This is a genomic window from Lysobacter sp. TY2-98 (assembly GCF_003367355.1).
In the GTDB taxonomy this organism is placed as follows: Bacteria; Pseudomonadota; Gammaproteobacteria; order Xanthomonadales; family Xanthomonadaceae; genus Cognatilysobacter.
Map to the genome: position 1 here is coordinate 2,487,724 of NZ_CP031413.1, position 56,599 is coordinate 2,544,322.

Annotated in this window: 55 protein-coding genes (2 of these 55 running past the window's edge); 15 read left to right on the forward strand and 40 right to left on the reverse strand. The window is 67.2% G+C overall.

Annotated elements, in window-relative coordinates; genetic code table 11:
• Positions 1-676: the 3' portion of a tyrosine/phenylalanine carboxypeptidase domain-containing protein gene (locus DWG18_RS12140; protein WP_205289353.1), read on the forward strand. It extends 638 nt beyond the left edge of the window; 676 of the gene's 1,314 nt are visible here — the last part of the coding sequence; its start codon lies beyond the left edge, outside the window; the stop codon is at positions 674-676.
• Positions 677-785: 109 nt separating this feature from the next.
• Positions 786-1,712: a drug/metabolite exporter YedA gene (gene yedA, locus DWG18_RS12145; protein WP_115647431.1), complete on the forward strand. Its 927-nt coding sequence runs from the start codon at positions 786-788 to the stop codon at positions 1,710-1,712.
• A gap of 3 nt (positions 1,713-1,715) precedes the next feature.
• Here the strand turns inward: yedA and DWG18_RS12150 are convergent, their stop codons facing one another.
• From DWG18_RS12150 to DWG18_RS12170, 5 genes are all read right to left on the reverse strand, one after another.
• Complete coding sequence (locus DWG18_RS12150) at positions 1,716-3,029, reverse strand: ABC transporter permease (RefSeq protein WP_115647432.1); 1,314 nt, start codon at positions 3,027-3,029, stop codon at positions 1,716-1,718.
• Between the two features lie 13 nt (positions 3,030-3,042).
• Entirely contained in the window at positions 3,043-4,203 is a 1,161-nt protein-coding gene (locus DWG18_RS12155) for an ABC transporter permease (protein WP_115647433.1), read from the reverse strand.
• Positions 4,204-4,272: 69 nt separating this feature from the next.
• Positions 4,273-4,965, reverse strand: a complete 693-nt coding sequence (locus DWG18_RS12160; protein WP_115647434.1) for an ABC transporter ATP-binding protein — start codon at positions 4,963-4,965, stop codon at positions 4,273-4,275.
• Between the two features lie 32 nt (positions 4,966-4,997).
• Positions 4,998-5,552 (reverse strand): hypothetical protein, encoded by a 555-nt coding sequence (locus DWG18_RS12165; protein ID WP_115647435.1) that lies wholly within the window; start codon positions 5,550-5,552, stop codon positions 4,998-5,000.
• Between the two features lie 29 nt (positions 5,553-5,581).
• Positions 5,582-6,853: an efflux RND transporter periplasmic adaptor subunit gene (locus DWG18_RS12170; RefSeq protein WP_115647436.1), complete on the reverse strand. Its 1,272-nt coding sequence runs from the start codon at positions 6,851-6,853 to the stop codon at positions 5,582-5,584.
• 202 nt (positions 6,854-7,055) lie between these two features.
• Here DWG18_RS12170 and DWG18_RS12175 point away from each other — a divergent pair, with 202 nt between their 5' ends.
• The 4 genes from DWG18_RS12175 to DWG18_RS12190 are packed head-to-tail and all read left to right on the forward strand — an operon-like array spanning position 7,056 to position 10,566.
• Positions 7,056-7,958, forward strand: a complete 903-nt coding sequence (locus DWG18_RS12175; RefSeq protein ID WP_115647437.1) for an ABC transporter ATP-binding protein — start codon at positions 7,056-7,058, stop codon at positions 7,956-7,958.
• A complete protein-coding gene (locus DWG18_RS12180) occupies positions 7,955-8,719 on the forward strand; it encodes an ABC transporter permease (RefSeq protein WP_115647438.1) in 765 nt (254 codons plus the stop codon). Before DWG18_RS12175 ends, DWG18_RS12180 begins: the two co-directional genes overlap by 4 nt.
• A 43-nt stretch (positions 8,720-8,762) precedes the next feature.
• Entirely contained in the window at positions 8,763-9,917 is a 1,155-nt protein-coding gene (locus tag DWG18_RS12185; protein ID WP_162823833.1) for a sensor histidine kinase, read from the forward strand.
• A gap of 46 nt (positions 9,918-9,963) precedes the next feature.
• Entirely contained in the window at positions 9,964-10,566 is a 603-nt protein-coding gene (locus tag DWG18_RS12190) for a response regulator transcription factor (protein ID WP_115647440.1), read from the forward strand.
• Positions 10,567-10,569: 3 nt separating this feature from the next.
• Here DWG18_RS12190 and DWG18_RS12195 read toward each other — a convergent pair whose 3' ends face one another.
• The 21 genes from DWG18_RS12195 to DWG18_RS12300 form a co-directional block, all read right to left on the reverse strand.
• Positions 10,570-11,490, reverse strand: a complete 921-nt coding sequence (locus DWG18_RS12195; protein WP_115647441.1) for a hypothetical protein — start codon at positions 11,488-11,490, stop codon at positions 10,570-10,572.
• A gap of 91 nt (positions 11,491-11,581) precedes the next feature.
• Positions 11,582-12,961 (reverse strand): leucyl aminopeptidase family protein, encoded by a 1,380-nt coding sequence (locus tag DWG18_RS12200; protein ID WP_115647442.1) that lies wholly within the window; start codon positions 12,959-12,961, stop codon positions 11,582-11,584.
• Positions 12,958-13,674 (reverse strand): HAD family hydrolase, encoded by a 717-nt coding sequence (locus DWG18_RS12205; protein WP_115647443.1) that lies wholly within the window; start codon positions 13,672-13,674, stop codon positions 12,958-12,960. The genes DWG18_RS12200 and DWG18_RS12205 overlap by 4 nt, the downstream gene beginning before the upstream one ends.
• Before the next feature lie 35 nt (positions 13,675-13,709).
• A complete protein-coding gene (locus DWG18_RS12210) occupies positions 13,710-15,116 on the reverse strand; it encodes an ATP-binding protein (RefSeq protein WP_115647444.1) in 1,407 nt (468 codons plus the stop codon).
• Between the two features lie 187 nt (positions 15,117-15,303).
• Positions 15,304-15,987, reverse strand: coding sequence for a response regulator transcription factor (locus DWG18_RS12215; RefSeq protein ID WP_115647445.1), 684 nt, complete (start codon positions 15,985-15,987; stop codon positions 15,304-15,306).
• 126 nt (positions 15,988-16,113) lie between these two features.
• On the reverse strand, positions 16,114-16,293 hold the full coding sequence (locus DWG18_RS15675; RefSeq protein WP_343195086.1) for a hypothetical protein: 180 nt from the start codon (positions 16,291-16,293) through the stop codon (positions 16,114-16,116).
• Between the two features lie 261 nt (positions 16,294-16,554).
• Positions 16,555-17,478, reverse strand: coding sequence for an arginine deiminase-related protein (locus tag DWG18_RS12225; RefSeq protein WP_115648173.1), 924 nt, complete (start codon positions 17,476-17,478; stop codon positions 16,555-16,557).
• Positions 17,475-18,518 carry a tRNA dihydrouridine(20/20a) synthase DusA gene (gene dusA / locus DWG18_RS12230; RefSeq protein ID WP_255417303.1) on the reverse strand — a complete coding sequence of 348 codons (1,044 nt, stop codon included), beginning with the start codon at positions 18,516-18,518 and terminating at the stop codon, positions 17,475-17,477. Before dusA ends, DWG18_RS12225 begins: the two co-directional genes overlap by 4 nt.
• A 679-nt stretch (positions 18,519-19,197) precedes the next feature.
• Entirely contained in the window at positions 19,198-20,271 is a 1,074-nt protein-coding gene (locus DWG18_RS12240) for a type IV secretion system protein (protein WP_240318524.1), read from the reverse strand.
• Between the two features lie 64 nt (positions 20,272-20,335).
• Positions 20,336-21,136, reverse strand: coding sequence for a hypothetical protein (locus tag DWG18_RS12245; protein WP_115647450.1), 801 nt, complete (start codon positions 21,134-21,136; stop codon positions 20,336-20,338).
• 10 nt (positions 21,137-21,146) lie between these two features.
• A complete protein-coding gene (locus DWG18_RS12250; protein ID WP_115647451.1) occupies positions 21,147-23,627 on the reverse strand; it encodes a VirB4 family type IV secretion/conjugal transfer ATPase in 2,481 nt (826 codons plus the stop codon).
• A gap of 75 nt (positions 23,628-23,702) precedes the next feature.
• Positions 23,703-24,017: a VirB3 family type IV secretion system protein gene (locus DWG18_RS12255; protein ID WP_115647452.1), complete on the reverse strand. Its 315-nt coding sequence runs from the start codon at positions 24,015-24,017 to the stop codon at positions 23,703-23,705.
• Positions 24,018-24,035: 18 nt separating this feature from the next.
• Positions 24,036-24,359 carry a TrbC/VirB2 family protein gene (locus tag DWG18_RS12260; RefSeq protein ID WP_115647453.1) on the reverse strand — a complete coding sequence of 108 codons (324 nt, stop codon included), beginning with the start codon at positions 24,357-24,359 and terminating at the stop codon, positions 24,036-24,038.
• A gap of 44 nt (positions 24,360-24,403) precedes the next feature.
• On the reverse strand, positions 24,404-25,174 hold the full coding sequence (locus tag DWG18_RS12265) for a lytic transglycosylase domain-containing protein (protein WP_115647454.1): 771 nt from the start codon (positions 25,172-25,174) through the stop codon (positions 24,404-24,406).
• A 187-nt stretch (positions 25,175-25,361) separates the two neighbouring features.
• Positions 25,362-26,396 carry a P-type DNA transfer ATPase VirB11 gene (gene virB11 / locus DWG18_RS12270; RefSeq protein WP_115647455.1) on the reverse strand — a complete coding sequence of 345 codons (1,035 nt, stop codon included), beginning with the start codon at positions 26,394-26,396 and terminating at the stop codon, positions 25,362-25,364.
• A gap of 10 nt (positions 26,397-26,406) precedes the next feature.
• Positions 26,407-27,645, reverse strand: a complete 1,239-nt coding sequence (locus tag DWG18_RS12275; protein ID WP_115647456.1) for a TrbI/VirB10 family protein — start codon at positions 27,643-27,645, stop codon at positions 26,407-26,409.
• Complete coding sequence (locus tag DWG18_RS12280; protein ID WP_240318660.1) at positions 27,642-28,349, reverse strand: TrbG/VirB9 family P-type conjugative transfer protein; 708 nt, start codon at positions 28,347-28,349, stop codon at positions 27,642-27,644. Before DWG18_RS12280 ends, DWG18_RS12275 begins: the two co-directional genes overlap by 4 nt.
• 50 nt (positions 28,350-28,399) lie before the next feature.
• Positions 28,400-29,305, reverse strand: coding sequence for a type IV secretion system protein (locus tag DWG18_RS12285; protein WP_115647457.1), 906 nt, complete (start codon positions 29,303-29,305; stop codon positions 28,400-28,402).
• An 11-nt stretch (positions 29,306-29,316) separates the two neighbouring features.
• Entirely contained in the window at positions 29,317-29,766 is a 450-nt protein-coding gene (locus tag DWG18_RS12290; protein WP_115647458.1) for a hypothetical protein, read from the reverse strand.
• Between the two features lie 223 nt (positions 29,767-29,989).
• Positions 29,990-31,702, reverse strand: a complete 1,713-nt coding sequence (locus DWG18_RS12295) for a type IV secretory system conjugative DNA transfer family protein (protein WP_115647459.1) — start codon at positions 31,700-31,702, stop codon at positions 29,990-29,992.
• Complete coding sequence (locus DWG18_RS12300; RefSeq protein WP_115647460.1) at positions 31,699-31,914, reverse strand: hypothetical protein; 216 nt, start codon at positions 31,912-31,914, stop codon at positions 31,699-31,701. The genes DWG18_RS12295 and DWG18_RS12300 overlap by 4 nt, the downstream gene beginning before the upstream one ends.
• A 136-nt stretch (positions 31,915-32,050) precedes the next feature.
• On the opposite strand from DWG18_RS12300, the gene DWG18_RS12305 reads away from it, so the two are divergent.
• The 4 genes from DWG18_RS12305 to dnaG all read left to right on the forward strand — a co-directional run bounded on the left by DWG18_RS12305 (position 32,051) and on the right by dnaG (position 37,761).
• The gene (locus tag DWG18_RS12305; RefSeq protein ID WP_115647461.1) at positions 32,051-34,108 is read left to right on the forward strand and encodes an ATP-binding protein; all 2,058 of its coding nucleotides are present in this window, start codon (positions 32,051-32,053) and stop codon (positions 34,106-34,108) included.
• 43 nt (positions 34,109-34,151) lie between these two features.
• Positions 34,152-34,595, forward strand: coding sequence for a GatB/YqeY domain-containing protein (locus DWG18_RS12310; protein WP_115647462.1), 444 nt, complete (start codon positions 34,152-34,154; stop codon positions 34,593-34,595).
• A gap of 89 nt (positions 34,596-34,684) precedes the next feature.
• Complete coding sequence (locus tag DWG18_RS12315) at positions 34,685-35,710, forward strand: YihY/virulence factor BrkB family protein (RefSeq protein WP_115647463.1); 1,026 nt, start codon at positions 34,685-34,687, stop codon at positions 35,708-35,710.
• Positions 35,711-36,000: 290 nt separating this feature from the next.
• Positions 36,001-37,761, forward strand: coding sequence for a DNA primase (dnaG, locus tag DWG18_RS12320; RefSeq protein WP_115647464.1), 1,761 nt, complete (start codon positions 36,001-36,003; stop codon positions 37,759-37,761).
• Between the two features lie 7 nt (positions 37,762-37,768).
• Here the strand turns inward: dnaG and DWG18_RS12325 are convergent, their stop codons facing one another.
• The 7 genes from DWG18_RS12325 to DWG18_RS12355 all read right to left on the reverse strand — a co-directional run bounded on the left by DWG18_RS12325 (position 37,769) and on the right by DWG18_RS12355 (position 44,891).
• Complete coding sequence (locus DWG18_RS12325; protein WP_162823834.1) at positions 37,769-38,929, reverse strand: diguanylate cyclase; 1,161 nt, start codon at positions 38,927-38,929, stop codon at positions 37,769-37,771.
• A 35-nt stretch (positions 38,930-38,964) separates the two neighbouring features.
• On the reverse strand, positions 38,965-39,750 hold the full coding sequence (locus tag DWG18_RS12330; RefSeq protein WP_115648175.1) for a class III extradiol ring-cleavage dioxygenase: 786 nt from the start codon (positions 39,748-39,750) through the stop codon (positions 38,965-38,967).
• A 362-nt stretch (positions 39,751-40,112) separates the two neighbouring features.
• A complete protein-coding gene (locus DWG18_RS12335; RefSeq protein ID WP_115647466.1) occupies positions 40,113-41,384 on the reverse strand; it encodes an amidohydrolase family protein in 1,272 nt (423 codons plus the stop codon).
• A 94-nt stretch (positions 41,385-41,478) separates the two neighbouring features.
• Entirely contained in the window at positions 41,479-42,399 is a 921-nt protein-coding gene (locus DWG18_RS12340) for a heme o synthase (protein WP_115647467.1), read from the reverse strand.
• A gap of 28 nt (positions 42,400-42,427) precedes the next feature.
• Complete coding sequence (locus DWG18_RS12345; RefSeq protein ID WP_115647468.1) at positions 42,428-43,588, reverse strand: COX15/CtaA family protein; 1,161 nt, start codon at positions 43,586-43,588, stop codon at positions 42,428-42,430.
• Positions 43,589-43,593: 5 nt separating this feature from the next.
• On the reverse strand, positions 43,594-44,178 hold the full coding sequence (locus tag DWG18_RS12350; protein ID WP_115647469.1) for a hypothetical protein: 585 nt from the start codon (positions 44,176-44,178) through the stop codon (positions 43,594-43,596).
• Positions 44,175-44,891 (reverse strand): SURF1 family protein, encoded by a 717-nt coding sequence (locus DWG18_RS12355; RefSeq protein WP_115647470.1) that lies wholly within the window; start codon positions 44,889-44,891, stop codon positions 44,175-44,177. Before DWG18_RS12355 ends, DWG18_RS12350 begins: the two co-directional genes overlap by 4 nt.
• Before the next feature lie 69 nt (positions 44,892-44,960).
• On the opposite strand from DWG18_RS12355, the gene DWG18_RS12360 reads away from it, so the two are divergent.
• The gene (locus DWG18_RS12360; RefSeq protein ID WP_115647471.1) at positions 44,961-45,191 is read left to right on the forward strand and encodes a twin transmembrane helix small protein; all 231 of its coding nucleotides are present in this window, start codon (positions 44,961-44,963) and stop codon (positions 45,189-45,191) included.
• 69 nt (positions 45,192-45,260) lie between these two features.
• On the opposite strand, the gene DWG18_RS12365 is transcribed toward DWG18_RS12360, so the two are convergent.
• From DWG18_RS12365 to coxB, 5 genes are read right to left on the reverse strand one after another with little or no spacing between them, the layout of a single operon-like run.
• A complete protein-coding gene (locus DWG18_RS12365) occupies positions 45,261-46,139 on the reverse strand; it encodes a cytochrome c oxidase subunit 3 (RefSeq protein ID WP_115647472.1) in 879 nt (292 codons plus the stop codon).
• Between the two features lie 34 nt (positions 46,140-46,173).
• Positions 46,174-46,740 carry a cytochrome c oxidase assembly protein gene (locus DWG18_RS12370; protein ID WP_115647473.1) on the reverse strand — a complete coding sequence of 189 codons (567 nt, stop codon included), beginning with the start codon at positions 46,738-46,740 and terminating at the stop codon, positions 46,174-46,176.
• Positions 46,737-46,868, reverse strand: a complete 132-nt coding sequence (locus DWG18_RS15595) for a hypothetical protein (protein ID WP_255417304.1) — start codon at positions 46,866-46,868, stop codon at positions 46,737-46,739. The genes DWG18_RS12370 and DWG18_RS15595 overlap by 4 nt, the downstream gene beginning before the upstream one ends.
• 18 nt (positions 46,869-46,886) lie before the next feature.
• Positions 46,887-48,506 (reverse strand): cytochrome c oxidase subunit I, encoded by a 1,620-nt coding sequence (gene ctaD / locus DWG18_RS12375; RefSeq protein ID WP_115647474.1) that lies wholly within the window; start codon positions 48,504-48,506, stop codon positions 46,887-46,889.
• Positions 48,507-48,533: 27 nt separating this feature from the next.
• On the reverse strand, positions 48,534-49,487 hold the full coding sequence (coxB, locus tag DWG18_RS12380) for a cytochrome c oxidase subunit II (protein ID WP_115647475.1): 954 nt from the start codon (positions 49,485-49,487) through the stop codon (positions 48,534-48,536).
• Between the two features lie 292 nt (positions 49,488-49,779).
• On the opposite strand from coxB, the gene putA reads away from it, so the two are divergent.
• Entirely contained in the window at positions 49,780-53,007 is a 3,228-nt protein-coding gene (gene putA, locus DWG18_RS12385) for a bifunctional proline dehydrogenase/L-glutamate gamma-semialdehyde dehydrogenase PutA (RefSeq protein WP_115647476.1), read from the forward strand.
• Positions 53,008-53,009: 2 nt separating this feature from the next.
• Positions 53,010-53,204 carry an RNA-binding protein gene (locus tag DWG18_RS12390; protein WP_115647477.1) on the forward strand — a complete coding sequence of 65 codons (195 nt, stop codon included), beginning with the start codon at positions 53,010-53,012 and terminating at the stop codon, positions 53,202-53,204.
• 69 nt (positions 53,205-53,273) lie between these two features.
• Here DWG18_RS12390 and DWG18_RS12395 read toward each other — a convergent pair whose 3' ends face one another.
• On the reverse strand, positions 53,274-54,629 hold the full coding sequence (locus DWG18_RS12395) for an outer membrane protein transport protein (RefSeq protein ID WP_115647478.1): 1,356 nt from the start codon (positions 54,627-54,629) through the stop codon (positions 53,274-53,276).
• A 193-nt stretch (positions 54,630-54,822) separates the two neighbouring features.
• On the opposite strand from DWG18_RS12395, the gene DWG18_RS12400 reads away from it, so the two are divergent.
• Positions 54,823-55,515 carry a rhomboid family intramembrane serine protease gene (locus DWG18_RS12400; protein ID WP_115647479.1) on the forward strand — a complete coding sequence of 231 codons (693 nt, stop codon included), beginning with the start codon at positions 54,823-54,825 and terminating at the stop codon, positions 55,513-55,515.
• A gap of 83 nt (positions 55,516-55,598) precedes the next feature.
• Complete coding sequence (locus DWG18_RS12405; RefSeq protein WP_115647480.1) at positions 55,599-55,919, forward strand: DUF1820 family protein; 321 nt, start codon at positions 55,599-55,601, stop codon at positions 55,917-55,919.
• A 3-nt stretch (positions 55,920-55,922) separates the two neighbouring features.
• Here the strand turns inward: DWG18_RS12405 and DWG18_RS12410 are convergent, their stop codons facing one another.
• Positions 55,923-56,599 carry the final stretch of a S41 family peptidase gene (locus tag DWG18_RS12410; RefSeq protein ID WP_115647481.1) on the reverse strand. 742 nt of this gene lie beyond the right edge of the window, so 677 of the gene's 1,419 nt are visible here — the last part of the coding sequence; its start codon lies off the right edge, out of view; the stop codon is at positions 55,923-55,925.

Genomic DNA, 56,599 nt, shown 5'->3' on the forward strand with positions numbered 1-56,599 from the left:
CGAGGCCGACCTCGACCAGCTGCTCGAGCACGAGGCGTTCATCCACACCGCGACGTCGCTCAACGGCAAGCACCAGCCGCATCTCAAGGCACTCGGCCTCGGTGCGCCGCGCACGACCCGCGCGCAGGAAGGCCTCGCGACGTTCGCCGAATGCGTCACCGGTGCGACGGACATCGTGCGGCTGCGACGCATCGCGCTGCGCGTGGTGATGGTGAAGCGCGCACTCGAAGGCGCGGACTTCATCGAGATCTTCAAGGGCTTCCTTGATGCCGGCCAGAGCGACGTCGAAAGCTACCGCAGCGCGTCACGCATCTTCCGCGGCGGCGACGTGCACGGGCGCATCTGCTTCACCAAGGACGGCGCCTACCTCGAGGGGCTGTTCGCGACCCACCTGTTCGTGCGCAAGGCGCTGCAGGAAGGCCGTGCCGAATTGCTGCGCATGCTGTTCGTCGGCCGCGTGACCATCGGCGACGTGATCACGCTCGCGCCGTACCAGCAGTCCGGCCTGATCGCCCGTGCGGTCTACGTGCCGCCGTGGGCGCGCGAGCCGCAGCGCATCCTCTCGCTGCTCGCATTTTCGGCGGCGGCGCAGAAGTTCCGCCTCGACACCTTCACGCTGGAGCGTTTCGCCGAGCACGAGGACGAGGTGATCGAGGACGCCGGCAGCGGCTACTGACGTGCGACGCGCAACACGGTGATCCAACCTCCGGCACGGACGCCGCGTTGTCGCAGGCGATAGGCTGTGCGGGTCGGCCGCGCCCGCGGCTCTTCCCGGATCCCACCCGATGCACGCCCCTGCCGCGCGCACCGCCTCGCCGCTCGCCATCGGTGCCGCCCTCGCCTCGCTTTACGTGTTGTGGGGCTCGACCTATCTGGCCATCCGCTTCGCGCTGAAGGGCTATCCACCCTTCATGCTCGGCGCCTGCCGCATGTTCATCGCCGGCCTGTTGATGTTCATCGTGCTGCGCCTGCGTGGCACGCCCGCGCCAACCGCGAAGCAGTGGCGCACGCTGATCGTGCTGTCGATCTTCATGGTGCTGCTGTCAAACGGCTTCGTGAATCTCGCCGAGACACAGGTGAGCTCGGGCCTTGCGGCGATCGCGGTGGCGTCGATGCCGCTGTTCGCGGGTGTGTTCGCGATGCTGCGCGGCCGCCATCCATCGCGTGTGGAATGGATCGGCCTGGTCGTCGGCTTTCTCGGCGTCGTGTGGCTCAACGCCGGCAGCGCGTTGCGCGGTTCGACGCTGGGCCTCGTCTGCCTGACGATCGCGCCCATCGCCTGGGCCTGGGGCTCCATCTGGAGTCGCGACCAGGACCTGCCCGAACCGTTCATGGCCGCGAGCGGACAGATGATCGCGGGCAGCGGCTGGATGCTGGTCGCCGCGCTGATCCACGGCGAGCGCTTCGCCGCGGTGCCCAGCACGTCATCGACACTGGCGATGCTCTACCTCGTCGTCGCCGGCAGCATCTTCGGCTTCACCGCCTACATCTGGCTGCTGCACCACGTGCGCCCCGCGCTCGCGACCAGCTATGCCTACGTCAATCCGCCGCTGGCCGTCGTCTTCGGCGCGCTGATCGGCGGCGAGCATTTCACGATGCAGGACGTCGGCGCGATGGCGGTGATCCTGGTCGGCGTAGTGATCATCACGTTGTCGAAGGCTCGGGCCGCAAAGCCTTCGCCGCCGGTCGCGGAAAGCGAGCCGGCGGCGTAGCGATTACTGCGCCCGCAATGCGTCCGTCACTTCCATCCGCGCGGCACGCAACGCGGGGAACAGGCCGCCCACGAGGCCGATGCCGAGCGCCCACTTCAGGCCCGTCCACAGCAGGTCGGGCGAGACGCGGAACTGGAATACCACCTGGCTGAAGTTGTTGCCCAGCGTCGACACCGAGTGGCCGTTGAACAGCAGCCACGCAAGCAGTGCGCCGATGACGCCGCCGACGAGCGCGAGCAGCATCGTCTCCAGCATCACCGCGGTAACCACCGGCAGCCCGCGGAAACCCAGCGCGCGCATCGTCGCGATCTCACGTGCCCGGCCGGACACCGCCGCGTACATCGAATTGAGCGCGCCGAAGATCGCACCCAGCGCCATGATCGCGCCGATCACCTTGCCGAGGATGTTGATCAGCTTGGTGAGGTTTTCCGACTGCTTGGCGTAGTAGTCGTGCGTGGTCATGACGTCGAGCTTGAGGCGCGGATCGGCGGCGAGCGCGGCTTTCAGACGCTTGAAGCCGGTCGCGCCGTCGAGCTTCGCCGTCACCGACTGGAATGCCTGGCGCTGGTACGCGGGGCCGAGCACGTCGACGTCCGCCCACAGTTCCGACTCGTGCGAATCACCCGATTCGAACGCGCCGACCACCGTCCATTCCTGCTGCGCCAGCTTGAGTTTGTGCCCGACTTCGAGGCCGCGGAACTGACTCTGCGCGCCGCGCCCGACGACGATCTCGCGCAAGCCCGGATTGAAGCGGCGGCCTTCGACGATCTTCAGCTTCGGTCGCACCTGCCAGGCGGCAGGACCAACGCCGCGGAACTGCACGTTGGAATCGGTGCCGTCGGCCATCGACGGCAGGTTCACCACCTGCGACAGCTCCGGCGAAATCAACGCGCGGCCGTCGCTGCCGCGCTGGATGCCGTCGAGCGACTGGATCAGCGGCACCTGGTCGCGCGTGATCACCGAATTGGTTTCCGCCTGCGAACCGCCGCGCAGGATGATCGCGGTGTCGGTGCCGCCGGTGCTGGCCAGCGTGGCGCGGAAGCCTTCGCCCATCGCGAGCATCGCGACCAGCACGCCGACCACGCCGGCGATGCCGACCACGATCACCGACGACGCACCGAGTCGCTGCGGCAGGCCTGCGATGCCGACCTGTGCCGCCGCAAGCGCGAGGCGACCGCTGCGGGTCAGGAACAGCCACAGCGCCGCGAGCACGGCGAGGCCCAGCACCATCGGCCAGGACAGGAACATCCAGACGACGAGTCCGACGACCAGCAGCAGAAACACGCCCGCGTTCGAGAGGAAACGTTTGATGCGCATGACGGTGTCCTCCTCAGCGCCCAGCCAGGGCGTCGACGATGTTGAGGCGCATGGCGCGCAGGGCAGGCAACAGGCCGGCGAGCACGCCGAACAGCACCATCAGCACGAGGCCGGTCGCCCAGCTTTCCGGCGGCAGGCGATCGGGTAGCGCGATGAAGCCGCCACTGCCCTTGCTCACCACCTGCATGGCGAGCGGCGCGAAGAACAGACCGAGCACCGCACCGATCGCCACGAGCAGGATCGACTCGAACAGCACCAGCGCGAGCACGGCGCGATCCTGGAAGCCGATGGTCTTCAGCACGGCCAGTTCCGGAATGCGCTCGCGCACGGCCTGCGCCATGGTGTTGCCGGTGAGCAACAGCAAGGTGAAGAACACGGCCGCCATGATCGCCGTGACGATCAGCCCGATGTCGCCGATCTGCTTGGCGAACGACTGGTTGAACGCTTCCTCGGTCTGCGTCTTGGTTTCGTGGTCGGAGTTCGCACTCAGACCGTCGATCGCCTTGGCGACGCGGTTCGACACGCCCGCGTTCTCGACCTGCACGATGTACCAGCCCACGCGACCCTTGACGTAGTCGTTGGCTTCGTCGAAATAGTTCCAGTGGAACAGCAGCATCTGCTCCTGGCCTTTGCGCTTGACGTCGTCGATGCGGAAGATGCCGTCGAGCTTGAAGGACCAGTCGTTACTGCCCTTGGTCGGGAAGATGGTCGCCTGCATCGGGATGGTGTCGCCGACCTTCCAGCCGAACTTCTTGGCCAGCGTTTCACCGACGATCGCGCCCTGGCGATCCGCTTCCCACGCCTTGCGCTGAGCAGCCGGCAACTGGAACTCGGGATACAGGTCGAGATAGTCCGGGCCCACCGAGAAATTCGGGAAGAAGTTCTTCGGATCCTGGTAGATGCCGCCGAACCATGCGGCATACGTCGACTTGCGCACGCCTGGAATCGACTTGATCTGTGGATCGAGCCGGTACGGCAGCATCTGCGTGATCGACAACCGCGAGGCCACGACCATTCGATTCGCACCCGTCACGTCGCCGCCGGAATTGAAGGCGACGCGCACCGAGTCCAGCATGCCGAACAGGAAGAACGCGACGAACACCGACAGCAGGGTCAGCAGCGTGCGCGTGCGGCTTCGGAACAGCGAAGCCCAGATGAGATGCAGGTATTTCATGTCCGCCTCTTCGAAACGTCGAAAGGCTCCGCGGTGCGGAGACGGCGGCGCGTGTGCGCCGCGACGGGATCAGTGCGCGTAGGACGGCTCGTCGACCAGCACACCCTTGTCGAGGTGCACGGTGCGACGGGCGTGATCCGCAGCCTTCGGATCGTGCGTCACCATCACGATCGTCTTGCCGTGTTCGCGGTTGAGCGTCTGTAGCAGTGCGAGGATTTCCTCGGCGGACTGGCGGTCGAGGTCACCGGTCGGCTCGTCGCAGATCAGCAGCGTCGGATCCGACACGATCGCGCGGGCGATTGCGACGCGCTGCTGCTGGCCGCCCGACAGTTCGTTCGGCTTGTGCTTGGCGCGATCGGCGAGGCCAACGAGTTGCAGCGCGATCGCTGCGTTGCGTGCACGCTGCGCCGCGTTGAGCTTGGTCAGCAGCAGCGGCAGTTCGACGTTCTTCTGCGCGGTGAGCGTCGGCATCAGGTTGTAGAACTGGAACACGAAGCCGACGTTGTCGCTGCGCCAGTTGGCGAGCTGGCCGGCGCGCAGCGTGTCGATGCGGCGACCGCCGATCTCGACTTCACCACCGGTGGGCGTGTCGAGCCCGCCGATGAGGTTGAGCAGCGTCGACTTGCCCGAGCCGGAGGGGCCCATGAGCGCGACGAAGTCGCCCTCGGGAATCTCCAGATCGATGCCGTGGAGCACTTCGACGCGTTCGGCGCCGCGCTGGTAGGTCTTGCGCAGGCCTCGGATGCTGACGAGCGACGACATGGCGATCTCCTGCAGGAATGCGTGCGAATGGATCAGGCGGCGACGGGACGCGCTGCGCGTTGTTCGCGCAGCGCTATGACCAGGGCGAACGCGGCTTCGATGGCACCGCCGGCGAGCGCGGCGACTGCCGGCGTCATCAGCACGCGGCCGAGCGCGAAACCGGCGGCGGCGAGCGCGAGGCCGCAGGCCCAGTAGAGGCGCTCGCCGTACAGCGTGTCGAACGTGAGGTAGCGGCCGCCGATGACGAGCAGCATCGCCGGGAAGAACCACTCGATGTGCAGGCGCGACGCGGCGTAAGCCAGCGGCAGGCTGAAGACCAGCCAGAACGTGCTGGCACCGGCGAGCATGCCGAGCGGATTGCCCTTGGCGTGCGCGCCGCTGCGACCAGCGAGCTTGGACAGCAGCACCGATGCCGGGAAGATGAAGACACCCGCGACGAGCAGCGTCCACACGGCCGTGTCCGCCGGCCCCCGCATCGCGACGATCGCCGACGCGAACCACGCGATGGACGAGGCCGCCATGCCGGTGGCGCCGCCGTAGTACGCCCGGCGCATGTCCGCCTGGGCCTGTTGAAGATCGAACGTCATGACACTCCTCCCTGTGATCGTTGGTGCGTTCAGTTGGACGACGCTGCTTCCGCTTCGTCCTTGGCGATGCGCACGCGCGCACCGTCGGTGAGCTTGTCGGTCGGGTCGAGCACCACGCGCTCGCCGCCCGACAGGCCGGTCAATACTTCGCGGTCGTCGCCCAGCGTGCGACCGACCTTCACTTCGCGGCGCGACACCGTCGCCTTGTCCGCCTCGCCCTCGACCGCGAACGCGACCTGCTTGCCGTCGCGGTCGACGATGGCACTGGACGGCACCAGCACGGCCGGCACACGGTTCTGGGTGGCGGGCTGCTCGCGCTCGAGGAAGCTCACGCGCACGCCCATGTCGGGGACGATGCGCGCGTCCTTCTGCTTGAGCGCGATGCGCACCTTCACCGTCGCCTTGCTGCGATCGGCGGTCGGAATGATTGCGATGACTTCCGAGGGAATTTTCCAGTCCGGGTACGCGTTGAGCACGGACTCCACCGGCATGCCCGGCTTGACGCGACCGATATAGGCCTCGCCCACGTCGACTTCGACTTCCAGCGAATCCATGTCGACGATCGTGCCGATACCCGTACGGGTGAAACCACCGCCCGCGGACAGCGGCGACACGATTTCGCCCGGCTGCGCCGCTTTCGCGATCACGACACCCGCGAACGGCGCGCGCACGATGGTGTTGTCGACGCCGTTTTCGGCGATGCGCAGGTTCGCGCTCGACACCTGCGTGCTGCGCTGCGCGGTCGCGAGCTGTGCGCGCAACGCATCGCGCTGTGCGATGGCCTGGTCGTACTGTGCTTTCGATACCAGCTGTTGACCGACGAGTGACGACAAGCGACGCGCGTTCGCTTCCGCCTCGCGCAGCTGCGCCTGCACGTTCGCGATCTGCGAACGCGACGCGGCGACCTGCGCGCCCGCCAGCGTGCGCGTGGCGTCGGCATCGACCGGATCGAGCGTCGCCATCACGTAACCCGCCGGCACGTGCTGGCCTTCCTCGATGCGCACCTCGCGCACCTTGCCGGTGATCTTCGCGGACACCGTCGCCATGCGACGCGCGACGACATAGCCGGTCGCATCGAGCACCGAAGCGTTGCCACCATTCGCGCCGATCGCGGTGACGTCGGCGACGTGCACTTCCGGGCCCGCGTTCCCGCGCGTCAGTGCGAAGGCGATCCCGCCCCCGACGAGCACGACGCCCGCGACCGCGAGCCCGATCGACAGTCCGCGCCGGCTCGACGACGGCGGTGGCGCGGCGTTGCGATCGATGCGGAGTTCCTTTAGCAGGTCAGCAGACGTGTTCATCGCGTTCCATTACGACAGGGGGATGTCGACCGCATGACCGGGAGGCCGGTCGGTGCACCGGCGGTGCGACGACGTGGCGCAGGTTACGGCGGGGGCGGAGCCGCGTCACCTGACGGTTGTCACATGGAATTCCTGACAGCCGCGACTGCCGCGGCCGCCGGCAGCGGCGCATCGTGGCCCCACCTTCCACCGGAGACGCGTCATGGGATCCACGGTCACGCTCTCGCCGCTCGCCCGACTGGCCGGCGTGCGCAAGCGCTACGGCAACGTCCTCGCGCTCGACGGCCTCGACCTCGAGGTCCGCGGCGGCGAACTGCTCGCCCTGCTCGGCCCGAACGGCGCCGGCAAGTCCACGTCCATCGCCCTGATGCTCGGGCTGACCTCCGCCGACGACGGCCGCGTGCAGCTGTTCGACCGCGACCCGCACGAGGTCGAAGCGCGCCGGCAGGTCGGCGTGATGCTGCAGTCCGCGGGCATTCCGGACACGCTCAAGGTGCGCGAGCTGATCGAGGTGACGCGGAGCTATTACGCCAACCCGCGCAGCATCGCGGACTGCGTGGCACTGGCCGGTCTCGACGGGCTGCTCGAGCGTCGCTACGGGCGCCTGTCGGGCGGCCAGCAACGCCGCGTGCAGTTCGCGATGGCGATCTGCGGCCGTCCGAAGCTGCTGTTCCTCGACGAGCCGACCACCGGGCTCGATATCGAGGCGCGCCAGAAGCTGTGGGCGGCGATCCGCGAACTGGTCGCCGATGGCACCGGCGTCGTGCTCACCACGCACTACCTCGAGGAAGCCGAGGCGCTGGCCGACCGCGTCGTGGTGGTCAACGGCGGGCGCATCGTCGCGCAGGGCAGCGTCGCCCAGATCCGCTCGCGCGTGTCGCAGCGTCGCGTGCGCTGCGTGTCGTCGCTCGATGTCGCGACCGTTGCAGCATGGCCGCACGTGCTCAATGCCTCGCACGACGGCGAACGTCTCGAGATCGTCGCGGACGCGATCGAAGCCGTCGTCTACCGCCTGCTCACCGACGACCCGACGCTGTCGGACCTCGAAGTCACCCGCGCCGGCCTCGCCGACGCCTTCGTCGAAATCACCAAGGAGGCTGCATGAACACCGTCGCCCTGGACGCGCGCCCGAACCCGCTGCGCGCCTACTGGCTGGAAGCCCGCAACGAATTCCTGCGCCTGCTGCGCTCGCCCTCGTTCGCGGTGCCGACGCTCGTCTTCCCGCCGATGTTCTACGTGCTGTTCGCGGTGCTGCTCAATCACAAGGGCGGCCCGGAGGTGGCGACTTACCTGCTCGCGACCTACGGCGTGTTCGGCGTGATGGCGCCCGGCCTGTTCGGTTTCGGCGTGGCGATCGCGATGGATCGCGAGCGCGGCTTCCTCACCTTGAAGCGCGCGCAGCCCGTGCCGCCGGGCGCGGTGCTGCTCTCGCGCATGGCCATGGCGATGCTGTTCGCCACCGCGATCTCGCTGCTGCTGCTCACCATCGGCCTGACCGTCGCCGGTGTGTCGCTCACCGCGTCGCAGGCGGTGTCGCTGGTGCTGGTCGACCTGCTCGGCGTGCTGCCGTTCTGCGCGATCGGCCTGTTCATCGGCAGCGTGGTCTCCGGCCAGGGCGCGCCGGCGGTGGTCAACATGACCTACCTGCCGATGGCCTTCCTCGCCGGCCTGTGGATGCCGCTGTCGATGCTGCCCGCCTTCATCGGCAAGATCGCGCCGCTGTGGCCGGCGTATCACCTGTCGCAGATCGCGCTCGCTGTCGTCGGCGCGAAGGCCGAAGGCACCATCGGCGTGCATGCGCTGGTGCTGGCCATCTACGCGACCGTGTTCTTCACCGCCGCACGTCGCCGCCTGGCGCGCGGCTGAGGCAGGACGCGGGCATCATGGGCGCATCCACAGGACCGGCGGCATGAACACGAAGCGCGACGACGGCGGCAAGTCGATCATCCAGGTCACGCAGATCGGCACGGGTTGGCAGTCGTGGCTCAACCTGGTGTGGTCGATGTGGATCTTCCTGGTCCCGCTGACCGAAGCGCCCGGCGCGTTCCCGCACTGGCTCTGGCCGACGCTCGGCAGCTACGCGATCTTCCTCGGCCTGTTCGCGTACATCCACTACGGTGACTGCCGGCGCACCCTGCCGATATCGCTGGCCATCGCGGCGCTCGGTTTCGCGCTGACACCCTGGAACCCCGGTGGGCAGGGCTACATCATCTACGCCTGCGCCTACCTTCCCTTCGCGTTCCGTCCGCGTGCTGCGATCGTGGCGATGGTGACGCTGGTCGCGACGTATTCGGCGTACTGGATCGCATTGCACCTGCCGTGGATCTACGTACTGAACGCGGTCGTCGTCGGCCTCGTCGTCGGCCTGATGAACGTGCATTACATCCGCCGCAAACAGGCGGACAGCGCGCTCAAGCTCAGCCACGACGAAGTGCGTCGCCTCGCGGCGCTCGCCGAGCGCGAACGCATCGGCCGCGATCTGCACGATCTTCTGGGCCATACGCTGTCGCTGGTCGCACTGAAGTCGGAACTGGCGAGCAAGCTGGTCGATCGTGATCCGGCCGCCGCGCGTCGCGAACTCGACGAAGTCGCGCGCGTTGCCCGCGAAGCGTTGACGCAGGTGCGCAGCGCGGTGACAGGCATTCGCGCGGCCGGACTTGGCGCAGAACTGGCCTCGGCGCGCCTGCTGCTCGAATCCGACGCGATCGAACTGCAGTACGCCCTCGCACCGGTCACGCTGCCGCCCGAGATCGAAACGGTGCTCGCACTGACCGTGCGCGAAGCGGTGACCAACATCCAGCGCCATGCGCGCGCACGGCACGCCGAAGTCACCCTGTCGTCGACGCCCCGCGAAGTGAAGTTGTGCGTCGCCGACGATGGTCGCGGCGGCGCGATCACACCGGGCAATGGCCTGTCGGGCATGCGCGAACGCGTGGAAGCACTCGGCGGCAAGCTGCGCATCGAATCCTCGCCCGCGGGCACACGGCTGGAAGCCTGCGTGCCGCTGCCGAAGCCCGCCACGTCACTGCCCGAACCGGATATCGACGACGCGCGCGCGGCGTGAATCGCGTCTGCTACCGTTCGCACATGCCGAAGCTGATGCCGTCCCGATGATTCGCGTCCTCCTGGCCGAGGACCAGGCGATGGTGCGTGGCGCGCTCACCGCACTGCTCTCGCTCGAATCCGACATCGAAGTCGTCGGCGCCGCGCCGGACGGCATCACTGCGTGGCGCGAGGTGGAGCGCCTGAAACCCGACGTGCTGGTGACCGACATCGAGATGCCCGGCCTCACCGGCCTCGAACTCGCGCAGCGCATCCGCCGTCACGAACTACCGATCCGCATCGTCATCGCCACGACGTTCGCACGCGCGGGCTTCCTGCGTCGCGCGCTGGACGCGGGTGTCGGCGGCTACGTTTTGAAGGACGCGCCGGCAGAGCAGCTCGCCGAAGCGATCCGCCAGGTGCACCGCGGTGGACGTGCGATCGATCCGCAACTCGCCGTCGACGCGTGGTCCGAAGCCGATCCCCTCAACGACCGCGAGCGCCAGGTGCTGCGTCTCGCCGGCGGGGGCCTCACCGCCAACGACATCGCGGCGCAGCTGCATCTCTCCGCCGGCACCGTGCGCAACTACCTGTCCGAGGCGATCGGCAAGCTCAATGCGGCGAACCGCGTCGAGGCGTATCGGCTGGCGCGGCAGAAGGGATGGTTGTAACCGTCAATGCTTCGCGTCGAAGCCGGACGCCCACCGATCCAGGCGATTCTCGCGTGCGGCCTGCACGGCGCCCCACATGTGGGCGTACCACTCGAGCTGGATCTTCGGCAGTGGCCCGATGCGCTTCTCGAACTCCGCGCGTGATGCCCCGTGGGCGACCAGCTCATGGAACGCAGGCGCATATCGGCCGCCCTGCCCGTGCATCAAGAAATGCGTGAGGCTCCACCAGCCCAAGTAGTAGCCATTGAGCTGCGGCGCGATGTCCGTGCGATCGCTGTCGAGCAATGCATCCAGGGGCACGAACGCGTTGAGTTCAATGTCGCGATCGATATTGCCCGATAGCGGTGTGGCGGCCAGCCACCAGATCGGATACGCGTTCGGGCTGACGGTTCCTGGTCGCAGCCGGCCATCGACGATCCGGCTTGCACCGAAATAGCCGGCGATGCCCTCGTTCGCCCACCGTGCGGGTCGATAGCCGGAACCCTCACGCAACAACTGGTGCGTCGCCTCGTGCAGCATCCAGTGATACCGGTTGGGCGGATCGCCGGCGTACGCATGGCAGATCGGCTCGCGATAGTACGCCTCTGCCCATGGCGTGCTGCGGTTGTGGGCCCTGAACTGTGCGCGGTCGCGGTAGAGCACGAGCTCAAACGGGCCATCGCGGCTGATCGGAAACGTGTGTGCGTAGGCGTCGTGCAGTGCCTCAACCGCCGCGGCGACATCGGCGGTGGTCGCCGCATCCGCAGCGCTGCGGATGCGGTAGTGCGGTGTCCTGTCCAAAGTCAGCCCTTGCGGCAGAACGTGCGCAACGGGTCTCGTGGCCGCGGCATGAACACGTAGCGCAGCGCGCCGGTCGTTGGACCAACGGCCGATCATCATCAAAGCGCCCGCAATCGCGACGGTGGCGAGGACCGGCGCGAGCACGCTCCATGGAATTCGTGGCGATGCGGAGCGTGCTCGGGATGGCGTCATGCGGCGAGTCTAGCCGCGACGAATCACCGCATGCGCGCCGCACTCAGCCCTTCGCCGCGAAGCTCCGCAACATCGCATAGACCGCACGCAGTCCCTGCGCCTCCCCACCCGCCGGCTTGCCCGGGCGGTCGGCATCGTTCCATGCGTACGTGTCCATATGCAGCCACGGCTGCTGCGCGGGCACGAAACGCTCGAGGTAGAGCGCGGCGGTGACGCTGCCGGCCATGCGCGACGGACCGCTGTTGGCGAAATCGGCCACCGTGCTGGCGAGGTAACGCCAGTAGGGACGCCACAGCGGCATGCGCCACAGCGGGTCGCGCGTGGTCGCGCTCGCCTCGAGCAGCGTTGCCGCACGCGTCTCGTCGTTCGAATAGAGCGCCGGCAGATCGGGACCAAGCGCGACGCGCGCGGCACCGGTGAGTGTGGCGAAGTCGATGAGCAGCGCCGGCGTGTCTTCCGCCGCATGCGTCAGCGCATCACTGAGGATCAGGCGGCCTTCCGCATCGGTGTTGTCGATCTCGACATGCACGCCAAGGCGTGTCGAGATCACCTCGCCCGGGCGCAACGCATTCGGACCGATCGCGTTTTCCACCGCCGGCACCAGCAGCGAGATGCGCAGCGGCAGGCGGCGCGACATCACCAGCTCGGCCAGCGCGATCGCGTGCGCGGCGCCGCCCATGTCCTTCTTCATGTTGCGCATGCCGTCGCCGGTCTTGATGTTCAGACCGCCGGTGTCGAAGCACACGCCCTTGCCGACGATGGCGACATGCGGATGCGCGGCATCGCCCCAGTCGAGGCGGATCAGGCGCGGCGCGCGATGCGAGGCGCGACCGACCGCATGGATCGCCGGGAAATTCTGGTCGATGAGGTCATCGCCGCTGACCACGCGGATGCGCGCACCGTGCGCCTCGGCGATTTCACAGACCGTGCGTTCGAGCTCGTCCGGGCCCATGTGCTGCGTCGGCGTGTTGACGAGGTCACGCACACGCGCGCACGCGGCGAGCACGTCACGCACCTCGTCCGGCCACGCATCGACGACGAGATTGGCGGGCGCTCGCAGCGGCGCGCGATAACGACCGAAGTGATAGCTGCCCAGCCCCCAGCCCAGCAGCAGTGCGTCGTGTTCGGCGGCATCGAGCGCGGTCGCGAGCGCCCAGTCGCGCAGCGGCAACGCGCGTGGGGCATGCGCGTACGAGAAAGGATCGAGTGCATCGCCGATCGCGACCAGTGCCGACGCCGCAGCGCCGTCCGCGCCCGGCAGCACGATGGCCGTACCCGGCGTCGCGTCGAACGCATGGGCGTCGGCCCAGGCCTGTGCGGGTGCCGGCAGCGCGGCGCGCCATTGCGGCGTGCGCACGCGATCGATCACGTGCAGCGGGAGGGCAGCCTCGGACGAGGCGACGAAACCGGTCGGCAGGTTCATGCGGCGTGGTGTTCCGTAGCGAGATGCGCGTCCAGCCAGTCGGCCAGCGCGGCGAGATCGGTGAAGTGCAGATCGGGGCGGACGTCGTGGCGTGGCCAGTGTTCGTTGCGACGGTCGATCCAACAGGTGCGCAGACCGGCACGCGCGGCGCCGACGACATCGAGTTCGACGTCATCGCCAACGTGCAGCACATCGTGCGGTGCGACACCGAGCCGCTGGCAGGCTTCGAGGTAGATGCTCGGCGTCGGCTTGGCGGCGCCGTGCTCGCGCGCGCCGAGCTGGAAGCGGAACAGTGGCATCAGGCCGATGCGCGTGAGGCAGGCGTTGCCGTTGCTGACGGACGCGAGCGGTACGCGCATGGCCAGACGCTCGAGCGCATCGAGCGTGTCCGGGTAGTGCTCAACCTCGCAGCGGGCCGCGAAATACGCTTCGAACGCGCCGTGCACGAGTGCGGGATCCTCGCCCGCCTCGGCGAACATCCTCTCGAGCATCCACTGGCGCTGCGCGGTCATGTCGTGCGCCATCTCCGGGCGCTCGGCGTCGACCTGCAGGCGCAGCCGCTGGCGCACCGCGAGCGGCCATTGCGCGGCGGCGCGCGGGGCGTGCGTCGCGAGCCAGGTGTCGAGCGCCTGTTCGGCCCGGTCGATCGCAGGCGCGATCGGCCACAGCGTGTCGTCGAGGTCCAGGGTGATGGCGCGGATGCGGAACGTCATCCAGCGATTCTACCCAGCCGGCTCGAACGCCTCCGTCAGAGACCGGGCGGCAGTCGCACTTCGAATCGGGCGCCGCCGAGTTCGGTCGATTCGCCGACCTCGAGTTCACCGCGGTAGGCGCGCACCAGGTCCTGCACGATGGCAAGACCGATCCCGTGGCCCTGCACGCGCTCGTCGCCACGGACGCCGCGTTGCAGCACCAGCGCGACCTTGTCCGGCGGGATGCCCGGGCCGTCGTCGTCCACCGCGATGATCAGGCCGGGGCGCCGGTTCTGTTCGCAGGCGACCGGCGCGATGGTCAGCAGCACGCGCGACTTGGCCCACTTGAACGCGTTCTCGAGCAGGTTGCCCAGCAGCTCCTGCAGATCGCCCGGTTCGCCGTAGAACTGCAACCCCTCGCCCAGCTCGAACTCGCAGAGCACGCCTTTGGACGCGTAGACCTTTTCCAGGCTGGTGACGATCTGCTCCGCATGCGGCTCGATCTGAATCGGCGCGGCGAACAGCGCGTGGCCGCGGCTCGCCGCACGCGCGAGCTGATACGACACGATGTCGGTCATGCGCTGCACCTGACCCCGCACTTCGACGCGCATGTCGTCGACATCGATGTTGGGATCGTCTAGGCGCGAGTGCAGAACGGCGAGCGGCGTCTTGAGGGAATGCGCGAGGTCGGCCAGCGTATTGCGCTGTCGATCGAGATTTTCGCGCTCGCTTTCGATGAAGGCATTGATGGAATCGGTGAGCGGCTCGAGCTCGCGCGGATGGCGTTCGCTCATGCGCGACGACTGGCCACGCTGCACGCGCTTGAGCTCGTCGATGACGCGCCGCATCGGCAACAGGCTCCAGCGCAGGATCACACCTTGCAACAGCAAAAGGAGCAAACCGGCGCCGCCGAGATAACGCCACAAGGCAGAGCGGAAGATCTGCACCTGCTCACGCAGCGCATCGGTGTCTTCGTAGACATAGATCGTGTACGGAAATTCGGCGGCGCGGTTGTTGTCGTCGCTCAGCCAGATCAGGCCGCGCCCGTAGCGATAGACCTCGCCCGCATTGCCGTCGATCTCATGCATCGCCAGCGGGCCTTCGAAACGTCGCGCGCCCTCGGGAAGCAGTGGCGCGGGCGGCAGACGCGGCCCCTGTGCGGATTCCGAATCCCAGTGCCCGTTCGGAAACACCACTTCGGCATAGAGGCCGCTGCCGGGACGACTGAACCGCGCATCCGGAAGCGCGTACGGCTCGACGATAAAAGTGCCATCGCGCGCGAAGTCGCCGTCGCGCGCCAGCGCGAGTGCGTAGCTGTCGAGACGCTCACGCAGGTTGTCGCGCGCGGTCTTGAGGAATGCGCGATCCAATGCATAGCCCGCCAACGCCAGGAAGGCGACGAGGAACAGGCTCGCCGCCAGCAACTGGCGCGTCTGCAGCGAACGGGGTTGTCCGATCCTCATCTCGCGATCATGCGCGAACGCTGTTCAACCGACCACTGCCTGACGTCATCGCGTACAGCGCGAGTTGCAGCTGGCGAAGACGACGTGGATGCATCGCGCACGTGTCGATACGGCGGCACATGACGTCACCAATGCATCGGACGCGCGCGATGGCCACGGTCCGCGGCCATCAGGCAGAGTGCGTTGATTATTCGCCGCTGCGCGGAATCGCGAAGCGGTAGCCGCGACCGCGCACCGTCTCGATCGGCTTGAGCGTGCCGTCGGGATCGAGCTTCTTGCGCAGGCGACCGATGAAGACTTCGAGCACGTTGGAGTCGCGGTCGAAATCCTGCTGATAGATGTGCTCGGTGAGGTCGGCCTTCGAGACCAGCTCGCCCGCATGCATCATCAGGTACTCGAGCACCTTGTACTCGTAGCTGGTCAGGTCGACGTTGCTGCCGTTGACCGTCACGGTCTGCGCGGCGAGGTCCAGCACGACCGGTCCGCATTCGAGCTGCGGCTTGCTCCAGCCGGCCGCGCGACGGACCAGCGCGTTGATGCGCGCAAGCAGCTCTTCGACGTGGAACGGCTTGACGAGGTAGTCGTCGGCGCCCTGCTTGAGGCCCTCGACCTTGTCTTGCCAGCTCGAGCGGGCGGTCAGGATCAGCACCGGGAAACGCTTGCCCTCCTGACGCAGGGCGCGGATTAGCTCCATGCCCGACATCTTCGGAAGGCCGAGGTCGATGATGCCGACGTCGAACGGCACTTCGCGGCCCATGTAAAGGCCTTCCTCGCCGTCCTGGGCCGCGTCGACCGCAAAGCCTTCGCGCCGCAGGCGGGCGGCGAGGGTTTCGCGGAGGGGGGCTTCGTCTTCGACCAGCAGGATTCGCATTTTCCAAGCTCCTGGACAGGGCGCCCATGCGGCATGGCCGCTTGGCTGTTCAGGTAGCTTAGCCGCTACGGCCGTCGTTGCCGTGTGTACGCTCTCGCCTGTTCAGCAAGCGGCCGTACAGCGGTCTCACTGCTCCGGCGGACGGCCGCCCTGCTGCGGATGCGGGTCTTCGGTAATGACGCGGACGCGACCCGTCTGGTCCAGGACCTTGATGCGGTTGATGTCGCGGCCGTCGAAGGGGACGCGCTCGGCGCTCAGGATCTCGCCGCGGGTCTGACGCTCGACACGACGGACCGAGTCGGCCAGCGAACGCTCCTCGGGCTGGCTCTCATGCGCACGGCCCGCGCGCGCCGGATCCGGCGGAGGCGGTGCGCCACGGCCGCCCGGCGGGCCCGCGAGCGCACTGCCCGAGGCGAGAACCAGCGCAGCGATGAGAAGGGAACGACCGTAGGGCATGGCGGACTCGGACGACGGCGGTGCGGCACCAGGGTGCGGGCAAATGATCGAAGCGAGGCAGTGAATCCGCTCTGAACTTTTCGGGCATCGCCGTGCCCGCCGTTCAGTTGCTCAGAATATCTCGGCGACGCAACAACGCAACGAACCGCCACCTGCCTCGATTGCATCGAGTTCGACGCTGTGAACGGAGAAGCCGGCGTCGGCGAATGCAGCACGCGTCGACGCGCGCAACGAGGCGTCGGCGCGACGACTCATCCAGACACGCTGCGGATCGAGCGCGATCGCATTGCCCGCGAAGCTTTCAGCTTCGTCCGAAGACAGTTCGATCGCGTGCGGCGCGTACAACGACGCGATCGTGCGTGCATCCTCGGTGTTCGCGAAACCCTGCGGCGCGTACACCACCGCGCGCCCCGCCAGCACCGCTAGCACGACGTTGGTGTGGTACTCGCCCGGCGCGAGGTCGAACAGGAATGTCGCACGCAGACCGAAGGCGTCGTGCATGCGTCGCGCGCCTTCTTCATCGCAACGCTCCGACAGGCCCGCGAAGCCGATGCCGCGCGCGCGATCGATCACGAGCGCGCCGGTGAGTTCGCACGGGTGCGCCTGCGACGAAAGATCGAACGGCGTGTATCCCAGCGCATCGACGAAGAACCCGCGGATGTCCGCGCGTTCCGCCTCGCGCTGGCGGACGGGATGGCGCATGCGGCCGACGATCAGGCGCGGCACGTCGTCGATGCGCGCAGTTGCGAACACGTTGTTGGGGAAGGCCGCGTCGGGCGTGGCGGGATCGCCGGGAAACGCGATCGTCGGCAGCGAGATCGACAGCGCCGCCTGCAACGCACGGTGCTGGCGCATGGCGGCATCGGGGTCGAAGCGCACTGCGTCCGCCATGTAGCGGTTGTCGCTCGCCGACTGCTCGGCACGCGCGAATCCTTCCGGCGCCACCAGGAACGCAGCGCGCGCCGTCGCCGGGCCGGCGTCGGGCGAACAGCGCGACGCGGCCTCGAAGAAACGCGCGCGGTCGCGGGTGATCACGCCGACCTCCGCAGCCAGTCGGGGTGCGTGCACGCGATCGCGTCCTCGACAAGTTCAAGACCGGCACCCGGTCGATGCGCACCCTCGCTCAGCACCTGACGGAACGCGCGACCGCCGCGCTCGCCGAGGAACAGGCCGAGCAGATGACGCGTCATGTGTTTGAGCGCGACGCCGCGATCGAGCTGGCGCTGCATGTAGGGCATGTAGTCGCGCAATAGCGCTTCGCGCGTGCGCGCTTCGGCGCCGGTTAGGCGCGCATCGACTCGATGCAGGACATAGGGATCGTGATACGCGGCGCGACCGAGCATGACGCCGTCCGCGTGTTCGAGATGCGCGAGGCTGTCGTCGACGCCCGCGATGCCACCGTTCACGATGATGCCAAGTTCCGGTCGCAGCGCCTTGAGCCGGTACGCCCAGTCGTAGCGCAACGGCGGCACTTCGCGGTTTTCCTTGGGCGACAGCCCCTTCAGCCAGGCATTGCGCGCGTGGACGATGAAGGTGTCACAACCGGCCGCTGCCACTTGGTCGACGAAGGCAAGAAAAACGTCGAAGTCGTTGTCCTCGTCGACACCGAGGCGGCACTTCACCGTGACGGGAACATCCGGACGCTCGCTCGCACGCACCGCCGCGCTCATCGCCGCCACGCACTCGGCGACCAGCGCTGGCTCACGCATCAGGCAGGCACCGAATCGCCCCGCCTGCACACGATCGGACGGGCACCCGCAATTCAGGTTGACCTCGTCGAAGCCCCAATCCGCCGCGATCCGCGATGCCTCGCCGAGCAATTCGGGCTCACTGCCGCCGAGCTGCAACGCGACCGGATGCTCGCACCGATCCATGGCTAGCAGCTTCGAGCGATCCCCGTGGATCACCGCATTGGCGTGAACCATCTCCGTGTACAGCAGCGCGGATGGCGCAAGCACGCGGTGGAAGGCCCGACAGTGGGTGTCGGTCCAGTCCATCATCGGGGCGACGGAGAGGGGGGCGGAGCCGCGTTCAGACTGCCCCTTTGAGCGCGCGAGCGTTGCATGTCGGCCCACCGAAATAGGCGCGCAATTGTAGGCGACCTGTTCGGCAAATTCCCAAGCGCCGACGGGCAACCCGAGTTCACCCGAGTCGAATGGCCCGGAAGGGTCTCGGGTGCCTTGCGCCTATGAGCGACTGCCTCGGCAAGCGCCACTCCAAAGGCGGATCAACGAATCCTCTGCGGAGTCGCGCACGATTGATAGACCAGCTCGCACGCAGATGCCGTGCCTCCGCAGTCCCGCAGAGCGATGCGCGCGATGTCATCGACCTCAAGGCCCGTCTGTGTAACGGAGCTACCCGACTTCGAGGGCCAAGCTACCGCAACGCACGTATTTACAAATACCGTCTGCTGCTGACAGTTCCGGCTGCCATCTTTTTCACATCTCTGTTCAGCGATCTGGGCTGCTTCGCGGCCGCTCGCCCCTTCCGTCGTCGCGCCAATCGATCCAGTGTCCGGATCGATGTATACCGCCCCCCACTTATTGATCCACCCAGCCGGAGATTGCGACGGCGAGCTTTGACTTGCCGGGTCACCCGTCGGTTGCCGAGTGCAGCGCGGATCGTTCCAAGCGGCGCCGACAGGGCAGCTGTAGTAATAGCCGCCAATTTGATACTGAGCACCGGCATCACCGGTGGCGAGGGCTAGCAGCAACAGCGCGAAAATCTTGGCAGTCCGCTCAGTCATTGAAGGTCCTACTTTCTTCTGATCTCGTCCGAGGCCACGTGCACCTTATGGTAGGCAGGTACGGGCACATTGGACTGTTCGCGATTCGACGGCGACGTGCGCTCCAAATACGCGGATGGCATGTAACCCGACTGCCCCGGGAACCTTCCTGCTGGATCCATTTGAGCACCGCGATTGCCAAATACCGATGCTGGCGTGAACTGCCCCAACGTACCTTGGAAGAAGGAAGCGGCCATCGGCGGCGCACTGATGATTAGGGTCGTCAGGATCAACCCAAGCCCGCCCTGCTGCATAGCCTGACTCGTCATGCCGTCGCTGAAGCTCGAACCCGCCAGCACTCCGAGCAGCGCAGATCCCCAGAACGAACTGGCAACGCGCACAACCATTTCCAGCGCGATCGATACCATTGCACTAAGCACCGCCATCGAAAACATCGTGCCCAAGCCGTAGTAGAGCCATCGCCCGAACAAGGGCTTGGTCTGGTCGAACAGTAGGCACAGAATAAACAACGGCCCGAAGCCGATGAACAAGGCCATCGCAACCTCGTTCAGCAGGAGCATGGTGCCGCCGACGATCGCCGGGCCGCCGGTGCCGAAGCCGACCATGTACAAGGCCCGCGTCTTCTGCGCATCGAGTGTTTGATCCCCTGCGACGTCAAGCACGTCGATGCTCGACAGCGCCACCTGCATCCACGCCAGATTCTTGTCGATCGCCTCCTCCGGCGATGAAGACGAGCCCGTCACCACGTGGTTGATTTCGTTCTTCACGCCCTCGGTCAGCATCTTGTCGAGGTCGGTGCCGAACATCGCCATCGACGTGGCGACACTGAGGATCAGCGTCGCCTTCAGCGAGTTCATCACCAGGGCCATCATCGAGTCACGTGACTGTCCCGTCACGATGCGGAAGCCTTGAATCAGGATCCATAGCGTCAGCAGGGTCAGCGCGATCATTCCGACCCAGCTCATGGCGCGATGCATGACATCGATGCCGAAGGTGTGGATTTCGTCGCGCAGGTAGCTGAGGATCAATCGGTAGAAGACGAAGTCTCCGATCGAGTCGACGCGCGGCGCCAGCCAGCTCATTCCCATCATGTCCCGTTTTCCCGCTTCCGTTGCGCTGCCGGGTGGCTACCCGGCTCCCCCTCGATTACTTGCCGACCTTGAGCGCCGCTTCCAGCGTCGCGGTTTTCACCAGCCCGCCCAGGGGACTATTCGGCTTGCCCAGCAGTGCTTGCCGGGCCAGGTTCTTCTGCATTTCAGAAAGGTTCGCGATGAGCTGGTCGCAGGCCTTGACCTGCTTGTCGAGCGCATCGCCACTGATGGTCTGCTGGTTCTGGAGCCGCTCGGACGCCTCGGCCACCGCCTGAAGCGTGCCTTGGTCGTTGTTCTGGGCGCGCTGCTCTTCGATTTTCCGCAGGTCCTGCTCGAGGCTCGGTGCGACTTCCTTGTAGTAGCGAACCGTGAGGTTGTACTTCTGGTTCTCGAGCATCTGAATCTGTGCGCAAATCTTCTTCTGGCTCGACACGATGTCGCTGGTGAAGTCCGGTGCCAAGGTCGTCGTCAAGCTGGACAGGCTGAAGCTGAAGCCGCCGGTTCCGCCGCACTTTTCCATGACGCCGGCGTCCAGTGGCACTTCGGCAAATGCCAGCTTATTGGAGAGTATCGGGTTGCGAACCTGACCCATGAACTTCGCGATCTGCTGCTGATAGTGGTCCCATGTCGCCTTCCAGCGCACCGCCTGCTCCCCGTAGGCGACGTAGTCCTGCATCTGCTGGGTCAGTGTGTTGATCTCGTTCATCAGGTGCGCGAGCAGCGACGGACCAGCTTCCGCGGTGACCAGCTGCGCCTCGGCGCGCTGGACGTGCGTTAGTCCTGCGAGACCAATCGCCGCCGACAGGACGGTAAAGCGCGCCGCGCGGGCGATATGTCCGTTCTTCCGTGAATGCATGACAGTTCTCCTAGGCGGTTGCCGCGGTCGAGCGGCGTGCGGGGGATGGGCTTGCGGTGGACGAGCCTGACTTGCCCGACCCCTTACGGCATTCGTAGAACGTCGAGAGCCACTGGTCCGGCGTCAGTCGGTCGATCGACACGCCGTGGCGGGCGGCTTCATGCGCGAGCACCTCGTGCATGACCTCGATGTTGTCGGTCGACGCGGAGATCACCGCGAGTGAGTCGTCCATTCCGCGCAGGTTGAGCTGGCAGACGCTGGCCGCATGGCCCTGCTTGACCAGGAAGCAGCGCGAACGCTCATCGAGGCTGACGACAACCTGGTACTCGGCTTCCGTCAGCTTGAGGCCGTCGATGTAATCCTCGCGGCTCGCATTGGGGTTCGGCAGCAGCACCATCGTCGCGGTCTGCTCGATGAGCGCGGCCGCGATGTCGCTGGCGAGCGCGTCTTCCGGGCTCTGCGTGGCGAAGATGCCGAGGCCGTTCTGCTTTCGGATCGTCTTCTGCTTGTTCTTGGCGAATTCCTTCAGACCGCCCTTACCGTCGAGGATCTTCCAGAACTCGTCCATCACGTAGATCAGCGGACGCCCGTCGATCAGCGATTCCAGCCGGTGCAGCAGATAGTTGATCACCGGCACGCGGACTTCGGGATTGTCGATGATGTCCGTGTAGTCGAAGCCGATGATCGGCGCCCTCTCGAGGTCGATCGTGTCCTCGGGATTGTCGAACACCCAGCCCAGCGAATTGCCCGCCGTCCACTTGCGCATGCGCGCAAAGAGGCCGTCGTCGCCCATGTTGGGCAGGCTCTTCTGGAAGTTGGTCATGGTGCGCAGCCGCACCGGTGTGTCGAGGATGTTCTCGACCGCGCGGAAGATGTCCTCTTCCTCACGCGAGGTGTAGAGCGTCTTGCCGGCGAGCACCTTCACCAGGTCCGCAAGGAATTGGACGTTCGCCTCGTTGCGCTCGCACTGGAACGGATTGAAGCCGGTCGGTCGGCCGTTCTCGAGCGCGAGGTAATTTCCACCGCAGGCGCGCACGAAGATTTCGGCGCCGCGGTCCTTGTCGAAGAAGAAGATGGTGGGCGACGGCTCGAGCTTCTGCACCTGGCTCAGCAGGAAGTTGATCAGCGCGGTCTTGCCGGTACCCGACTTGCCGATGACCATCGTATTGCCGATGGCCTTTTCGCCGAACGAGTTCTCGCCCGGATGCGTGGCGTGGAAGTTGAAGTAGTACGGCTGGCCGTTGGTCGTCTGCAGCGTGGTGACGCAGTCGCCCCAGGGATTGTTTTCCTTCTTGCCGGACGCGAAGTTGTGCAGTGGCGCGAGCCCGAGGAAGTTCAGCGAACTGACGTTCGCGATGCGCGTGCGGTATTTCCAGTTCGCCGGCAACTGCGAATAGAACGATGCGACGACCGCAAGGTCTTCCTTCGCCGACACGAAACCGGCGTTCGACAGCTCCGCACGGCCGGTCGCGATGTTCTGCGACAGCTTTTCCTGCGAGTCGGCGTAGAGCGCCATGGTGAAGTGGTACTCGCCGAGCACGAAGTTGCCCGAAGCGAGCTGGTCCATCGCCTGGTCGAGCTCGATGATCTGACTGACCGCCTTGTCGCCGGACGAGATCATCATTCCCTTGGTGCGGTCGAGCACCTTGAGCGCATCCTGCCGACCCATCGGGCTGAAGGAATGCGTGATGACGTATTCGAAGTCGAGGTACTTCAGGCGATTGAGGATGCCCGGATAGGTCGCGTCGGTGAATTCTTTGATGTTGAGCAGCGCGCCGAAGTGATTGGTGCCGGTCGGCGTGGTGATGACGAAGTCGCCCGTCTTGCCGGAGAACATGTGCCGGCTGACCGGCAGGTAGGTGCTGACGGGCGCGTCGAGGACCGGCACCGGCTCGTCGATGCGGTTGAGCAGATAGCCAAAGAATTCGAGCGTCTCGGAGAACACCACGCCGTTCTCGGCCTCGTACATGCCGAGGCGGTACGGCGCGTAGTCCTTGAGCACGGCTTCGAGGTTGCCGGCGAGCTCGAGCAGCTTGGCGATCGCCTCGTCCTGCTGCGCCTGAAGCTGGCCGACGTCCGCCGACTTTTCCACGAACTTCTTACCGGTCACCACCGGGCGGTAGATCATGGTCAGGTACAGCTCGTTGGCCATGATCTTCTGCGACGACAGCGACTCGAAGTACGCGTCGGACATTTCCTGGTTGAAGCGCTGGCGGAAGCGACTGCGATGCTTGATGCGGCGACGGCGACGCACGTCGTGCACCCAGAACGCCACATTGACGAAGTCGGGCGCGCGCAGCGTCTGCAGCATGCGGTTAAACGTGTTGTGCCGGTGCTCGAGTTCCCACTCCTCGCGCCCCACGAACGGCAAGCCTTCGAGATGCCACGTCATGAGGAAATCGCCGCCGGTGGTTTTGACCACCGTCGGGGAGACGTGCGTGGACAGCGGAAGGAATTCGCTGATCGAGGTGTCGGGCGTGAACGTCGTCATGGCAGCCGGTCAACGGGAAAACGCCGGCGACGGGAAGGCTTTCCCGTCGCCGGTGGAGTCGGAAATCGCTGGAGTTCAGCGGTCCGGGGACTTCTTGCGCGGGTCGCGATACAGATTCGGCGTGAACACCCACATGCCTTCATGCACGTCGAGATTGCGGACCTTCATGCGCGCCTGCAGGCGCAGGCCGAGCAGGCGGAAGATCATCTCGTCGCGTCGCGCCATCTGCCGCATCACGAAGATGACGACGGGCAGCAGCGCGAGCAGGAACATGTTGATGTAGAACGACAGCAGGATCACGCTGCCGGCGCCGATGAAGAACGGCACGTACGGCACGCCCATGAACATGGGCGGCCGCGTGCAACCGCGGAAGAGCACGTTCTTCTGCATGGTCGCGGCCTGCTTCGATCAGGTCCCGCCGATCAGCATCTTCGCGACCTGCGCCGCGGCGCCGATCAGGAAGCCACCGATCAGGATCGGCGCGACGTCGGCGATGCGCTTGTGCGCGAACGCGATCTGGTAGCCGGCGAAGATGACGGCGATCGTGACGACCGAAATCGATGCCAGGTTGAGCAGGCCGTTGAGGTTGGTGAAGAACTTGCTGACGGTGCTGCCCGTCTCGGTGAAATCACCGCCGCCGCCCGTGGCCTGGGCGAGGGCCAGGCTCGGCGCGAACGCCACGCCAGCAACGGCCGAGGAGAAGGTGGATTTCAGGGACTTGATCGACTTCATTGCGCTTTCCTTGTCGTTGCAGTCGGCGAGGTCGCCGGGGCGGGTTAGAACACGAACGCCGCATCACGCGGCGGTGCATCGGGAGCGGGTGGGGTGGGCGGGGCGACGGGCGCGCTGTCGGCCACGCGCGGCGGTGCGCCGTTGGGGCGCAGCACGACGACGCTGTCGCTGCTGTCGTCGTTGGGTTGCGATATGGGCGCGCCTACACCAGCGGGTGCGGCTATCGACGGAGTGGCCGCGGGAACCGGGGCGGCCGGTGCAGGTGTGGCCAACACCAGCGGTTCGATGCGCGACGGCGCCTCGCCTGACGCGCGCCATGCCGCGGTCTTCGGCGCACGGCGCGCCGTCGGCGTGCCGTACACCGGGATAGCACCCGGATAGCTCGCCGCCGCCGCGTCGCGCATCGAGGCGTAGATCTTCTGCACGTAACCTGCCCGAAAGCCGGTGGTGAAGTTGCCGGAGTAGTAGCAACTGAAGGACTTGCCCCAGTCGCGATCGGCGCGCTGATGGCATTCGGCGAGGATGCGCGCGCCCGCGCGCAGGTTCGGGCAGGTCTGGAACGCCTGTTCGTAGGACGCGAGCCCATAGCGCGCGAGGTTGTAACGGTTGACCTGCGCCAGTCCCAGCGAGAAGTTGAAGCCGCGGCTTTCCAGCATGCGTGCGGTAGCGACGGCTTCGGGCAGGTTCGCAGGCTGGCGCGCGAGGCGGCCGCCCACCACGCCGATGGCGTAGGGATTGAATGAGGATTCGACGTGCACGACGTGATGCATCACGTCCGCAGGGACTGCCAAATCCGGGCAGCCCATCAGCTCCATGCCAGGCAACACCGCCGTTCCCCCGTCGGTTGCGTGCGACGCACGGCGGGATCGGCAGACCGACTCCCTTCGTGCGCGGCTTCCTTGCGCGACCGTCCCGATACGCGGGGACGGCGTCGAAAGCATTGACTCATGCGCTCGCGCGCATTGTCAAACCCGGTTCCTGCAGCGGCGTGACGACCTTTCATCAGCCCGCCATCGCCCGCTGTGGATCGAAATCGATGCCGGTGATGAAGCGTCGGCCGGCGTGTGCCTTGATGTGCACGACGATGTCGATCGTCATCATCAACAGGCGCTTGATGACGGCGAACTCAAGCCCGGAGCCTTCGTTCGAGGCCTTCACCATCAGCGCGAGCTGGTCCCAGGTCTGCGCCGTGCTGCCGGCATGGCAGCTGGTGATCGAACCCGGATGGCCCGAGGCACAGTTGCGGATAAAGTAGAACGACTCGTCGCCGCGCAGCTCCGCCAGGATGATGCGGTCCGGCTTCATGCGAAGACAGGCCTCCATGCAGCTCTTGGCGGTAACGTTGCTGGTGCTCTGACCGCCCTTGGAATACAGCAGGTGCACGACGTTGGGCTGCGCGATGAAGAGTTCGCGCGCGTCCTCGATCGTGACCAGGCGCTCCTCGTCCGGAATGTGATTGACCAGCGACTTCATGAAGGTGGTCTTGCCGCTGCCCGTCGCGCCGGCGACCACCACGTTCTTCTTGTACTGCACGGCCCTGCGGAAGAACTCGGCGTAGTCGCGCGACGCGCGCAATGCCAGCAGTTCGCGGTCGTGCTGGCTGATGCCCGCACCGTCCTCGAGGATCTGCTCGAAGAAGCCGTCGTTCTTGTACTCGGCGAGCGTCTTGGTCTGGCGCGACGGCAGGCGGATGGTGATCGACACCTTGCCAGCGTCGCACGCTGGCGGAATCACGAACTGCGCGCGCTGACCGGTCGGAAACGTCAACGACACCACGGGATCGGTGTCGGTGATGCGTTGACCGGTGTTGCTCTCGTTGACCACCGCCGTGCAGAACTGGCGCGCGCGCTCGAACGTCAGCGCGGGCACCTCGTGACGCTGCCAGCCCCGACGCGACTCGATCCACAGCTCGCCCGGACGGTTGATGCAGATCTCGGTGACGTCGGACGACGCCATGTGGCCGAGGATCCCGAGCACCTCGTACTGGTACGACAGGAAGTCGTCCGAAACCTGCGCGAGCGGTGCGTCCAGTTCCATTGGCGTCGGCTCAGTGGCCGACGACCTCCGTGAAGTCGACATCGCGCGCGACGTACACGCTGACCAGCGAGCCCTGGTTGATGGTCACCGTGGGCGCATGCGCCATGCCCTCTTCCGCGGCCTGGTTCGCGAGGCGGTCGAGCGTGTTGGCTGTGTTGCTCTCGTACGGATTGGTCACGACGACGCCTTGGGTCACGGTCGCGCTTTCGGGACCGTTTTTCGCCGCGGCGTATTTGAAGGCGTCGCTGAGCAGGCTGACCATCAGCGCCGAGGTGATGCGCGAGGCCCAGTGCGCGTCGAGCTGGCCCGGATAGCCCGCGCTGCCGAGCGGATCCACGCCCGGGCTCGCCATGCTGACGTCGTAGCCGTTCGGCGTGGTGATGCGGTCCCACACCACTTCGATGCGGTTGCCCTTCGGGCGCGCCTTATAGGTGCCGTAGATCTTCGAGCCACGATCGAGCAGCAGGCGACGGCCGTTGATGGAGTACACCGGCTCGGTGAGGATGCACGAGGTGAAGCCGTCGGCTTCGCTGATGATCCGCGTCTCGAGCACACAGCGCAGCAGCGTGCCGCGCACCAGCAGCGTGTCCGGATTGCGCAGTGCACGCGCGGCGGTCGCCTTGTGCGTAGCATCTTCCGGCACCGCGTTCGGATCGTTCGCGGGCGCATGCATACCCATCGCCGCCTGGGTCATCGCCAGTGCGCGCGAGTAGGCATCCTGCGGACCACCCGAGCCACCCGCCGCGCCCATCGCATTCGGATCGACTCCCATGCGGCGTTCCATCAGCGTCGGCTCGTGGCGGACCTGGGCCGGCGACTCGTAGCCCGGCGGCGGAGGCGGCATCGTGTTGGCGTAGGACTGCTGCGGCAGCGGCGGCATCTCCTGCGACGTCGGCTGCACCGCGATCGGCTCGACGTTGTTCGACACCTGCTGCGGCTGTTGCGGCAGCGGCGGCGTGGCGTCGGCGAGCGTCGGAATGCTGACCTGCTCCTCGTTCGGCTTCGCGGCGTCGGACGACTTGCTGCTGCCCCGGAACACCAGCGCCGCCATCATCATGAGCAGCAGGATGATGCCGCCAAGGAACAGCAGCGCCTTGCGATTGACGCGCTGCTGTTCGGCATTGCGCAGTGAAGGCGCGCCGGCATCGAGATCCGGCGCCGGTGCGGCATGCGTGCCGAGGTAGGGATTGGCGTCCGCCACCGCGACCGCCGGTTCCTGTTCGTACGGATTGCTGACGGTGTGGCTCACGAGTGCGGGTTCCTGCGGATGCCGACGACGTTGTTGCCGTGGCGGATCACCAGATAGCGGTAGGTGCCGTGCACGACGATGGTGTTGCCCTCGACCGTCGTATTGACGATGAACTCGTCGCCGTTCTCGCGCTCGCTACCGAATACCGCCGGGAACGAACCGGTCGGGAACGGCGTGGTGTCGCCGAGCTTGATGTAGGTGAAGCGCCCGTCGTCGTAGACGCTGGCCGGGATCAGCGCACGCATCTTGGTGCGCGTCTTGTAGTCGTAGTCGAAGTGGTAGGCGCGCGTCGGATCGAGGGCGATGTCGAGCTCCGGCGGCTTGATGGTGGGCGCCGCATGGAACTTCGCGTCGTTCGGATAGCGGAAACGCACGGTGTACTGCACGCCGGCATCGCGCGCCTGGTCGAGTGCCTTCCAGTTGGTCGCGACCACGCGCAGCTCGAGGATGTACGAGTGCGTCTCCGTGCGGATCAGCAGGTTGGTATCGACGTCGACGTTCTTGGGCTTGACGTAGAAGACGTTGTCGCGACGGCTGATGTCCCAGCCGTTCGAGAAACCCGTGCTGTAGTCGACCACGGTCTCGCTGGGCGACAGCTCGATCTGCGTGGTGATGCCGAGGCCGGTGCGCACCGGATAGATGCGGTTGTCGGCGTATTCGTATTCCTGGATCGCATCGGCGTGCGCACGCAGCGGCGCGAGCACGGCGACGGCACCGAACGCCACGGACAGAAAGAGCTCGAAGGAACGACGGGTCACGGCTGGGCTCCGGTGGTCGGACGCGTGGACGCGGTCGGCGACGAACCGGCCGGCGTCGCGGGTGCCGCTGCATCGACAGGCTGCGCGGCCGCAGCGGGCACCGTGGTGGGCGCGGCGGGCGTCGGCTCGCCCATGTCGGGCATCTGGAAGGCCGGGATTTCGGGTTCGACCGGCGGCGATTCCGCGTAGTCGTTGTCGACGCGGTACGTCGTCACCTGGAAGCCGAGCGGGTTCTCGATGCGGTACTTCTCGTCCATCGCCAGGTTCGCCTTGTAGGTGAAGGTGAGCGTGGCGATCTTGCTGTCGAGCGGCGCACTGCGGCCCGTGGCCTTGTCGTACAGCGTGCGCTGGAAGCGGACGGTGGCGCCGTTGGGTCGGCCGCTGGCGTCGCTGATCAGCGTGGTGCTGAGGATCTTGACGCGGATCGCCGCCTTGTCGCCGTACGTGTTGTACGGGCGCTGCGGATTGTCCTTGCCGTGCAGCGCGGTATAGCCGGCGGCGACGCTCGGCGCGGACATCGTGTAGACCGTCGTCCAGTCGCGCAGGCGCATCAGCGCAATGTCGTAGGACTCACGCGCAGTCACAAAGTGCGCAACGTTGCTCTTGTTGACGGCTTCGCTGAGCGTGATGTCCTGCTGGCCCCAATTGCCGTCGAGGCGCGCGACGGTGGCGGTGCCGGTGTAGGCGTCGGCCATCACCAGATAGGGCACCTTTTCCTTCAGCGGAAGGAAATAGAAATAGCCGCCGGCGAGGATCAGCGAGATCGCGCACGAGGTGCCGGCGACCCACCACGCACGGCGTTCGCTGCGGCGCGCGTGATCGGCGAGCGTGACCTCGTAGTTCACGGCACGGCCGACGGCGTGTTCGACGCGCAGGCTGTCGGAAGCGGAACGTTTGCCCATGGCCGGTGCCCTCAGTGCGCGGACGCGGCGGGAGCCGCGGGCGCGGTGGTCGATGCGGTGGAGGGCGCACGGCGCACGACGATGCGATCGCCGTCGACGCCGATGACCACCTGCTGCGCCGCATACATCGCCGACAACTGATTCACCGCCGCGCGCAGGTCATCGCTGTGAACCTCCGCGACCGCGCGATACAGGGTGAAATCGGTGTCGTGCGTGTATTCGAGCTGCATCTTGCTGTCGTGCGCCCAGCGCGCGAGCAGGCCCTTGAGCGTGCGGTCGACGGGCGTCGCGTAATACACGTAGTCCGGGCGCAACGGCAGCGCCATGGATTGTTCGTCGTAATGGTTGACCGGCGTCCAGCGCCCACTCACCGGCGGTGGCGGACGCGTGGCGCAGGCCGCCAGCGAAGCGGTCGCGGCGGCAAGGACGAGGAAACGGAGGGATTGCGAAAGCGGATTCACGGCTCACCGGTACACGTGAACGCATCGCCGGCGCGTAGGCACGCGCACGGAGGCGATGACGGGTCGAATGGAAACGGCGAGGTGCGCGAGTGGTGCGGCGTCCTGCCGGCTTGAACGGTCCTTGTCGATATCCCCAGTACGTCAACTCCGTGACCGGCGCGTGGCGCGCCGTGCTTCATCCCTGTCCGGCCGGAGCCGGGCGAAGGCATTGCGCCTTCTGTGACTAAGTTAACGAAACCGCTTCGCGCGCGTCAACACCGCGTGAAGTCATGATGCTGAGCGTGGGCATGGCGACCCTGGGCAACAGGCGGGTCGTATAGCGCTTGTCGGTGTAGTAGCGGATCTTCTCGCACAGCACCGGATGCGGGATGCCTTCGTACATCACGACCTCGCGGTCGGGGCCGAGTGCCTTGAGTTCCTGCGGCAGCATCAGCGCGCGACGCTCTTCCGATTCGCTGCGCGAGACATCGCGACCGCGCGTGACGTTCTGCCGGCGCACCGTCGTATAGCCGAGCATCTCGGAATAGTCGTTCGCGTCCTGCTGTTCGCGCGGCGCGTAGAGGATCTGCAACGCGTGGTTGGTGACCAGCGTGCGCGCGACCTCGCGGCCGTAGGTGGCGTCGAGCTGCGCCATGCTCTGGATGATCGGCAGCAGGCGCAGGTTGTAGCCGGCCATGTAGGCGACCGCGCTGGCGATGATTTCGACCTTGCCGATCGAGGTGAACTCGTCCATCAGCAGCAGGCACTGGTGCTTGAGCGCGGGATTGTTCTGCGGCAGCTCGCGCGTGTTGAGGTTGATGAGCTGGCTGAAGAACAGGTTGAGGATGAGGCGGCTCTCGGCGAGCTTGTTGGGCTGCACGCCGATGTAGATGGTCATGCGCTTCTTGCGCAGGTCGGTGAGCAGGAAGTCGTTCGCCGCGGTCGCGGCATCGAGCACCGGATTGACCCACGGATTCAGCGGTTCCTTGAACGTGCCGAGGATGGAGGCGAAGGTCTCGTCGGCCTGCGACAGCAGCGTCGAAAACGCCATGCGCGCGGATTCGCTGAGGAAGCGCTGCTGCGACAGCGACGTCAGGTAGGCGCGCAGGTTTTCGCCGGTTCCGGACGAAAGGCGATAGATCGCGCCGAGGGTCGGTGCGGTCGCGCCCGGGAAGCCGCAGGTGCGTTCATGGTCGTACTTGTCAAACAGGTAGAGCGCGAACGCGAGGAACGCGTTGCGCCCCTGACTCACCCAGAACTTCTGTTCGTCGCCGACGTCGGGATAGAGCATGGCGGCGATCGCCATGACGTCGGAGACGCGGAACGCCGGATCGTCGGACACGTAGCCGAGCGGATTCCAGCGATGGCTGCGGCGATCCTCGGCGAACGGATTGAACAGGAACACCTCGTGGCCCTGCGACGCGCGCCAGCCGGACGTCAGGTCGAAGTTCTCCTGCTTGATGTCGAGCACGACGACCGAGTCGAGATACTCGAGCAGGTTGGGAATGACGATGCCGACGCCCTTGCCCGAGCGCGTGGGCGCGGCGAGGATCGCGAACTGCTGGCCCGGCAGGCGCACGAGGCGCCCGTCGTACCGGCCGACGACGAGACTGGTCGGGCCGTCCTCGAACAGGCGGTTCCTGGCGAGGTCGCCGCCGCGCGCGAAGCGGGCGTCGCCGTGCAGGGCCTTGGCCGGTTGGCGCATCGCGACGGCGAGCACGCCGATGTAGGCCAGCGCCGGCGCGCCGAAACCCACCCAGCCGGCGGCGCGGATCTTCGCGGCATACGGCTGCACCTGCGGCAGATCGAGCGTGCGCAGGTAGTCGACGTAGACGTACCAGTGCGGCAGCGCGCCGTGCAGGCCGAGGAACATCGCATTGACGCGGCCCGCCAGCCACAAGCCGACGATGGGCACGAGGATGAAGGCCGCAAGCGCGGCGACGGCACGACGGCTCATGCGCGACTCCGTGCGGACACCGCGATGCCCGGCACGCGCTCGCGTTCGCTGATGCGGCGATCGACCCAGTCACGCGCGTCGTCGAGGGTGACGGATTCGTGCAACCAGGCACCGGCGGTGTCGAGTACGACGTAGGGCCGGTCGGTGTCGACCTGCGCGTTCGCGACGACCCGGTACGGGCCACGGACATAGAGCGCGGTACTGGCGTGCATGCGGACCTCCCTTCCGCCGTTCGCGTCCGATCCTGGACGCCGGGTGCCGCCGTGCGACCACGCTAGCGTAGCAGCCCGCGATGGCACACGGCGCTAGCATGCAGCCCCTCCACCGCCGCCCGTGCATGCTGCTCCCATGTCATCGACACCCGCCCTTCCGACCCCCGATCCGCTGCAGACGGCCTGCGACGCCGCCAGCGCGGCGCTGTTCGTGGTCGACGCCTCCGGGCAGTGCACGTACATGAATGCGGCGGCGCGCGCGCTTACCGGCTGGTCACCCGAGACGCTGGAAGGTCGTGCGCTGCTGGATGCCCTGCGCTGCGGCCACGACGAAGAGGCGCAGCTGTTCGTGCATCGCGATGGCCGCGAATACCCGGTCGCGTGCACGACCAATCCGCTGATGCGCGACGGCGAGGTCGTGGGCGCCGTGATCGAGGTGCGCGACGTCTCGCGCGAGATGCGGCGCGAGGTGGAAGACGTCGCGTTCCGCCAGTTGTCCGAGCGCATGCTCGAGGAATTCGATCTCACCGCGATGGTGCAGGCGGTGACGGATACCGCCACGCAACTCACCCATGCGCAGTTCGGTGCGTTCTTCTACAACGTGACCGACGACGGTGGCGACAGCTACATGCTGTACGCGTTGTCGGGCGTGCCCGCCGAGAAGTTCTCGAATTTCCCGCATCCGCGCGCGACGCCGCTGTTCGGCCCGACCTTCAATGGCGAAGGCACGATCCGTATCGATGATGTGCGCGCTGATCCGCGCTATGGGCAATGGACGCCGCACCACGGCATGCCACCGGGCCATCTGCCGGTGCGCAGCTACCTCGCCGTGCCCGTGAAGTCGGATCACGGCGAAGTGCTGGGCGGCCTGTTCTTCGGTCACGCGGAAGCGGCCCGCTTCACCACCGATCACGTGCGCACGATCGAATCGATCGCCGCACTTGCCGCGATCGGCATGAGCCGCTTGCGTCTCTTCGTCGCCGCCCAGGCCGATGCGCGCGAAAAGGAACGCCTCTATCAGAATGCGGTGCGCGCAGGACGCATGAAGGATCAGTTTCTCGCGACGATCTCGCACGAGCTGCGCACGCCGCTGACGTCGATTCTGGGCTGGAGCGAGATGCTGGCATCGGGACGCCTGTCGCCCGAGATGGTCGAGCGCGCGGTGCAGACCATCGATCGCAATGCACGTGCGCAGGCGCAGATCGTCGAGGACCTGCTCGACATCTCGCGCATCGTCAGTGGCAAGCTGCACCTCGCGGTGCGCGAGATCGACGCCATGCAGCCGGTCGAAGCGGCGGTCGACGCGGTGCGTCCCGCGGCACTCGCGCGCGGCGTACGGCTGGAGGTGCATCGCAGTGATGCAGGCCACATGCGCGCCGATCCCGATCGGCTGCAGCAGGTGATCTGGAATCTCGTCGCGAACGCGGTGAAGTTCACCGAACGCGGCGGCGTGGTCGACGTGTCGGTCACGCGCGTCGATGATGCGGTCGAAATCCGCGTGCGCGATACCGGGCGCGGCATCGACGCCGAATTCCTGCCGCGCGTGTTCGAGCGTTTCAGCCAGGTCGATGCTTCGTCGACGCGCGAACACGGCGGCCTTGGGCTCGGTCTGTCGATCGTGCGTCACCTCGTCGAAATGCACGGCGGCACGGTGCGTGCGGAAAGCGCCGGCAGCGGGCACGGCGCGGAGTTCGTCGTGTGCTTGCCGGTGTCGGCGGCGGGCAGCGCGTCGGCGACCGAACGCCGCCACGGCGCCGCCACCGTGTCGCCGCGTCCGGCGGGCGACGACGCGCTGCATGCCTGTCGCGTGCTGCTGGTCGAGGACGATGCGGACACCCGCGCGATGCTGGCCTCGGTGCTCGAAGCGCACGGCGCGGAGGTCGACACCTGCGCGTCCGCACGCGATGCGCTGGAAGCGGCGCGACGTCATCATCCCGACCTCGTAATCAGCGATATCGGCATGCCCGGCATGGACGGCTACGACTTCGTGCGTGCACTGCGCGACTGGGAGGTCGAAAGCGGGCTCGACGCAGTGCCGGCCGTCGCGCTCACCGCCTATGCGCGACTCGAGGACCGCACGCGCGCGCTGGCCTCCGGTTTCCAGGTGCACGTCGCCAAACCGGTGCAGCCGTCGGAGCTGGTGGCGGTCGCGCAGACGCTGCGTCGCTGGCGCGTGCCGGCGGCGAGTGGCTGAGGCGGTACCCTAGTGCGCCAGATTTTTCCGACCGGACTCCGCCATGAGCCTCAAGCAGCGACTCACTGACGACATGAAGACCGCCATGAAGGGCGGCGACAAGAGCACGCTCGCGGTGATCCGCCTGATCAACGCCGCGATCAAGCAGAAGGAAGTCGACGAGCGCGTGGAGCTCGACGACCCCGCGGTGATCGCCGTGCTCGACAAGATGGTCAAGCAGCGCCGCGATTCGGTGACGCAGTACGCCGCCGCCAACCGCGAGGACCTCGCGCAGGTCGAGCGCGACGAGATCGTCGTCATCGAGCGCTACCTGCCGACCAAGATGGGCGAGGCGGAGATCAACGCCGCGATCGAAGTCGCGATCGCCGAGTCGGGTGCCACCGGCGCCGCCGACATGGGCAAGCTCATGGGCGTGCTCAAGCCCAAGCTCGCCGGCCAGGCCGACATGGGCCTGGTGTCCAAGCTGGTCAAAGCCCGCCTGGGCTGAGTCACAGCGGCCCGGCATCGCCCGGGCCATTTGCGCTGTTCAGGGCAGCCGCGACCATGCGTCGACGGCGGCTGCGGCAGCCTCGCGGCATGGCTCGATCGCCCTCCGCTCCCAGACATTCCGCCGCGAAGATCGCGGCGCAGCGGGTCGCCCCCGCGCCGGCCGACCGCGCCGCGCATCCCGGGGACGCCCCGCCCGTCACGGCGCGGCTCGACCCGACCGAGAAGGCCTCGATCACCCAGGCCGACGGCGCGCCGCCGCCGGCCGACGTCAAGAAGGTGGTGCGCAAGGCCAGCATCGGCACCCTGCCGATGGCGCTGCTGCGGCGCTTCCTCGATTCCGACGTCATCACCCAGGCCGCCGCGCTCGCGTTCTACGCCGCGCTCGCCATGGCGCCGCTGATGCTGCTCCTGCTGTGGCTGACCGCCTCCAACACCAAGGCCGAACAGGCGGTGATCCTGCAGGTCGGCCTGCTGGTCGGGCCGCAGGCGCAGGAGGTCGCGCGCACCGTGCTCGCGGCGGCGGCGTCGACGCCCGACACCGGCTCGATCGCCGGCTGGTGGAGCATCGCGCTGCTGCTGATCGGCGCCAGCGCCGTGTTCGCGCAGCTGCAGGATGCCCTCAACCGCATCTTCCGCACCGACGCCACCGCCCTGCCCGGCCTGTGGAACTGGCTGCAGAAGCGCCTGCTGTCGTTCGGGCTGGTGCTCGCGGTGGTGTTCCTGCTGGTGATCTCGATGACGGTGACCACCGTGCTCGACCTCACCATCGGCCGCTACGCGCAGGGGGAGACCCTGGTGGCGACGCTGGCCGCGTTGCTCGTCTACGCCTTCACCTTCGCGCTGATGTACCACTTCCTGCCCGATCGCCGCGTGCGCTGGCAGCTTGCCCTGGCCGGCGGCGCGTTCACCTCCGTGCTGTTCCTCGCCGGGCGCGCAGGCATCGCCTGGTACCTCGCGCACCAGAGCACGGTGTCCGCCTACGGCGCGATGGGCGCGCTCGTGCTGACCATGCTCTGGGTCTACTACGCCGCGATGATCCTGTTCGCCGGCGCGGTGGTGACGGCGGTCATCGACGAACGTCTGGGCCCGCCTCGGGCGCCCAATACCGCCTGAGCCCGAGTCGCAACGCCTGATGCGCCGACCTGCGACGCTGGCGTCGTGGGGCCGCCGGCACGCATCGCATGCCCCGGTCATACTGGCGCACGCATCGCGGCTGGCCGCACCGCGGTCATTGCCATGGACGGGAATGCATCCGCCCGGCCTTGCGCCGGCAGCCCGCGCACCCACCACTTCGCAGGCCCCGCATGCGGGCCCCTTCATCGGCGACCGCGCCGCCGTAAGCGCCACGCGCGATACTGACGAACGCGCCGCCGCGCGCCACTGACCTCTGCCCGTTTCCGACCTTGGCCCGCATCCCCGACGCCTTCATCGACGACCTGCTCGCCCGCACCGACATCGTCGAGGTGGTGGGTTCGCGCGTGCCGCTCAAGCGCCAGGGCAAGGAGTTCTCGGCGCGCTGCCCGTTCCACGACGAGCGTTCGCCGAGCTTCACGGTGTCGCCGGTCAAGCAGTTCTATCACTGCTTCGGCTGCGGGGCGCACGGCACGGCGATCAGCTTCGTCATGCAGTACGACCGCCTGGAATTCCTCGACGCCGTCGAGGAACTCGCCAAGCGCGTCGGCATGGACGTGCCGAAGGAAACCACGCAACGTGCTGCCGATCCGCAGCTGCAGGCGCTGTACGGCGTCGTCGAGTCGGCGATGGTGTTCTTCCGCCAGCAACTCAAGTCGAACGCGAAGGCGCGCGAGTATTTCGATCGTCGCGGCGTGAGCGAAGCGATCCGCGAGCAGTTCCAGCTCGGCTATGCGCCCGACGGCTTCGAAGCGCTGAAGAACGCGCTCGGCACCGATGCGACGCGGCTCGGCCTGCTCGAACGCGCCGGTCTGTTTTCGAAGAACGACTCCGGCCGCGTCTACGACAAGTTCCGCGATCGCGTGATGTTTCCGATCCACGATCGCCGCGGTCGCCCGATCGCATTCGGCGGTCGCGTCATCGAGAAGGATGCGAGCCCGAAGTACCTCAATTCGCCCGAGACGCAGCTGTTCCACAAAGGTCGCGAGCTGTACGGCCTGTGGCAGGTGCGCGGCGCGAACTCGAAGATCGAGCGTCTGATCGTCGTCGAGGGCTACATGGACGTGATCGCGCTGTTCCAGCATGGCGTGACGCAGGCCGTCGCGACGCTGGGCACGGCGACCACGTCGGATCACGCGGAGTTGCTGTTCCGCAACGCGCCCGATGTGTACTTCTGCTTCGACGGCGATCGCGCCGGTCGTGGCGCGGCGTGGAAGGCAGTGGAATCCGTGCTGCCGCGCATGAAGGACGGACGCCAGGCGTTCTACCTGTTCCTGCCCGAAGGCGAAGACCCCGACACCATCGTGCGCAACGAAGGCCGCGAGGGTTTCGAAGCACGTCTGCAGTCGGCCACGCCGCTGTCGCAGTTCCTGTTCGACACGCTCGCGCAGGACGTCAACCTGGCGACGCTCGAAGGCAAGGGCCGCCTCGCCGAACGCGCGAAGCCGATGCTCGCGCAGATTCCCGACGGCGCCTTCGCCGACCTCATGCGTCAGCGCCTGACCGAGCTCACCGGCGTCGGCGCACGCGCCGCATCGCCCGAGACGCACGTACCGACGCAGCGCGCGCATGGCCCGTCACGTCATGCACCGCCGCCGAAGCAGAGCCTCGTGCGCAGCGCGATCCTGCGCCTGCTGCACAAGCCGGCGCTCGCGCTGGAAGTCTCGGCGGATCCGCCGTTCGCGTCGCTGCGCCAGCCGGGCGTTCCCCTACTGGTCGAACTCATCGGCCTCGTGCACGCGCGTCCGGATATCGGCGCCGCTGCACTGATCGAGCATTTCGCGGGCCGCGAGGAGCAGGATCCGCTGCAGAAACTTGTCGTCCAACAACTGCCCGGCATCGACACGAAGTGGCAGGAAGAATTCCTGGACAACGTGAACAATCTCACACGCGACGCCCTCGACCAGCGCACGGCCGACCTTCAGGCGCGCATGAGCGAGGTCGGATTCGCCGGCATGAGCGACGCCGAAAAGGACGAGCTGAAGTCCTTGCTCGCGCGCAGAGCGGTCCCCCGCAGCAGCGATTCCACCTGATCGCGCCTTACTCCAGCTGACCGACGCGCGCACCGTCATCGCGCGCCGCCGCCACCCGGTTTCGACCGTCGCGCTTCGCGCCGTACATCGCCGCATCCGCTCGCGCGAGCAGATTCGCGCTGCTCTCGCCGGGTCGGAATTCGGCCACGCCCGCCGAGAACGTCACCTGCATCGGGCCCGCCGACGTGTGGAACGGCGTCGCCTCCACATCGGTGCGGATGCGCTCCAGGCACCGCAACGCCCCGGCCAACGGCGTGTGCGGCAGCAGCAGCAGGAATTCCTCGCCGCCGTAGCGACCGAAGGCTTCCTCGACATCCTCGCGAGCGAGCACATCGAGTTCGCGCGCGCATTGCTGAACACGCACGCAGAAGCCGCTGAGGATCTCGTCACCGATCTGGTGGCCGTGCACGTCGTTGAACTGTTTGAAACGATCGATGTCGAGGATGGCGACGCTGAAGGTCGCGCCCACGCGCGACGCACGCTGGCGTTCGCGCTCGAGCGCGCGCATGAGGTGGCGGCGGTTGTGCACGCCGGTGAGTTCATCGCGCTCGGAGAGTTCCTTCACCTGCGCGAGGGCGTCCTTGAGTGCGTCCTTGCGGTCGGCGAGCTTCTGCCGCAGCGCCGCGAAGTAGCCGCCGATGAAGGACAGCCACACCGTGATCATCACCAGCGCGACGAGGTGCAGCAGCTCGAGCCGGAACATCGGCGTGTGCTGTGCGTACCCGCCGAATTCGTACACGAGCAGGCCGGCGTAGCTCGCCACCGCGAGCACCGCGAGACGCAGGAACTGGCGCGTGGTCAGGCCGAAGATGCCGAAGAAGAACATCGCGACGTACAGCATCAGCATCACGCCACGCGCCTCCGGCCGCATGTAGTGCATCGTGACCAGCGCGAGCGCGAGTGCGACGACGATCTGCGGCGCCAGCAACGTCGCGTCGCGGAAGCGCTGGCTGTAGCCACTGCGAATCGCAATGAAGAAGCCCGCATTCACCACCAGCGCGGTGGCGACCAGCGCGAACAGGCCGCCGTAACCGAAGGCCGTCCAGCCCCAATGCACCGCGAGCAGCCCCGGTGCGAGGAACATCAGGTAGCTGCCCAGCCCCATCAGCTGGCGCAGCAGGCGCAGGCGGGTGATGCGGTCGTTGGACAGCAGGCGTTCGAAGCGCATGCCGCGACGATAACCGCCCCGTCGCGGAGGCGGCGTCATGCGGCCTGTGGGAGGCCCCAGCCGCACGAGCCCATCGACAGCGTGCCGTAGGTCATGCCGCCGTCGATCCACTGCGACGCATCGCCGTTCGCCGCACCGAGCGCGAATGGAAGCGGCAGGAAATGCTCGTCGGTCGGGTGCGCGCGCTCGGCATGCGGGGCGCGCGTGCGGTAGCCGATGAGGGCGTCGACGTCGCCGCGCGCGATCACATCGCGCACCCAGTCCTCGAACTGCTGCGCATATTCGGGATCGCGCACGCCGCCGCGCAGCTCGTAAAGGTTGTGGGTGAGGCTGCCGGAGCCCACCAGCATCACGCCGCGTGCACGCAGCGGCGCCAGTGCGCGCCCCAGCTTGAACGCGAAGGCGGCATCGGCATCGTGCGGCAGCGAGACCTGGATGACCGGCAGGTCGGCCTGCGGGCGCAGGTGCATCATCGGAACCCACGCGCCGTGGTCGCGGCCTCGCGTGGCATCGGGCATCGCATCGAGGCCAGCGTCGCGCAGCGCCGCGATCACTTCACCTGCGATATCCGGCGCACCGGGCGCGTCGTAGCGCAGGCGGTAGAGCGCTTCGGGAAAGCCACCGAAATCGTGCACGGTGGACGGCCGCCGCGTCGCCATCACCTGCAGCCCGCGTGTCTGCCAGTGCGGCGACATCACGACCATCGCGCGCACGCCACCCAGCGTGCGGCCGAGCGCCGCGAGCTGCGGGCCGAGGCGACCCGGCTCGATCGCGAACATGGGTGACCCGTGGGAGACGAACAGGGCGGGTGCAGGGGACATGGCGGACATCGATACGGGAGCGATGTCGTCAATCTAGGTGCGGCCGCGGCGTCGCCCGAGCGCGACCGCTGCAATCGATCGTCCTGTTCGCGGGACACTCGCGATGGCGGGCGTTCAGTGCGCCGGCATCACGCGACGCCAGGCACACGGAGTGGCGCGAACAGCTGCGAGCCGATCGGGCAACCGCTGAGCACGAAGGACAGGTCGACGCCATCCAGCCCGCTTGCGCCAGGCAGTCCCGACGGCCCAGCTCCGACCACCTACGAGTGGAACAGCATCACCCACAGATGGGGGCCGGCGCGCAGGCCGTCGAGCCCCCGATGCAATCGTCGATCGCGTGTCCGCGTGTTCGTTGTCGTTGATCAGCGGGCGTTCTTGACGACATCGCCGCCCTTCATCACGAACGGCACGTTCTGCAACACGGTGACGTCCTGCGTCGGATCGCCCGATACCGCGATCAGGTCCGCGAAGCGCCCGGCCTCGACCACGCCGACGTTCTTGTTCGCCAGCGCCTCCGATGCGTTGAGCGTCGCCGCCTGGATCGCCTGCACCGGCGTCATGCCGTAGCGCACCATCACCGGGAACTGTCTGGCGTTGTCGCCGTGCGGATACACGCCGGCGTCGGTGCCGAAGATCATGTGCGCACCGGCCTTGAACGCCTTGCGGAAATTCTCGCGCTGGATGTCGCCGATCTCGCGGTCCTTGCGTAGGTTGTCCTCCAGCACGCCATTCTTCTTGCCTTCGGCCTGCGTGTAGTCGGTGTTGTAGATGTCCATCGACAACCAGCTGCCGTGCTGCTTGGCGAGCTTGATGCCCTCGTCGTCGATCAGCGATGCATGCTCGATGGTGTCGACACCGGCGCGGATCGCGTCCTTGATGCCGGCTGCGCCGTGCGCATGCGCCGCGACCTTCAGCGACGCCATGTGCGCCTCGTCGACGATCGCCTTCATCTCGTCCAGCGTGAGCTGCTGCGCGCCGGGTTCATCGCCGTGCGAGAACACGCCGCCGGTCGCGCAGATCTTGATCACCTGCGCCCCGTACTTCTTCAGCGTGCGCACGACCTTGCGCCCTTCTTCCGGGCTGTCGACGTTGTACGGACCCTTCTGATCCATCGACGGCGGGAAGAACGTCGAGTCGCAGTGGCCGCCAGTCGCGCCGATCGCGTAAGTGGCCGTGACCACGCGCGGGCCGATCACCTTGTGCTCGTCGATGGCCTGGCGCAGGCCGACGTCGTCCCAGGCGTCGCTGCCGACGTTGCGCACCGTGGTGAAGCCCGCCATCAGCGTCTTCTGCGCATTCGCCACCTGCACCACCGACCAGAAGCGGTCGCCGAACTGCAGGCCCGTGTAGCCGCCGTAGGTCGGGTCGTTGTCGAGGTGCACGTGCATGTCGATCAGGCCGGGCAGCAGCGTCATGCCCGGCAGGTCCACGCGCTTGGCGTCCGCCGGCACCGCGTCGCCCGCATGGCCGACCGACACGATGCGCTCGCCCTGCACCACCACCTGCGGATGTTCGACGTACTGGCCGGTGCGCACGTCGAGCAGGCGATCGGCCGTGACGACGGTGGCCTGCTGCGCCTGCGCGGCGAGCGGAAGGAGCGTGGCGAGGGCGGAAGCAATCAGGCGACGGCGCACGGCGGGACTCGTGTTCGAAGGAACGCCGAGTATCGCAGCGGTGGCGCCGGCGCCACCGTGCCTTACGGCACAGTCGATGCGCGATGCCGCGCGATCAGCCGACCGCCCGGAACACCATCGGCGACGCCGGCTCCAGCCACGGCAGCAGCCAATGGTCGACGAGCAGGAACGCGAACAGCGCCATCAGGTAGACGATGGAGTAGTTGAACACCTTCATCGCGTACAGCTCGTCCGGCGGATCCATCAGGCGCCAGGCGTGCCTCAGGAACACGAGTCCCAGCACCAGCGCGCCGCCGAGGTAGAACAGGCCGGTCATGCCGGCGGCCCACGGCAGCACGGTCACCGCGACGAGCAGGACGGTGTAGATGAGGATCTGCCAGCGCGTGTATTCGACGCCGTGCGTCACCGGCAGCATCGGCACGAGCGCGCGCGCGTAGTCGTCGCGACGGAAGATCGCGAGCGCCCAGAAATGCGGCGGCGTCCACACGAAGATGATGAGCACGAGCAGCAAGGCGTGCGCCCAATCCCATTCGCCGCGCATGCCGGTAACGGCCGCCCACCCGAGCAGCGGTGGCGCGGCGCCTGCGATGCCACCGATCACGATGTTCTGCGGCGTCGCGCGCTTGAGGAACACGGTGTAGACCACCGCGTAACCGATGAGCGAGGCGAACGTCAGCACGGCGGTGATCGTGTTGACGAACACCACCAGCAGCACCATCGACAGGATCGCGAGCAGCAACGCGAATACCAGCGCATGCGCATGCGTGATCTGGCCGACCACGATCGGTCTCCACGATGTGCGCGCCATCTTCGCGTCGATGCGCGAGTCGAGCAGCTGGTTGATCGCCGCGGCGGACGACGCCGCCAGCCAGATGCCGAGGAAGCCGATCACCGATTCGCGCAGCGGCGGCAGACCGGGCACGGCCAGGAACATGCCGACCAGCGCAGTGAACACGATCAGCGCGACCACGCGCGGCTTGGTCAGCGCGAAATACTGGCGCATCGTCGCGGTCATCGGTGGAGGCTCCGGCGGTGCATCGCGATCAGACCCGCGGCGCGCGCACGCGCGCGATCAGCGTCACGAGTGTGGCGAGCAGCAGCGCCGCACCCGCGTTGTGCGCGACCGCCACGTGCAACGGCAGGCCGAGCTTGACGTTGGCGATGCCGAGCGCGACCTGCGCGAGCGTGAGCAGGGCGAGCAGCGTGCCCCAGCCGCGCATGCCGGCGATGCGCAGCAGGCGCACGGCCAGCCACAGCATGTAGAGGAAGACGACGCCCGCCATCATGCGATGCGCCATCTGGATGGCGATGCGCGACGCACCGTCCAGGACACCACCTTCGTAATCCACGCCGACGCCGCGCCACAGCACGAAGCCCTGGTGGAAGTTGGTCGGTGGCCACCACTGACCGACGCATTTCGGGAACTCGTTGCCGCAGGCCAGGGCCGCGTAGTTCGAACTCACCCAGCCGCCGAGCGCGATCTGCACGCCGAGCAGCACGAGGCCGATCGCCATCAGACGACGCAGCCGGTCGGCTTCGGCAAGACGGATCGGGAGGTTCGTCGCATGCCACGCCATCCACAGCAGCAGGGCGAACGTGGTCAGGCCGCCGAGCAGATGGCCCATGACGACGATGGGCTTGAGCAGCCACGTCACCGTCCACATGCCGAGCAACGCCTGGAACACGATCGTCATCAACGCGAGGGCGGAGACACGCGAGAGATCGGTGTTGTCCCAGCGGATCGCCGCGGCGAGCAGGATCAGTTCGCCGCTGATCGCGAGCGCAGCGGCGATGCCGTACTGCGCGTGCATGTACAGCGGAATGGACGCGCCGACCAGCGCGCCCGCGATCAGCACCTGCGCGATGCCCTTCGGCCGGCGGCGTGCGGCGATCAGCGCGAGCACGAACACCAGCGTGCCGAGCGTCGCGGCGAGATGGCGATGCAGCTGCTCGCGCCAGGCCTTGGTCGGCTCGGCGACGCGAATCGCATTGGCCGCGTGTTGCGCGACGTCGGACGCATGCGTCGGCCACGCAGCGCGGCCGTAGCAGGTCGGCCAATCGGGGCAGCTCAGGCCCGCGTTCGACAGGCGCACGAACGCGCCGAACACGATGACGCACACCGCCAGCGCCGTCGCGAGCCAAGCGATGCGGTGGAAATGGCGGTACGTGGGACGCACCGAATCGGAACGCGGAATCGAGCCCATGGGCGTCACTGGAGCTTCAGAAGACGGGTGAGGTCCTCGCGCAGGCCCGCGAGGTCGGTGTCGGGCGCGTAACGCAGCACCACGAAGCCGTTCGGATCGACGACGTATACCGGCAGCCCGCCGCCCACGTCCACCCGCGGAAGTCGGGCGCGCGCCGGATCGTTGGCGAGCACGTGCACCGTGCTCGGCGCCGGCAGGCCCTGCGGCCAGCGGCAGGCGGCCGCCCCGCACCACCAGAGCACGTCGACTCGCTGCGATTCCTTGCCCAGCACCTCCCAGACCACGCCGATGTCGTGCGCACGGCGGCGGCAGGCGTCATCGCATTCGGCCGGTGCGGGCACGACGATGCGCCAGGTGCGGTGGATCGGCGTCCACGCGTAGGCGCGACCGTCGAGCTCGCGCAGGCGCGCGTCGCGCAGGTCGGCGTAGGGATCGAGCAGCTCGCCCTTCTGCCGCGTCGCGGCCGGATGGATGTCCGCGAAGCGCAGCAGGCCCGCGACCGCCATCGAGCCGAAGAACAGCACGAGGATCGCGATCAGGGTGAGCCGGTTGCGGCCACGTTGCGGGTCGGTCGGGGCTTGCTCGCTCATCGGCGGCTCCGGCGGAAAGTGAGGACGAGCGCGATCGCCAGCATGGTGATCGCGAGCCCGTACCACTGCACGGCGTAGCCGCGGTGGCGATCGGGCGGAAGGGTGTTGACCAGTAGTTCGAGATCGCGCGCGTAGCCGATCGGCAATGCGGGATCGAGGCGCAGCACGCGCGGCGCGAGCGTGGCGAGCTTGAGTTCCTTCGCGACAACGGCGGGCTCCAGGCGCACCACGAGCCAGGCGCCGCCTTGGCGCGCCATCGGTGCACCCATGCGCAAGCCGGCCGACGGCGGCGGCACCAGCAGGCCGCGCAGGTTCTGCTCGCCACGCGGCAGCGTGATTTTCGGCAGCACACGATCGATGCCCATCGGCAGCCAGCCGAGATCGACGAGCAGCGGCGCACCGGCGTCGGGCTGGAACGCGGCATAGGCATGCACGCCGACGCGGCCGTCGCGTTGCTGGTTGTCGAGCATCAACGGCGGCGCATCGAGGAAGTGGCCATGCCCGGCCGCCCAGTCGTAGGCGGTGGTGCGCGTGGCATCCGCGGCGGCGGACAACGGCAGCGCACGGCGCGCGGCCAGCACCTGCGACACCTGCGCGAGCAGGTGTTCCTTCTCGACGGCGCGATGGCTCTGCCACAGCCCCAGGCGAGCGAGCCCGGCACTGACAAGCAGCGCGAGCGTCCAGCCGATCAGCAGAGTCGAGCGTCGACTCACGACAGCCCGATGTCCCGGCGCGATAATGCGCGGCGACGCATCCGCGTCCGCAGACCGCTGGAGCCGCGCGTGAACCATTCGCTGAAAACGCTGATCGTCATTGCGTTCCTGATCGCGATCATCTGGAACCTCGGCGCGGGCCTGTACTACATGCTGGTCGACAAGGGCGGCAGCAAGCGCACCGTCAATGCGCTGACCCGCCGCATCGTGCTGTCGATCATCCTGTTCCTGGGCGTGGCATTCGCCGCGTGGATGGGCTGGATCGACCTGCACGGCGTCGGATCGAACCCGACGCGCTGATCCCACCGCGCCGCCCAGACGCAACGGGCCGGCAAGCGCCGGCCCGTCGAGCGTCCTGCATCGACGTGCTTAGAGCACGTAGACGAACAGGAACAGGCCCAGCCAGACCACGTCGACGAAGTGCCAGTACCACGCCACCGCTTCGAAGGCGAAGTGGTTGTCGCGATCGAAGTGGCCCTTCGCGCAACGCAGCCAGATGATCGCCAGCATGATGGTGCCGAGCGTCACGTGCAGGCCGTGGAAACCGGTCAGCATGAAGAAGGTCGAGCCGTAGATGCCCGAGCCCAGCGTCAGGTTGAGGTGCGTGTAGGCCTCGGCGTACTCGTGGGCCTGGAACGTGAGGAAGAGGCAGCCCAGCAGCACCGTGATGCCCAGCCAGACCAGCAGCGACTTGCGATGACCGGCCTTGAGCGCGTGGTGCGCGGCAGTGACCGTGCTGCCCGACGACAGCAGGATCAGCGTGTTGATCAGCGGCAGGCCCCAGGCCGGGATCGTGCGGAACGGACCGCCCACCGAGCCCGGGCCGTTGTTCGGCCAGCCGGCGCTGAAGTTGTCCCACAGCAGCGCATGCGTCGCCGCGCCGTCACCCTCGCCACCCCACCACGGCAGCGCGTACTGGCGGGTGTAGAACAGCGCGCCGAAGAACGCAGCGAAGAACATCACTTCCGAGAAGATGAACCAGATCATTCCCATCCGGAACGAGACGTCGACCTGATTGTTGTAGTTGCCCTTCACCGACTCGTGGATGACGTCGCGGAACCACATGAAGAGCACCGAGAGCACCATCGCGACACCGACGAGGAACACCGTGCGGCCCCACGAGATCTCGTTGAGCCAGCTGGCGAAGCCGACCATCGTGACGAACAGCGCGATCGAGCCGAAGAACGGCCAGCGGCTGCTGTGCGGCACGAAGTAGACGTTGCGATCGGTCGGATGGGCGTGGGCCATGTCGGCGTTCCGTAGGTCGTGATTCAAGGTTCCGTCACGGTGCGGCGCCGACGCCGGCGGGCGCGGGGCCCAAGCGTGCGGTCAACGTATCGTTGCGGAAGAAGGTATAGGACAGGGTGAGCGTCGAGATATCCGGCGGCAGTGCCGGGTCCACGATGAAACGCACCGGCATCTCACGCGACTCGCCGGAAGCGAGCGTCTGCGCCGTGAAGCAGAAGCATTCGGTCTTCACGAAATACTTCGACGCGCGCGACGGCGCCACCGACGGTGCGGCGCTGCCGACGATCGCACGCGATGCGTCGTTCTTCGCGAAATAGGTCGTCTCGTACGGCTTGCCGACCTGCACGCGCATCGACAGCCGGTCCGGATGGAACTGCCAGTCGAGCTTGGAGTTGACGCTGCCGTCGAACTGCACCGTCACCCAGCGCGCGCCGACCGCGCCGGCACCGCCCTGCTGCTGCGGGCCCTGCGCGAGCTTGATGCCGAACACCTTCTCGCAGGCGATGCGATACAGCGGCACCAGGCTGAAGGTGAAGCCGAACGCCAGCAGCGACACCGCCACCAGCTTGCCGAGCCCCAAATTGCGCGTCGACGCGGTCATCGGCTGAGCGCAGTGAAGGCGATGAAGCCGACGAACACGGCGATCGCGAGCAGCCCGAACCACAGCGCCGTGCGACGCGCCCGCGCGATGCGGGCGTCGTTCGTCTGCGATGGGTTCGGGCCGGTCATGCGGTCAGCTCGCGACGATCAGTGCGTGATGTCGCCGTGGGCGAGGTCGCCGTCGCGGATCACCGGCGGCACGGTGAAGGTGTGGTGCGGCGCCGGGCTCGGCACGGTCCACTCCAGGCCCTTCGCGCCTTCCCAGACGCGGGCCGCAGCCGGCGCACCGTACTTCTTCGAGTGCCACAGGATGAAGAGCATGATGAACGGCGTGAGGAACATGCCGAACGCGCCGATCGAGCTCACCAGGTTCCAGTCCGCGAACACCACGTTGTAGTCCGGGATACGGCGCGGCATGCCGGCCAGGCCCAGGAAGTGCTGCGGGAAGAACAGCAGGTTGACGAAGATGATCGTCCACCAGAAGTGGAAGCTGGCCATGGCCTGGCTGTACATGCGGCCTGTCCACTTCGGCCACCAGTAGTAGGTGGCGGCGATGATGGAGAACAGCGCGCCGGTCACCAGCACGTAATGGAAGTGCGCGACCACGAAATAGGTGTCGTGGTACTGGAAGTCGGCCGGCACGATCGCGAGCATCAGGCCCGAGAAACCGCCGATCGAGAACAGGATGACGAACGCGAGCGCCCACTTCATCGGCGCTTCGAAGGTCATCGAACCGCGCCACATGGTGGTGACCCAGTTGAACACCTTCACGCCGGTCGGGATCGCGATCAGCATCGTCGCGAACATGAAGTAGATCTCGCCACCGAGCGGCATGCCGACGGTGAACATGTGGTGCGCCCACACGATGAACGAGAGGAACGCGATCGACGCGGTCGCGTACACCATGGCCTGGTAACCGAACAGCGGCTTGCGGCTGAAGGTCGGGATGATCTCCGACACGATGCCGAACGCCGGCAGGATCATGATGTAGACCTCGGGGTGACCGAAGAACCAGAAGATGTGCTGGAACATCACCGGGTCACCGCCGCCAGCCACGTTGAAGAAGCTGGTGTGGAAGTACTTGTCGGTGAGCAGCATCGTCACCGCGCCGGCGAGCACCGGCATCACCGCGATCAGCAGGAACGCGGTGATCAGCCACGTCCACACGAAGATCGGCATCTTCAGCAGGTCGACGCCCGGGGCGCGCATGTTGAGGATGGTCGCGATGATGTTGATCGCGCCCATGATCGAGCTGATGCCCATCAGGTGCACCGCGAAGATCAGGAACGCGACGTTGTAGCCGCCCTGCAGCGACAGCGGCGGGTACATCGTCCAGCCACCGGCCGGCGCGCCGCCCGGAAGCACGAACGTCATCAGCAGCAGCGTGAACGCGAACGGCATGATCCAGAAGGACCAGTTGTTCATGCGCGGCAGCGCCATGTCGGGCGCGCCGATCTGCAGCGGGATCATCCAGTTGCCGAGGCCGACGAAGGCCGGCATGACGCCGCCGAAGATCATCACCAGCGCGTGCATGGTGGTGAACGAGTTGAACATCATCGGATCGAAGTACTGCAGACCCGGCTTCATCAGCTCGGCGCGGATCAGCACCGACAGGAACGCGCCAACGATGAACATGACGAACGAGAACACCAGGTACAGCGTTCCGATGTCCTTGTGGTTCGTCGAGAAGAACCAGCGCTCGATGAAGCCCTGCTGGTGGCCGTGCTCATCGGTGTGATGGTCGGCGGCGGGATGCGTGACAGCCATGGGACTACCTCTGCGAAATCGGTGCGATCAGCCGGCGACCGGAGCGGTCGTGGCGTCGGTGTTCGGGGCGGCGGCGGTGGCCGGCTGTGCGTCGGCGGTCGGCGCGGCGGGCGTCTCGGCCGGAGCTGCGGGCGCGGCCGGGGCCGCGGCCGGGGCCGGCTGCTGCGCGGCGAGCCACTGCTGGAACTCGGCCTTCGGCACGGCGCGGACGACGATCGGCATGAAGCCGTGGTCCTTGCCGCAGAGCTCGGCGCACTGGCCGCGGTAGAGGCCGGGCTGCTCGACCTTTGCCCAGGCTTCGTTGATCTCGCCCGGGATGGCGTCCTGCTTCCAGCCCAGCGACGGGACCCACCACGCGTGGATCACGTCGTCGGCGGTGACCACGAAGCGGATCTTGGTGCCCACCGGCACGACCAGCTCATGGTCGACTTCGAGCAGGTAGTTCGGATGGGTGGCGGCGGTCGGGACCTGGCCGCTCTGGCGCATCGCGTCGCTCTCGCGCTTGAGGCGGCTCGTCATCGAGACGCCCTGGCCGAGGTAGTCGTACTTCCACATCCACTGGTAGCCGGTGACCTTGATGGTCATCTCCGACTCGCGGACGTCGTACATGTTCACGAGCTTGTGCGTCGCCGGGAACGCCATGCCGACCAGGATCAGGATCGGGATGACGGTCCAGAGGATCTCGAGCTTGGTGCTGTGGGTGAAATCGACGTCCGGCACCGCACCCTTGGACTTGCGGAACTTGATCATCGCGACGCCCATGGCGCCGAACACCAGCACGCCGATCGCGACGCAGATCCACAGCGCCAGCATGTGCGCGCTGTAGGCGTTGTGCGAGATCTGCGTGACGCCCTCGCGCATGTTCAGCTGCCAGCGGTGCGGCGCCGAAGGTTCGGGCAGGGCCTCCTGCGCAAAGGCGAGGACCGGCAGGGCGAGGGCCATCAGGCCCGCAGCCCACTGCTTGATACGACCGGCTTTCATCAGATCGAGCCCCAGAATCGGCAAATTGGCGTGGATATGGTTTTTCCGCCGGCTGCCTTCCCGCGTCGCGCGCCTGCGCGATCGACGGAAGGGAGGGGAGCCGCGCGCGGACCGGGTGGGCCGCGTTACTGGCCAGGCCAGAGCATGGCGGAAACCGCGAAATGTTAGCCCTGCGCGCCACACCCGGCAAGTTAAAGCGGTCGCAAACGCCGCATTCGGCGGGCATTCGGCCGCGCTCCGCCGGGGTGCGATCGCTAAACTACGCGTCTTCCGTCGCCGTAGTTGGGATTCGATGTCGACTCCGTCTCCTGTCGTGCCCGGCAGCTCGCCGGCGCACGTTCTGATCGCGCCCGAGCTGCCCGCGCCGCCGCCGGGCCCGCGCGCGGCCATCACCGCCGGCTGGGTGCGCGACGAGGCCGCTCACGTCCGCCGCCTGCTCGAGCAGGCCCGCCTGCCCGAGGCCGACCGCGCCGCCGTGAAAGCCACCGCCGCCGACCTGGTCACCCGCGTCCGCCGCCGCGCGACCGACCAGGGCGCGATCGAGGCCTTCATGCGCCAGTACGACCTCGGCTCCGAGGAAGGCGTGCTGCTGATGTGCGTGGCCGAGGCGCTGCTGCGCATCCCGGACGCCGAGACAGCCGACAAGCTCATCCGCGACAAGCTGGGCGACGCCGACTGGAAGCGTCATATGGGCCAGTCGCCGTCGGTGCTGGTCAACGCGTCCACCTGGGGCCTGATGCTGACCGGCCACCTCGTCGACCTCGCCGACGAGACCAAGCGCGACGTGCACGGCGCCTTCAAGCGCCTGGTCGGTCGCGTCGGCGAGCCGGTGATCCGGCTGGCGGTGCGCCAGGCGATGCGCATCATGGGCCACCAGTTCGTCATGGGCCGGACCATCGACGAAGCGCTCGCGCGTTCGCGCAAGGGCGACAACGCGAATTACCGCTATTCGTTCGACATGCTCGGCGAGGCTGCGCTCACGCAGGCCGACGCGGACCGTTATCTCGACGCCTACCGCATGGCGATCCATGCGATCGGCAAGCATTCGCGCGGCGAAGGCACGGTCGATCCGTCGAGTGCGATCGCCGTGTTCGGTGCACCGTCGATCTCGGTGAAGCTGTCCGCGCTGCACCCGCGTTACGAACACGCCAAGCGCGCGCGCGTGCATGCCGAGCTGACGCCCCGCGTACTCGAACTCGCGCAGCTCGCGAAGTCGTATGCGATCGGCTTCACCGTCGATGCGGAAGAAGCGGACCGCCTCGAACTCTCGCTCGACGTCATCGCCGGCGCATATTCCGATGCGTCGCTCGCCGGCTGGGAAGGCTTCGGGCTCGCCATCCAGGCGTATTCCAAGCGCTGCCCGGAAGTCATCGACTTCATTGCCGACCTCGCGCGTCGCACCGGCCGCCGCATTCCGGTGCGTCTGGTCAAGGGCGCGTACTGGGACGCCGAAGTGAAGCGCGCGCAGGTCGACGGCATGCCGGGCTATCCGGTGTTCACGCGCAAGCCGAACACCGACGTCAGCTATCTCGCCAACGCGCGCAAGATGCTGGATTCGTCGGACGCGATCTATCCGATGTTCGCGACGCACAATGCGCAGACCATCGCGCACGTGCATCGCATGGCGGCCGGTCGCGCGTTCGAGTTCCAGAAGCTGCACGGCATGGGCGACGATCTGTACGCGGAAGTCATTCCCGCCGATCGATTGAACGTGCCGTGCCGCGTGTACGCACCGGTCGGCTCGCACGAGGACCTGCTGCCGTATCTCGTGCGACGCCTGCTCGAGAACGGCGCGAACTCGAGCTTCGTCAACCGCATCACCGACGAGTCCGTACCCGTCGACGAACTGATCCGCGACCCGATCGAGGTCGTGTCGCAGTTCGAATCGATTCCGCATCCCCGCATTCCGCTGCCGGTCGACCTATACCGCAGCTTCGGTATCTCCAGGAGCAACTCCATGGGCGTGAATCTCGCCAACGACGACGCACTGCGCACGCTCGCCGACCAGGTCAATGCCGCGGCGTCGCAGCCGTGGTTCGCCGAGCCGCTGGTCGCAGGTGCGAAGGCATCGGGCGAACGCATCGCGGTGACGAATCCGGCGGATCGTCGCGAAGTGGTTGGTCATTGGATCGCCGCGGATTCGGCGCTGGTCGAGCGCGCGCTGGTCAATGCGAATGCCGCACACGATGCATGGAACACGACGCCGGCCGCGAGCCGCGCCGCGATCCTCGAATACGCCGCGAACCTGCTCGAGCAGCGCATGCCGACGTACATCGCGCTGTGCACGAAGGAAGCGGGCAAGACGATTCCGGATGGCGTCGCCGAAGTGCGCGAGGCGGTCGACTTCCTGCGCTACTACGCCGAGCAGGCGCGCACGATGTTCAAGCCCGAAGCGCTGCCGGGCCCGACCGGCGAATCGAACACGCTGCAGCTGTCCGGCCGCGGCACCTTCGTGTGCATCTCGCCGTGGAACTTCCCCTTGGCGATTTTCATGGGCCAGATCACCGCCGCGCTCGCCGCGGGCAATTGCGTGATCGCCAAGCCCGCCGAGCAGACGAATCTCGTCGGCTACGCGGCAGTCAAACTGCTGCACGAAGCCGGCGTGCCCGAAGCCGTGCTGCAGTTCCTTCCGGGCGACGGCGCGACCGTCGGCGCTGCGTTGACGCGCGACGATCGCATCACCGGCGTCGCATTCACCGGCTCGACCGACACCGCGCGTGCGATCAACCGCGCACTCGCTGCGCGCGAGAACGCGCCGATCGGCGTGCTCATCGCCGAGACGGGCGGGCAGAACGCGTTGATCGCCGACTCGTCGTCGCTGCCCGAGCAGGTGGTGAAGGATGCGATCGGCTCCGCGTTCACCTCCGCCGGCCAGCGCTGCTCGGCCGCGCGCGTGCTGTTCGTGCAGGACGACATCGCCGACAAGGTGACGAAGATGCTCGCCGGTGCGATGGCGGAGCTGGTCGTCGGCGATCCGGGGCTGCTGTCGACCGACGTCGGCCCGGTGATCGACGAGGACGCGCTGCGCGTGCTGAAGGAACATGCCGCGCGCATGGACAAGGAAGCCGTCGCGAAGATCGCGGAGGTTTCGCTCGGCGAAAACGCGGCGAACGGCAGCTTCTTCGCGCCCCGTGCGTACGAGCTGCGCTCGCTCGATCAGCTGCATCGCGAGGTGTTCGGCCCGGTGCTGCACGTGATCCGCTGGAAGGCCGACCAGCTCGATGCGGTGATCGATGCGATCAACGCGACGGGGTATGGCCTGACACTCGGCGTGCATTCGCGCATCGACGCGACGATCGAGAAGATCGCGTCGCGCATCAAGGTGGGCAACTGCTACGTCAACCGCAACCAGATCGGCGCGGTGGTCGGCGTGCAACCGTTCGGCGGGCAGAACCTCTCGGGCACCGGTCCGAAGGCCGGCGGCCCGCACTACCTGCCGCGCTTCGCGACGGAGAAGACGATCACGGTCAACACCACCGCGGCAGGCGGCAACGCGTCGCTGCTGACGTTAGGTGACTGACGATGACCGACGATGCAGTCGTTCGCGACGGCGATCGCGTCGACGTGGTGAAAGGCACGCACGCTGGCAAGTCCGGCGTCGCGCGCGATCTCAATACGAGCAAGACCGGGCACCTCACCATCACGGTCGTGCAGGACGACGGCGTGCGTTTCAAGACGTTGGCGCGCAACGTCCGCGTTGTCGACGTGAAACGCTGATCGCCATCGTTTTTGCGCATAAAAAAAGCCCCGCCGAAGCGGGGCTTTTTCGTGACGCGATGCACTCGATCAGAACGCGTACTGCGCCGAAACACCGAACAGGTTGGCGTTGGCGGTGTACGTACCGGTGAGCGTGGAACCGCTCGACGAGTGGATGTTGTTGATGGTCGGATCGTCGACGTTGATGCGCATGTAGGCCATGTCGACGCTCAGCGCGTCGGACACGTTCCAGGTCGCGCCCAGCGTGAAGATCTTGCGATCCTTGTCCGGCAGGCGCGGCGTGCGGTACGTGTCGTTGGTCGGCGACTCGTCCTTCGCGATACCGGCGCGCAGCGTCCACTGCGGGTTCAGATCCCACTCGCCGCCGAGCGAGTAGAAGTTCGTGTCCTTCCACTGGAACGGCTCGTTGCCGAGCACGCCGCCACCGGCGCGGAAGATCTTGACCGCCTGCAGCGAGTGCCAGTCGGTGGCCTGGTAATCGGCCATCAGGCGGAACTGCGGGGTGAAGTCGTATTCGACCGACACCGTGGTGACGCTCGGCGTGGTCAGCGGTGCCGTAACGGCCTGATCCTTGTACACCGCGCCGATCGACGGGATCGCAGCGACGGCCGACGGCACGGTGAAGTCGGCGGTGCCGGCCAGGCTGTGGTCGATTTCCGAGCGATGCGCGAAGCCGATGCTCAGCGCATCGGTCGGGCGCCACTGCATGCCCACGCGCCAGCCGAAGCTGGTGTCGTCGCCCTGGATTTCGACGGTGCCGTCGTTCTGCTGCGGACGGAACGGGTACGCGGCGTTGAAGCAGTTCGCGACATTGCCCGAACCGGCACAGACGGCGGTGCCGAAGTCGATCGCATTCGACAGGGTGACGTCCGTGCGCTGCACGATCGCGCCGAAGCCGATCGAGAAGCGGTCGGTCACGGCGACGGCGGCCGACAGGTTCAGGTCGACGGTCTTCACGTCCGACTTGATCGCGTTGTAGCGACCGACCCAGTTCGGGTCGTATTCGGTCTTGAGGCCGAACGGCGCGTCGACGCTGACGCCGACCACGACCTTGTCCAGCGCGCCCGACAGCGGGAACACCGCCGCGAGGGCCGGAACGAGGGCCGGGTCACCCGGGTCGCCGCCGTTGCCGCCGGTGAGGTTGGTGCCCACCGCGGTCTTGCCGCCGCCGGTGAACTCGGCGTCGAGGTTGATGTCGGTCAGGTCGACGCGAACGGCGTTCTTGTCGAAGTTGACCATCGCCGCCGGGTTGTTCGACACCACCGACGCGTCGTTCTTCGACGTGGCGGTGCCCGAGTTGGCGCGGCCGAGGTTCTTGACGCTGTTCTCGCGGATCTGGAAGCCGGAGGCGTGGGCGTTGCCCACCGCCAGCGCGCCGGCGACGCCGAGCGCGAGCGCCGTGAAGCGCATGAAGCCGTTCTGCATGTCTCTCTCCGAGGAAAAGTTCTGCTGTGCCGGTCGGGCCGGCTTCTGTGGGCTGGCCGTCTGACGGCGACCATGCGGGGCCGAATATAGCCTTTAACCCCTGCATAACAATAGGCCGCCGGGCGGACCGGCTGGGCGCGGACGCGGGCTTCCCGCATGATGCCCGGGCCCGACTGGAGCCTCCCACCGCCCCGTGTTCGTCGCCATTCCCCCTCGCGAGAAGCCGTCGCTGCCGTGGGCCATGCCCACGCTGTTCGTCGCGCTGTGGGGCTGCTTCGTGGTGACTACGCTGCTGCCCGAGGCCGAACGCCAGCAGCTGGTGATGAAATGGGGCGCGCTGTCGGGTGACCTGCGGTCCTGGCCGGAACTGCGCGACGCCGTGCTCGATGGCCACCTCGCCCGCCTCGTCACCGCGTTGTTTCTGCACGCGGACTGGGCGCATCTGGTCGGCAACCTGTTGTTCCTGCTGATCTTCGGCGTGCCCGCCGAACGCGCGATGGGGCCGTGGCGCTTCCTGACGCTGTTCCTGGTCGGCGGCGCAGTCGCCAATCTGGCGACCGTGCTCGTCATCGGCACGCCCGATCGCCTGATCATCGGCGCCAGCGGCGCGGTGTCGGCGCTGGTCGGGGCCTATCTGGCGCTTTTCCCGACCGCCCGCCTCGGCCTGGTCGTGCCGCTGGGGCTGTTCCTGCAGTTCGTGCGCATGCCGGCTGCGGTGCTGATCGGTCTCTGGGCCGGCCTGCAACTGGTCTACACCTTCGTCGGCCCGGCCTTCGGTGCGGTCGCGTGGTCGGCGCACCTCGCCGGCTTCGCGTTCGGCGGCACGTTCGCGCTGTTCTCGCGCAAGGCGATCAAACGGCGGATGAAGCGCGCGCACGCCACCTGAGCGCGCCCACGTCGACGGGCGCATGCTGTTGAACCGCGGCGATCGCGCCCCACATCGCTGCCACCGCCGAACCGACCGCCGACATGTCCAAGCCGCTCTACAAGGTGACCTTCCTCAGCGCCGGCAAGGTGTACGAGCTCTATGCGCGGCACGTCGCCAGCGGCGCAATCTGGGGCTTCACCGAAGTCGGCGAGCTGGTGTTCGACGTCAACGAAGGTGTCGTCGTCGATCCGACCGAGGAGCGCCTGCGCGACGAATTCGGCAACACGCGCGTGCTGCACCTGCCGATGCATTCGATCGTGCGGATCGAGGAAGTCGAACGGAAATCGCAGGCGTCGATCCGCGATGCCGCGACGGGGGAACGGGTCGTCACCCCGTTCCCGATGCCCGGCAAGCCCCGCTGAGGCCTACTTCTTCTTCGGTGCGGGTTTCGCCGCCGGCTTCGCCGGCGCGGCGGCAACCGGCACACCCGCCATGCGCTTGACCTCGGCCAGCGCCTGCTGGATGTAGACCGGGCCGTCCAGTACGTCGCCGGCCTCCCCGTTGTCGTCGGCATCGCCGCGCAGGTGGCCCGGCAGGCTGGCTTCCGAGAGCAGCAGTCGCGTGTCGTCCGCCGAGCGCGGGGCGGAGAACGGCACGTCGGGCACGATACCCAGCGCCTGGATCGACTTGCCGCTCGGCGTGAAGTAACGCGCCGTGGTCAGCTTGACCGAGTCGCCGTTGTCGAGCGGAAGCACCGTCTGCACGGAACCTTTTCCGAAGGTGCGGCTGCCGACGATGCGTGCGCGGCCGTTGTCCTTGAGCGCGCCGGCCAGCACTTCCGACGCGCTGGCCGAACCGCCGTCGACCAGCACCACGAGCGGCGCGCCCTTGAGGCGGTCGCCCGGCGTCGCGGCGAACTGCGCGTCGCTGATCTGGATGCGTCCCCGCGTCGACACGATGCCGCCCTTGTCGAGCAGGTCGTCGGCGATCTGCACGGCACTGGTGAGCAGGCCGCCGGGATTGCTGCGCAGGTCGAGCACGAGCCCGCGCAGCGCGCCGCCTTCGGTGAGCTTGTCGAGCGCCTTCTCGAAGTCGGCCGCGG

What these genes read in the sequence shown, in the direction of transcription:
- yedA (WP_115647431.1), top strand. Translation starts at nt 786, where the DNA reads ATGCACGCCCCTGCCGCGCGCACCGCCTCGCCGCTCGCCATCGGTGCC.
- DWG18_RS12150 (WP_115647432.1), bottom strand. Translation starts at nt 3,029, where the DNA reads ATGCGCATCAAACGTTTCCTCTCGAACGCGGGCGTGTTTCTGCTGCTG.
- DWG18_RS12155 (WP_115647433.1), bottom strand. Translation starts at nt 4,203, where the DNA reads ATGAAATACCTGCATCTCATCTGGGCTTCGCTGTTCCGAAGCCGCACG.
- DWG18_RS12160 (WP_115647434.1), bottom strand. Translation starts at nt 4,965, where the DNA reads ATGTCGTCGCTCGTCAGCATCCGAGGCCTGCGCAAGACCTACCAGCGC.
- DWG18_RS12165 (WP_115647435.1), bottom strand. Translation starts at nt 5,552, where the DNA reads ATGACGTTCGATCTTCAACAGGCCCAGGCGGACATGCGCCGGGCGTAC.
- DWG18_RS12170 (WP_115647436.1), bottom strand. Translation starts at nt 6,853, where the DNA reads ATGAACACGTCTGCTGACCTGCTAAAGGAACTCCGCATCGATCGCAAC.
- DWG18_RS12175 (WP_115647437.1), top strand. Translation starts at nt 7,056, where the DNA reads ATGGGATCCACGGTCACGCTCTCGCCGCTCGCCCGACTGGCCGGCGTG.
- DWG18_RS12180 (WP_115647438.1), top strand. Translation starts at nt 7,955, where the DNA reads ATGAACACCGTCGCCCTGGACGCGCGCCCGAACCCGCTGCGCGCCTAC.
- DWG18_RS12185 (WP_162823833.1), top strand. Translation starts at nt 8,763, where the DNA reads ATGAACACGAAGCGCGACGACGGCGGCAAGTCGATCATCCAGGTCACG.
- DWG18_RS12190 (WP_115647440.1), top strand. Translation starts at nt 9,964, where the DNA reads ATGATTCGCGTCCTCCTGGCCGAGGACCAGGCGATGGTGCGTGGCGCG.
- DWG18_RS12200 (WP_115647442.1), bottom strand. Translation starts at nt 12,961, where the DNA reads ATGAACCTGCCGACCGGTTTCGTCGCCTCGTCCGAGGCTGCCCTCCCG.
- DWG18_RS12205 (WP_115647443.1), bottom strand. Translation starts at nt 13,674, where the DNA reads ATGACGTTCCGCATCCGCGCCATCACCCTGGACCTCGACGACACGCTG.
- DWG18_RS12210 (WP_115647444.1), bottom strand. Translation starts at nt 15,116, where the DNA reads ATGAGGATCGGACAACCCCGTTCGCTGCAGACGCGCCAGTTGCTGGCG.
- DWG18_RS12215 (WP_115647445.1), bottom strand. Translation starts at nt 15,987, where the DNA reads ATGCGAATCCTGCTGGTCGAAGACGAAGCCCCCCTCCGCGAAACCCTC.
- DWG18_RS12240 (WP_240318524.1), bottom strand. Translation starts at nt 20,271, where the DNA reads ATGAGCTGGCTGGCGCCGCGCGTCGACTCGATCGGAGACTTCGTCTTC.
- DWG18_RS12245 (WP_115647450.1), bottom strand. Translation starts at nt 21,136, where the DNA reads ATGCATTCACGGAAGAACGGACATATCGCCCGCGCGGCGCGCTTTACC.
- DWG18_RS12250 (WP_115647451.1), bottom strand. Translation starts at nt 23,627, where the DNA reads ATGACGACGTTCACGCCCGACACCTCGATCAGCGAATTCCTTCCGCTG.
- DWG18_RS12255 (WP_115647452.1), bottom strand. Translation starts at nt 24,017, where the DNA reads ATGCAGAAGAACGTGCTCTTCCGCGGTTGCACGCGGCCGCCCATGTTC.
- DWG18_RS12260 (WP_115647453.1), bottom strand. Translation starts at nt 24,359, where the DNA reads ATGAAGTCGATCAAGTCCCTGAAATCCACCTTCTCCTCGGCCGTTGCT.
- DWG18_RS12265 (WP_115647454.1), bottom strand. Translation starts at nt 25,174, where the DNA reads ATGGAGCTGATGGGCTGCCCGGATTTGGCAGTCCCTGCGGACGTGATG.
- virB11 (WP_115647455.1), bottom strand. Translation starts at nt 26,396, where the DNA reads ATGGAACTGGACGCACCGCTCGCGCAGGTTTCGGACGACTTCCTGTCG.
- DWG18_RS12285 (WP_115647457.1), bottom strand. Translation starts at nt 29,305, where the DNA reads ATGGGCAAACGTTCCGCTTCCGACAGCCTGCGCGTCGAACACGCCGTC.
- DWG18_RS12295 (WP_115647459.1), bottom strand. Translation starts at nt 31,702, where the DNA reads ATGAGCCGTCGTGCCGTCGCCGCGCTTGCGGCCTTCATCCTCGTGCCC.
- DWG18_RS12300 (WP_115647460.1), bottom strand. Translation starts at nt 31,914, where the DNA reads ATGCACGCCAGTACCGCGCTCTATGTCCGTGGCCCGTACCGGGTCGTC.
- DWG18_RS12305 (WP_115647461.1), top strand. Translation starts at nt 32,051, where the DNA reads ATGTCATCGACACCCGCCCTTCCGACCCCCGATCCGCTGCAGACGGCC.
- DWG18_RS12310 (WP_115647462.1), top strand. Translation starts at nt 34,152, where the DNA reads ATGAGCCTCAAGCAGCGACTCACTGACGACATGAAGACCGCCATGAAG.
- DWG18_RS12315 (WP_115647463.1), top strand. Translation starts at nt 34,685, where the DNA reads ATGGCTCGATCGCCCTCCGCTCCCAGACATTCCGCCGCGAAGATCGCG.
- DWG18_RS12325 (WP_162823834.1), bottom strand. Translation starts at nt 38,929, where the DNA reads ATGCGCTTCGAACGCCTGCTGTCCAACGACCGCATCACCCGCCTGCGC.
- DWG18_RS12330 (WP_115648175.1), bottom strand. Translation starts at nt 39,750, where the DNA reads ATGTCCCCTGCACCCGCCCTGTTCGTCTCCCACGGGTCACCCATGTTC.
- DWG18_RS12340 (WP_115647467.1), bottom strand. Translation starts at nt 42,399, where the DNA reads ATGACCGCGACGATGCGCCAGTATTTCGCGCTGACCAAGCCGCGCGTG.
- DWG18_RS12345 (WP_115647468.1), bottom strand. Translation starts at nt 43,588, where the DNA reads ATGGGCTCGATTCCGCGTTCCGATTCGGTGCGTCCCACGTACCGCCAT.
- DWG18_RS12350 (WP_115647469.1), bottom strand. Translation starts at nt 44,178, where the DNA reads ATGAGCGAGCAAGCCCCGACCGACCCGCAACGTGGCCGCAACCGGCTC.
- DWG18_RS12365 (WP_115647472.1), bottom strand. Translation starts at nt 46,139, where the DNA reads ATGGCCCACGCCCATCCGACCGATCGCAACGTCTACTTCGTGCCGCAC.
- DWG18_RS12370 (WP_115647473.1), bottom strand. Translation starts at nt 46,740, where the DNA reads ATGACCGCGTCGACGCGCAATTTGGGGCTCGGCAAGCTGGTGGCGGTG.
- DWG18_RS15595 (WP_255417304.1), bottom strand. Translation starts at nt 46,868, where the DNA reads ATGACCGGCCCGAACCCATCGCAGACGAACGACGCCCGCATCGCGCGG.
- ctaD (WP_115647474.1), bottom strand. Translation starts at nt 48,506, where the DNA reads ATGGCTGTCACGCATCCCGCCGCCGACCATCACACCGATGAGCACGGC.
- coxB (WP_115647475.1), bottom strand. Translation starts at nt 49,487, where the DNA reads ATGAAAGCCGGTCGTATCAAGCAGTGGGCTGCGGGCCTGATGGCCCTC.
- putA (WP_115647476.1), top strand. Translation starts at nt 49,780, where the DNA reads ATGTCGACTCCGTCTCCTGTCGTGCCCGGCAGCTCGCCGGCGCACGTT.
- DWG18_RS12390 (WP_115647477.1), top strand. Translation starts at nt 53,010, where the DNA reads ATGACCGACGATGCAGTCGTTCGCGACGGCGATCGCGTCGACGTGGTG.
- DWG18_RS12395 (WP_115647478.1), bottom strand. Translation starts at nt 54,629, where the DNA reads ATGCAGAACGGCTTCATGCGCTTCACGGCGCTCGCGCTCGGCGTCGCC.
- DWG18_RS12405 (WP_115647480.1), top strand. Translation starts at nt 55,599, where the DNA reads ATGTCCAAGCCGCTCTACAAGGTGACCTTCCTCAGCGCCGGCAAGGTG.